Annotated in this window: 41 protein-coding genes and 1 pseudogene; 16 read left to right on the top strand and 26 right to left on the bottom strand. The window is 70.2% G+C overall.

The features are described 5' to 3' along the window. Positions 1–123: 123 nt before the first annotated feature. Together AB0B61_RS41210 and AB0B61_RS41205 are read right to left on the bottom strand one after the other, a co-directional pair. Entirely contained in the window at positions 124–1,896 is a 1,773-nt protein-coding gene (locus AB0B61_RS41210) for an NAD+ synthase (protein ID WP_358444301.1), read from the bottom strand. Positions 1,897–1,954: 58 nt separating this feature from the next. Further along, positions 1,955–3,121 (bottom strand): MFS transporter, encoded by a 1,167-nt coding sequence (locus AB0B61_RS41205; RefSeq protein WP_358444298.1) that lies wholly within the window; start codon positions 3,119–3,121, stop codon positions 1,955–1,957. 106 nt (positions 3,122–3,227) lie between these two features. Here AB0B61_RS41205 and AB0B61_RS41200 point away from each other — a divergent pair, with 106 nt between their 5' ends. After that, positions 3,228–4,238, top strand: a complete 1,011-nt coding sequence (locus tag AB0B61_RS41200) for a DUF5937 family protein (RefSeq protein ID WP_358444295.1) — start codon at positions 3,228–3,230, stop codon at positions 4,236–4,238. Here AB0B61_RS41200 and AB0B61_RS41195 read toward each other — a convergent pair. Together AB0B61_RS41195 and AB0B61_RS41190 are read right to left on the bottom strand one after the other, a co-directional pair. Continuing rightward, positions 4,229–5,209, bottom strand: a complete 981-nt coding sequence (locus tag AB0B61_RS41195; protein WP_358444292.1) for a terpene synthase family protein — start codon at positions 5,207–5,209, stop codon at positions 4,229–4,231. The two genes, AB0B61_RS41200 and AB0B61_RS41195, sit on opposite strands and share 10 nt — an antisense overlap. After that, the gene (locus tag AB0B61_RS41190) at positions 5,206–5,751 is read right to left on the bottom strand and encodes a hypothetical protein (protein ID WP_358444290.1); all 546 of its coding nucleotides are present in this window, start codon (positions 5,749–5,751) and stop codon (positions 5,206–5,208) included. The genes AB0B61_RS41195 and AB0B61_RS41190 overlap by 4 nt, the downstream gene beginning before the upstream one ends. A 152-nt stretch (positions 5,752–5,903) precedes the next feature. Here AB0B61_RS41190 and glnA point away from each other — a divergent pair, with 152 nt between their 5' ends. After that, complete coding sequence (gene glnA / locus AB0B61_RS41185; RefSeq protein ID WP_225299839.1) at positions 5,904–7,265, top strand: type I glutamate--ammonia ligase; 1,362 nt, start codon at positions 5,904–5,906, stop codon at positions 7,263–7,265. A gap of 96 nt (positions 7,266–7,361) precedes the next feature. Here the strand turns inward: glnA and AB0B61_RS41180 are convergent, their stop codons facing one another. From AB0B61_RS41180 to AB0B61_RS41165, 4 genes are all read right to left on the bottom strand, one after another. Further along, positions 7,362–9,728, bottom strand: a complete 2,367-nt coding sequence (locus tag AB0B61_RS41180) for a WD40 repeat domain-containing protein (protein ID WP_358444286.1) — start codon at positions 9,726–9,728, stop codon at positions 7,362–7,364. A gap of 199 nt (positions 9,729–9,927) precedes the next feature. Beyond that, entirely contained in the window at positions 9,928–10,275 is a 348-nt protein-coding gene (locus AB0B61_RS41175; protein WP_358444283.1) for a hypothetical protein, read from the bottom strand. Positions 10,276–10,358: 83 nt separating this feature from the next. Continuing rightward, complete coding sequence (locus AB0B61_RS41170; protein WP_358444281.1) at positions 10,359–10,619, bottom strand: hypothetical protein; 261 nt, start codon at positions 10,617–10,619, stop codon at positions 10,359–10,361. Positions 10,620–10,709: 90 nt separating this feature from the next. Next, on the bottom strand, positions 10,710–11,951 hold the full coding sequence (locus tag AB0B61_RS41165; protein WP_358444278.1) for a serine hydrolase domain-containing protein: 1,242 nt from the start codon (positions 11,949–11,951) through the stop codon (positions 10,710–10,712). 233 nt (positions 11,952–12,184) lie between these two features. Between AB0B61_RS41165 and AB0B61_RS41160 the strand changes: the two genes are divergently transcribed. Further along, complete coding sequence (locus tag AB0B61_RS41160; RefSeq protein WP_358444275.1) at positions 12,185–12,904, top strand: hypothetical protein; 720 nt, start codon at positions 12,185–12,187, stop codon at positions 12,902–12,904. A gap of 14 nt (positions 12,905–12,918) precedes the next feature. Here AB0B61_RS41160 and AB0B61_RS41155 read toward each other — a convergent pair whose 3' ends face one another. Both AB0B61_RS41155 and AB0B61_RS41150 read right to left on the bottom strand, forming a co-directional pair. Next, positions 12,919–13,770 carry an alpha/beta hydrolase gene (locus tag AB0B61_RS41155; protein WP_358444272.1) on the bottom strand — a complete coding sequence of 284 codons (852 nt, stop codon included), beginning with the start codon at positions 13,768–13,770 and terminating at the stop codon, positions 12,919–12,921. 9 nt (positions 13,771–13,779) lie between these two features. Continuing rightward, on the bottom strand, positions 13,780–17,196 hold the full coding sequence (locus tag AB0B61_RS41150; RefSeq protein WP_358444269.1) for a serine/threonine-protein kinase: 3,417 nt from the start codon (positions 17,194–17,196) through the stop codon (positions 13,780–13,782). 54 nt (positions 17,197–17,250) lie between these two features. Here AB0B61_RS41150 and AB0B61_RS41145 point away from each other — a divergent pair, with 54 nt between their 5' ends. Beyond that, entirely contained in the window at positions 17,251–17,958 is a 708-nt protein-coding gene (locus AB0B61_RS41145) for a type 1 glutamine amidotransferase (RefSeq protein WP_358444266.1), read from the top strand. 9 nt (positions 17,959–17,967) lie between these two features. On the opposite strand, the gene AB0B61_RS41140 is transcribed toward AB0B61_RS41145, so the two are convergent. Beyond that, the gene (locus AB0B61_RS41140) at positions 17,968–18,507 is read right to left on the bottom strand and encodes an HXXEE domain-containing protein (RefSeq protein WP_358444263.1); all 540 of its coding nucleotides are present in this window, start codon (positions 18,505–18,507) and stop codon (positions 17,968–17,970) included. A 75-nt stretch (positions 18,508–18,582) separates the two neighbouring features. Here AB0B61_RS41140 and AB0B61_RS41135 point away from each other — a divergent pair, with 75 nt between their 5' ends. The 3 genes from AB0B61_RS41135 to AB0B61_RS41125 all read left to right on the top strand — a co-directional run bounded on the left by AB0B61_RS41135 (position 18,583) and on the right by AB0B61_RS41125 (position 23,192). Then, positions 18,583–21,522 (top strand): bifunctional [glutamine synthetase] adenylyltransferase/[glutamine synthetase]-adenylyl-L-tyrosine phosphorylase, encoded by a 2,940-nt coding sequence (locus AB0B61_RS41135; RefSeq protein ID WP_358444260.1) that lies wholly within the window; start codon positions 18,583–18,585, stop codon positions 21,520–21,522. 71 nt (positions 21,523–21,593) lie between these two features. Then, positions 21,594–22,628 carry a hypothetical protein gene (locus AB0B61_RS41130; protein ID WP_358444257.1) on the top strand — a complete coding sequence of 345 codons (1,035 nt, stop codon included), beginning with the start codon at positions 21,594–21,596 and terminating at the stop codon, positions 22,626–22,628. A 21-nt stretch (positions 22,629–22,649) separates the two neighbouring features. Next, a complete protein-coding gene (locus AB0B61_RS41125; protein WP_358444254.1) occupies positions 22,650–23,192 on the top strand; it encodes a GNAT family N-acetyltransferase in 543 nt (180 codons plus the stop codon). Positions 23,193–23,246: 54 nt separating this feature from the next. Here the strand turns inward: AB0B61_RS41125 and AB0B61_RS41120 are convergent, their stop codons facing one another. Next, positions 23,247–24,170, bottom strand: coding sequence for a LysR family transcriptional regulator (locus tag AB0B61_RS41120; protein ID WP_358444251.1), 924 nt, complete (start codon positions 24,168–24,170; stop codon positions 23,247–23,249). Positions 24,171–24,254: 84 nt separating this feature from the next. Between AB0B61_RS41120 and AB0B61_RS41115 the strand changes: the two genes are divergently transcribed. The 3 genes from AB0B61_RS41115 to AB0B61_RS41105 all read left to right on the top strand — a co-directional run bounded on the left by AB0B61_RS41115 (position 24,255) and on the right by AB0B61_RS41105 (position 26,348). Beyond that, positions 24,255–25,541 (top strand): MFS transporter, encoded by a 1,287-nt coding sequence (locus AB0B61_RS41115; protein ID WP_358444248.1) that lies wholly within the window; start codon positions 24,255–24,257, stop codon positions 25,539–25,541. A gap of 184 nt (positions 25,542–25,725) precedes the next feature. Then, the gene (locus tag AB0B61_RS41110; protein WP_358444245.1) at positions 25,726–26,043 is read left to right on the top strand and encodes an AbrB/MazE/SpoVT family DNA-binding domain-containing protein; all 318 of its coding nucleotides are present in this window, start codon (positions 25,726–25,728) and stop codon (positions 26,041–26,043) included. Continuing rightward, a complete protein-coding gene (locus AB0B61_RS41105) occupies positions 26,043–26,348 on the top strand; it encodes a hypothetical protein (protein WP_358444242.1) in 306 nt (101 codons plus the stop codon). Before AB0B61_RS41110 ends, AB0B61_RS41105 begins: the two co-directional genes overlap by 1 nt. A 671-nt stretch (positions 26,349–27,019) precedes the next feature. Here the strand turns inward: AB0B61_RS41105 and AB0B61_RS41100 are convergent. Continuing rightward, a complete protein-coding gene (locus tag AB0B61_RS41100; protein WP_358444239.1) occupies positions 27,020–27,178 on the bottom strand; it encodes a hypothetical protein in 159 nt (52 codons plus the stop codon). 9 nt (positions 27,179–27,187) lie between these two features. On the opposite strand from AB0B61_RS41100, the gene AB0B61_RS41095 reads away from it, so the two are divergent. Both AB0B61_RS41095 and AB0B61_RS41090 read left to right on the top strand, forming a co-directional pair. Continuing rightward, the gene (locus AB0B61_RS41095; protein WP_358444236.1) at positions 27,188–28,354 is read left to right on the top strand and encodes a hypothetical protein; all 1,167 of its coding nucleotides are present in this window, start codon (positions 27,188–27,190) and stop codon (positions 28,352–28,354) included. Next, positions 28,291–28,557 (top strand): helix-turn-helix transcriptional regulator, encoded by a 267-nt coding sequence (locus tag AB0B61_RS41090; RefSeq protein ID WP_358444234.1) that lies wholly within the window; start codon positions 28,291–28,293, stop codon positions 28,555–28,557. Before AB0B61_RS41095 ends, AB0B61_RS41090 begins: the two co-directional genes overlap by 64 nt. A gap of 347 nt (positions 28,558–28,904) precedes the next feature. On the opposite strand, the gene AB0B61_RS41085 is transcribed toward AB0B61_RS41090, so the two are convergent. Further along, a complete protein-coding gene (locus tag AB0B61_RS41085; protein WP_358444231.1) occupies positions 28,905–29,060 on the bottom strand; it encodes a hypothetical protein in 156 nt (51 codons plus the stop codon). 278 nt (positions 29,061–29,338) lie between these two features. On the opposite strand from AB0B61_RS41085, the gene AB0B61_RS41080 reads away from it, so the two are divergent. Beyond that, positions 29,339–29,677 (top strand): hypothetical protein, encoded by a 339-nt coding sequence (locus AB0B61_RS41080; protein ID WP_358444228.1) that lies wholly within the window; start codon positions 29,339–29,341, stop codon positions 29,675–29,677. 113 nt (positions 29,678–29,790) lie between these two features. Here the strand turns inward: AB0B61_RS41080 and AB0B61_RS41075 are convergent, their stop codons facing one another. From AB0B61_RS41075 to AB0B61_RS41065, 3 genes are all read right to left on the bottom strand, one after another. Then, entirely contained in the window at positions 29,791–30,126 is a 336-nt protein-coding gene (locus AB0B61_RS41075; protein ID WP_358444225.1) for a hypothetical protein, read from the bottom strand. A gap of 158 nt (positions 30,127–30,284) precedes the next feature. Then, positions 30,285–30,578, bottom strand: coding sequence for a hypothetical protein (locus AB0B61_RS41070; RefSeq protein WP_358444222.1), 294 nt, complete (start codon positions 30,576–30,578; stop codon positions 30,285–30,287). Then, complete coding sequence (locus AB0B61_RS41065) at positions 30,575–30,796, bottom strand: hypothetical protein (RefSeq protein WP_358444219.1); 222 nt, start codon at positions 30,794–30,796, stop codon at positions 30,575–30,577. The genes AB0B61_RS41070 and AB0B61_RS41065 overlap by 4 nt, the downstream gene beginning before the upstream one ends. A 266-nt stretch (positions 30,797–31,062) precedes the next feature. Between AB0B61_RS41065 and AB0B61_RS41060 the strand changes: the two genes are divergently transcribed. After that, positions 31,063–31,335, top strand: a complete 273-nt coding sequence (locus AB0B61_RS41060; protein ID WP_358444216.1) for a winged helix-turn-helix domain-containing protein — start codon at positions 31,063–31,065, stop codon at positions 31,333–31,335. 248 nt (positions 31,336–31,583) lie between these two features. Here the strand turns inward: AB0B61_RS41060 and AB0B61_RS41055 are convergent, their stop codons facing one another. Beyond that, complete coding sequence (locus AB0B61_RS41055) at positions 31,584–31,787, bottom strand: hypothetical protein (RefSeq protein ID WP_358444213.1); 204 nt, start codon at positions 31,785–31,787, stop codon at positions 31,584–31,586. Between the two features lie 179 nt (positions 31,788–31,966). Here AB0B61_RS41055 and AB0B61_RS41050 point away from each other — a divergent pair, with 179 nt between their 5' ends. Further along, on the top strand, positions 31,967–33,136 hold the full coding sequence (locus tag AB0B61_RS41050) for an IS630 family transposase (RefSeq protein ID WP_358444210.1): 1,170 nt from the start codon (positions 31,967–31,969) through the stop codon (positions 33,134–33,136). A gap of 377 nt (positions 33,137–33,513) precedes the next feature. Here AB0B61_RS41050 and AB0B61_RS41045 read toward each other — a convergent pair whose 3' ends face one another. From AB0B61_RS41045 to AB0B61_RS41030, 4 genes are read right to left on the bottom strand one after another with little or no spacing between them, the layout of a single operon-like run. Then, positions 33,514–34,332, bottom strand: coding sequence for a class I SAM-dependent methyltransferase (locus AB0B61_RS41045; RefSeq protein WP_358444207.1), 819 nt, complete (start codon positions 34,330–34,332; stop codon positions 33,514–33,516). A 14-nt stretch (positions 34,333–34,346) separates the two neighbouring features. Beyond that, entirely contained in the window at positions 34,347–35,957 is a 1,611-nt protein-coding gene (locus AB0B61_RS41040) for an ABC transporter permease (protein WP_358444204.1), read from the bottom strand. Beyond that, entirely contained in the window at positions 35,954–36,886 is a 933-nt protein-coding gene (locus tag AB0B61_RS41035) for an ABC transporter ATP-binding protein (RefSeq protein ID WP_358444201.1), read from the bottom strand. The genes AB0B61_RS41040 and AB0B61_RS41035 overlap by 4 nt, the downstream gene beginning before the upstream one ends. A 33-nt stretch (positions 36,887–36,919) precedes the next feature. Next, positions 36,920–37,570, bottom strand: coding sequence for a TetR family transcriptional regulator (locus AB0B61_RS41030; protein ID WP_358207667.1), 651 nt, complete (start codon positions 37,568–37,570; stop codon positions 36,920–36,922). A 281-nt stretch (positions 37,571–37,851) separates the two neighbouring features. On the opposite strand from AB0B61_RS41030, the gene AB0B61_RS41025 reads away from it, so the two are divergent. After that, on the top strand, positions 37,852–38,151 hold the full coding sequence (locus tag AB0B61_RS41025) for a hypothetical protein (RefSeq protein WP_358444198.1): 300 nt from the start codon (positions 37,852–37,854) through the stop codon (positions 38,149–38,151). 22 nt (positions 38,152–38,173) lie between these two features. Here the strand turns inward: AB0B61_RS41025 and AB0B61_RS41020 are convergent. From AB0B61_RS41020 to sigJ, 4 genes and pseudogenes are all read right to left on the bottom strand, one after another. Next, positions 38,174–39,372: pseudogene (locus AB0B61_RS41020) on the bottom strand (IS30 family transposase). 107 nt (positions 39,373–39,479) lie between these two features. After that, on the bottom strand, positions 39,480–39,878 hold the full coding sequence (locus AB0B61_RS41015) for a hypothetical protein (protein ID WP_358444195.1): 399 nt from the start codon (positions 39,876–39,878) through the stop codon (positions 39,480–39,482). After that, on the bottom strand, positions 39,875–40,621 hold the full coding sequence (locus AB0B61_RS41010; RefSeq protein ID WP_358444192.1) for an NAD(P)H-binding protein: 747 nt from the start codon (positions 40,619–40,621) through the stop codon (positions 39,875–39,877). Before AB0B61_RS41010 ends, AB0B61_RS41015 begins: the two co-directional genes overlap by 4 nt. 63 nt (positions 40,622–40,684) lie before the next feature. After that, positions 40,685–41,575 (bottom strand): RNA polymerase sigma factor SigJ, encoded by an 891-nt coding sequence (gene sigJ / locus AB0B61_RS41005; RefSeq protein ID WP_358444189.1) that lies wholly within the window; start codon positions 41,573–41,575, stop codon positions 40,685–40,687. Between the last annotated feature and the right edge of the window lie 116 nt (positions 41,576–41,691).

The raw sequence follows: 41,691 nt of genomic DNA, 5'->3' as shown, positions 1-41,691 counted from the left end.
CGCGAGGGGGCTGGCAAGCCCCCTCGCCTAGGGGCGAAGCCCCCAGTGAGGCTGCCCGAGCGCAGCGAGGACCATGCCTGTCGGGGGTCGAAGGGGGCGGCAGCCGCCTCCGCAAAATGAGGCTTAGGAGGTGGTTTCGCGCCACCTGTTGGTGATGGGGAGGCGGCGGTCGCGGCCGAAGTTCTTCGGGGTGATCTTCGGGCCCGGCGGGTACTGGCGGCGCTTGTACTCGGCCGTGTCCACCAGGCGGATGATGCGCGTCACCAGGGCGGGGTCGTGGCCGGCCGCGATGAGCTCCTGTACGCCCATGTCCTTCTCGACATAGTCGTCGAGCAGCCGGTCCAGCACCTCGTACGGCGGCAGCGAGTCGGTGTCGCGCTGGTCGGGCCGCAGCTCGGCGCTCGGCTCCTTGGTGATCGAGTTCTCCGGGATGGGCCGCTCGGCGTCGAGGCGGAACGACGGGTCGCCGTGGGCGTTGCGCCAGCGGGACAGCTCCCACACCATCGTCTTCGGTACGTCCTTGATCGGGGCGAAGCCGCCCGCCGAGTCGCCGTACAGCGTGGAGTAGCCCGTCGCCAGCTCGCTCTTGTTGCCGGTCGTCAGCACCAGGTGGCCGTGCTCGTTGGACAGGCCCATGAGGATCGTGCCGCGGACGCGGGCCTGAAGGTTCTCGGCGGCCAGCCCGGACAGGTCGATCTCCTTCTCGAAGGCGTCGACGATCTCGCCGATCGGCACCACCCGGGCGTTGATGCCCTGCCTGCGTACCAGCTCCTCGGCGTCGCCGAGCGAGTGGTCGGAGGAGTAGCGCGAGGGCATCAGCACCACGTGGACCCGGTCCGGCCCGATCGCGTCGGAGGCGATGGTCGCGGTCAGCGCCGAGTCGATGCCGCCGGACAGGCCGAGGATCACCGACTGGAAGCCGTTCTTGGCCACGTAGTCGCGTACGGCGAGCACCAGCGCCGAGTAGACCTCCGCGTGCGGGTCCAGCCGCTCCGCCACCCGCGCGGGCACGGGCTCGCGCGGCTCGACCGGGTCGGACGACAGCACCAGGCGGTCCACGGTGATGGTGGAGCCGTCGCCCGCGTCGTACGGGAACGCCCCGGTCTCGGCGGTGGAGACCGGAAGGTCCAGGTCCACCACGAGCAGCTCCTCGCGGAACTGCCCCGCGCGCGCCACCAGCTCGCCCGCCGCGTCCACCACGATCGAGTCGCCGTCGAAGACCAGCTCGTCCTGCCCGCCGACCTGGTTGACGTAGACGAGCGCGCACCCGGCCTCACGCGCCCTGCGCGCGCACAGCTCCAGGCGTACGTCGTCCTTCTCCTTCTCGTACGGCGAGGCGTTGGGCGCCACCAGCAGACCGGCACCCGCCTGGCCCACCACGGCCACCGGGCCGCCCTCCTGCCACAGGTCCTCGCAGACCGCGATCGCCACGTCGACCCCGTGCAGCCGGAAGATCGGCAGCCGGTCGCCGCGCACGAAGTAGCGGTATTCGTCGAACACCCCGTAGTTGGGCAGGTGGTGCTTGGCCGTGCGGACGACCACCTCGCCCCGGTAGAGCACCGCGGCGGCGTCGAGTGAGGCGCCCTTGGGCTGGCCGATGCGCGGCGCGAGCCCCGCCCGGTCGACGTAGCCGACGACCACGGGCAGCTCGCCGAGCCCCTCCTCCCGCAGTCTCAGCGCGACCTCGCCCAGCGTCCTGATGCTGGCGTCCACGAAGGACGTACGCAGGACCAGGTCTTCCACTGGATAGCCGGTGAAGAACATCTCCGTGAAGACGGCCAGGTGCGCGCCGCGGTCCGCGGCGTCGCGGGTCCACGTGAGCAGTCGGTCGGCGTTGCCGGAGAGGTCGCCTACGGTTGGGTTTGTCTGTGCCAGCGCGATGCGGAGATGTGCCACAAAGGTCAGCCTAGTACGGTGCCGTTTTTATCGTCCAAGCGACGAGAAGTGGGTTCGCTCACAGAGCCGGCTGGAGGGCGCGCCGCCTGATCGCCGGGCCGAGCGCCAGCATGGCCACCGCCGACAGCAGCCCGACGCCGCCCACCGTGAACCACAGGGCCTGCGGCCCCACGTCCAGCAGCGCGCCACCGGCCAGCGGCGCCAGCACCGAAGCGGCCGACCACGCGAACCCGAACAGCCCCGAGTAACGCCCCCGCAGGTGCGCGGGCGCCAGCGCCGCGACGATGGTCCCCGCGATGCCCGCCGTCATGATCTCGCCGGCCGTCCAGACGGCGATGGTGACGCCCAGCCAGACGGCATCGGTGACGAACGCGGTGAGCGCGAACCCGCCCCCCGTGATGGCCAGCCCCAGCGCGAGCGTCCTGGCGGCGTCCAGGCGGCCGATCCAGCCGGACACCAGCGGCTGCGCGATGACGATCAGTACCCCGTTCAGCGCCATCGCCACCCCGAACTCCCCGGTGGACAGTCCCACCTGCTTGACCATCGCCACCGGCAGCATGGTCACCGTCTGCATGTACACCAGCGCCTGCCCCAGCACGACGAGCGTGAAGGCGACCATCACCCGGTCGCGCAGCACCACGCCGAACCCGCCCGTCGACTTCCGCTCGGTCGTGCGGGTCTCGGGGACCGCCCGCCAGACCAGTACGGCGAAGACCACGCTGCTGACGGCGTCGATCCAGAACAGCCAGCCGAAGCCGAGCTGGGCCAGCCACCCGCCCGCCGTCATCCCGACCGCGTAGCCGAGGTTGATGGCCCAGAACAGCAGCCCGTACGCCCTGGGCCGCTCCACCGGCGAGACCAGGTCCGCCACCAGGGCGTTGGACGCGGGCCGATAGGCGTCTACCACCAGCCCCAGCACGAACATCGAGGCCGTGATCGCGGCCAGGGAGGTGCTGTACCCCAGCGCCAGCATCGCGGCCGCGGTGGCGATCATGCTGCCGGACAGCGTGGCGCGCCGCCCGATCCGGTCGGTCAGCCACCCGCCGAGCAGTTGCGAGATCAGCGACCCCGCCCCGAACACGGCCATCACGAGCCCCGCGCCGGCCACCGAGACGCCTCTGGCCTGTGTCAGATAGACGCCGGTGAACGGCATCACCATGGTGCCCAGGCGGTTCACCAGCGTGCCGCTCCACAAGGCCCAGAACGGCCGGGGGAGTCCGCCCACCTGGGACCTCAGAAATGATTGCTTCTCAACAACGGTGCTAGTCACGGGACTAAGACTGATCTGTCGCCTTTGGTGGCCGCGAACGATTTAGGGCAGACTAAAAGGTATGTCGGTGATGTGGGTGATGCGGCCGGAGGACGTCGCGCGGATCAGGTTCGCGTTCTCGCCTATGTGGGAGCTGGTCGCCAGCCTGCGTACGCTGCAGGACCCGGCCAGGCAGTCGCTCCACCTGCCGTGGATCAAGTGCGTGCGCCCCCGCCTCGCGGAGCTGGACCTGACCGAGCTGTTCGCGCTCGTCCCGCCGAGCGGCTATCTCGCCGACTTCATCACGCCGCCGCCCGACACGCCGCTGCCGGACTTCTCCGCCGAGCTGGATCGCGTACGGCTCACCCCGCCGGAACGGGCCCGCGCCGAGGCGGCCGAGGTACGGGGAACCGACCCGGCGGTGATCGAACGGTTCATGGCCGATCCGGCGGCGGGTGTGGCCCGGGTCGCCGACGCGCTGCGGATTTACTGGGAGACGTGCTTCGCCGAGTTCTGGCCGCGCGTCTACGGGCTGCTGGAGCGCGACGTGCTGCGCAGGTCGCGGCAGCTGGCCCAGGGCGGTGCCCGCGAGCTGTTCGCGGCGCTCGATCCGGCCGTGGAGTGGACGGGGGAGCGGCTGCACATCGACCGGCCGTGGTGTGCGCAGGGCGGGCTACATGGCGACGGGCTGGTGCTGGTGCCGAGCGCGTTCTACTGGCCGTCGGTGGCCGTGATGTCGGCCCCGTACCAGTCGATGCTGGTCTATCCGGTGCTGGGCGTCGGGACGCTGTGGGAGCAGGGCCCGCCGCCCGCGCCCGAAGCGCTGGCGGCGCTCATCGGGCGCAGCCGGGCGCGGATCCTGCTCGCGCTGGCCGAGCCCAGCACGACCTCGGCGCTGGCCGGGCGCATGTCGCTCACGCCCGGCGCGGTCAGCCAGCACCTCGGCGTGCTCAGCGGCGGCGGGCTGGCCGTCGGGATGCGCGTCGGCAAGCAGGTCGTGTACCGCCGCACCGCCGCGGGCGACACGCTGGCCGCGAGCACGCCCGCCCCCGCGCTCGCTCCCACACCCGCCTTCGCCGGTCGTCAGTTGTAGCGGGTGGACTCCAGGAGCCAGTCGAGGTGGGCGCGCGGCGCGGCCAGGTAGGCGCACGCCACCTTGCTCACATCGCGCGCCAGCCTGGGCGTGAGCGTGTCGAGCGGCAGGCTCCGGGCCGCCTCGCGCATGTCCTGGCAGCGCTCGGCGATCCGGTCGAGCACCCAGGCCGTGGCCTCCGGCTGGTCCAGGCCGAGCTGGTGCATCACCACCACGACGAGGTTGTGCCCGTCGCCGCGTTCCTTGGGCAGTGAGGCCACGTCGTTGCACCAGGCGGTGACGTCGGTACAGGCGTCGACGAGCTGCTGCCACGGCTCGCAGGCGTGCACCCACGCGGGCACCTCCACCCGCAGGCACGGCTCCACGAGGTCGTAGAGGTAGGGGCCGACGGTCCCCCTGCGCAGCGCCGGATACTGCTCCAGGGTCGGTACGCGGCCCGTGGCGCGGTTCTCGGCCTCGATGCGGCAGGCGTCGTGCTGACGCCGCAGGTTGGCCGCGAACCTGGTCCGCCACAGGTCGCTCATCCGGGCGCTGGTCACCCGCCACAGGTCGGCGAAGGCCGCCTCCAGCGGGTGGGCCGCGCCGCCCGCCAGCAGGCCCTGGAAGACCTCCAGCCGGCCCGGCCCCTCGTCGAGCTCGTCGTCGAGGTTGAACAGCCAGGTCAGCCACTGCGCGAACAGCGCCGCCGCGGCCGCGTCGAACTCGGCGAACGCGCGGCCCGCCATCCGGTGGAACCCCACACCGGGACCGGCGTGGAGATCGGTTCGCCGGGCCCAGTCCAGTACGGCCGCCTCGATCGCGTACACGGCCGGATGCATGCGGCAGGGCTCCGCCATGGCGGGCACCCGCTCGGTGAGCACCAGCAGCGTGGTGGCGGCGGGCGCGCCGCGGCGCGGCCCGGGAGCCAGCGGCTTCCACTGGAGCATGGACCTCAGGGCGGTGCGCACCGAGGTGATCACGTCGGTACTCATAGGGGACCAAAGAGCCAGTTGCCCGCGGCGCTCGGGTCGTCGCTGACGTAGTACTGCCGGGCGGCCACGATCAGCTCGTCCACGGTCAGCACGCCCCTGCCCGCCCGGTCGAGCCGGTCGAACGCCTCGTCCACGTCGTCGTAGGCGGTGCCGAAGGCGCTCAGCAGCGTACGGAACTCGCGGGGCCCGATCAGGCCGTCGCCGTCGTCGTCGCAGAGGTCGGCCACGGCCGCCGTGGCGGGCCGGAACACCGGGTCGTACAGGTCGCCCTCGACGAACGCCGCCGCCATGCCTTCGCGGAACTCCTCCCGCAGGATCTGGCATTCGCCGTCCCGGCCGAGCACGCCGGACAGGGTCGACCAGATCCCGTCGAAGCCCGCGACGAGATCGCTGCCCGTGACCGAGGTCGGGGACTCTCCGAATCCCACCAGGAGCCGGGCACCCAACCCCAGCAGGTCCACACGCTCGATGACGCCCTCGCCGCCCGCGTCGATGTGGTCGAAAGCCCTATCAAACTTGTGATTGAGCAGGTCGATAGCCACCAATGCCTCCCCCGAGACTGACTGCGTGATCACGATAGGTGCGGCCGGGCTCTTTGTCAGCGAGGCTCGCACCGGGACCCCACGTAACGTGTGCGAAACACGGACACGGCATCCTGATAGGGAACTCAGTACTGTCTTCGCTAGGGGATGCTTTGGACCGCCAGCAGGAGTTCGTGCTCCGCACGCTCGAGGAACGCGACATCCGGTTCATCCGGCTCTGGTTCACCGACGTTCTCGGCTTCCTGAAGTCGGTGGCGATAGCCCCGGCCGAGCTCGAAGGCGCCTTCGCCGAGGGCATCGGCTTCGACGGCTCGGCCATCGAGGGCTTCGCCCGGGTCTACGAGGCCGACATGCTGGCCAAGCCGGACCCGGCGACGTTCCAGATCCTGCCGTGGCGCAGCGAGACGCCGGGTGCGGGCCGCATCTTCTGCGACATCCTCATGCCGGACGGCTCGCCGTCGCACGCCGACCCGCGCTGGGTGCTCAAGCGCACGCTCGCCAAGTGCGCCGACATGGGCTTCACCTTCTACACCCACCCGGAGATCGAGTTCTTCCTGCTGAAGAACCGGCCCGAGCCGGGTCAGCGGCCTGAGCCGATCGACTCCGGCGGCTACTTCGACCACACCCCGCACAGCTCGGGCCACGACTTCAGGCGCCAGGCGATCATGATGCTGGAGTCGATGGGCATCTCGGTCGAGTTCAGCCACCATGAGGGCGCGCCCGGCCAGCAGGAGATCGACCTGCGCTACGCCGACGCGCTCACCACGGCCGACAACATCATGACCTTCCGGCTGGTGATGAAGGAGGTCGCGCTGGAGCAGGGCATCTGGGCCTCCTTCATGCCCAAGCCGTTCACCGAGCACCCGGGCTCCGGCATGCACACCCACATGTCGCTGTTCGAGGGCGACCGCAACGCCTTCTACGAGGCCGGTGCCGACTACCAGCTCTCCAAGATCGGCCGCTCGTTCATCGCCGGGCTGCTCAAGCACGCCGCCGAGATCACGGCCATCACCAACCAGTGGGTCAACTCCTACAAGCGCCTCTGGGGCGGTGCGGAGGCCATCGCCGGCCAGGGCGGCGAGGCGCCGTCCTACGTCTGCTGGGGGCACAACAACCGGTCCGCGCTGGTGCGGGTGCCGATGTACAAGCCGCACAAGGGCGGCTCGACGCGCATCGAGTTCCGCTCGCTCGACTCGGCCTGCAACCCCTACCTGGCCTTCGCGCTGATCCTCTCGGCCGGCCTGAAGGGCATCGAGGAGGGCTACGAGCTCCCGGCCGCCGCCGAGGACAACGTGTGGACGCTCACCAGCGCCGAGCGGCGCGCCCTGGGCATCCAGCCGCTGCCCCAGTCGCTGGACGAGGCCATCGCGGTCATGGAGCAGAGCGAGTTGGTGGCCGAGACGCTGGGCGAGCACGTCTTCGACTTCTTCCTGCGCAACAAGCGCTCCGAGTGGCGCGACTTCCGCCGCCAGGTCACGGAGTTCGAGCTGGGACGTTATCTGCCGGTCCTGTAAGCGCGGGTCGGCCGGGCGGTGCGTCGTGACGCGCGCCGCCCGTCCTGCCAGGATGGCCCTTCACCGGCAAAACGCGGTGAGGGGCCGCTCGCGTCGTCAAAGGGCGTCGACGCGCCAGGCGAGTACGCGGCCGTAGCGGGACTGGCCGTACACGTACAGCCTCCCGTGGATGGTCGCCGCGGCCACGGAGCGTACCGGGCGGGCGAACGCGCCCAGGACGGCCACCCGGTGCCGCGGGGCGGCGGCGTCCCACAGGGTCATCGTGCCGTCCTCGGTTCCGGTCACCAGCAGGAGCCGATCATCGTGCCCGACCAGGCTCAGGCAGGTGACGGTCGAGGTGTGCGGGACCCACTCCCGGCGCTCTCCGGCGGTGGTGTCCCACAGGTGCACATACCTCCCGCTGCCGACGGCGAGCACGTCGTGATCGGCGATGCGGCCCATGGCCAGACCCGCACCGGCGTCGTCCACGCCGAGCGTCCGGATGTGCCGGCCGGTCAGCGGGTTCCACAGGTCCACCTCGTTGTCGCGCCGGGTGGCCAGCACCGGCTGATCATCGGCCCGGCCGAAGGCGCTCTCGCTGAGCGCGAACCCCCACCTGGACAGCTTGGCCACGCACTCGTGCGTGACCGGGTCCCACACCTCGGCGCCGGCGGCGAGCAGCGCCCGGCCGTCGACCTCGCCGAAGGCCAGCGCGGTGGGTGAGGAGTGGTCCAGGCCGCCGAAGGTGACCCGGCCGCCCTCGGCGTCGTCCTTGCGCGCGATCCCGCGGATCTTGCTCAGCGGCTGCCACAGCATGGTGCCGTACGCGGCACAGCCACTGCTCGCGATGGACGGCCGACCGGCCACGTTCCCGGCCGCCAGCCCCCGGCAGCAGTGGTCGTAGGGAGAGATGTCGCAGTCGTGATTGCGGCCGCTCTGGCGGCAGCCCACCGAGCCGATCTTCTCGCCGTTCGCCGCGTCCACCACGAGCACGGTGTCGCTGTGCGTGCCGACGGCCAGGGCGGGCGCGCCCTGCGCCGTGCTGACCAGCGCCAGCCCTGACCCGCCGTAGCCGGTCCGCCGGTGCTGGTGCGGCGTCTGCGCGTCCCACACCTGCACCGTCCCGTCGAGGCCGCCCGTGGCCAGGCAGAGACGTCCCGCCAGGCTGCCGAAGGCGGCGGTCGTGATCAGGCGGGTGTCGGCGTCCAGGTCGATGTCCGTACCGTGGCCCGGGCGCGTGATCACCGCCTTCGCGGGCCGTTCCCACTCCTTGCCGGTGTCGGTGTGGTTCGCCACGAGCATGACGTTCCGCCCGGCGTGGGTCGTCATGGCCACCGGTCCCTGGTCGCGGTCGAACCCCCGACTGCGGGACCTGTCGCGGAGGTTGTCCAGTTTCAGGTAGACTAGCTCGCGGCTTTGCGCCGTGTAGTCCGGCGGATGTTCGATCCGGGCCACCACGCCGACTTCGGGCCGCCCGTTCCACTCGCCCATGAGCAGGGGCGGAGTGAGCCCGTCCTGCTCCATGTCCGGCCAGACGTCGTCCAGTTCGGCTGTGCCCAGCCGCTCGCCGGTGGCGACGTCCCACACATGCAGCTCGTACGGGGACAGGCTGGCCAGCACCGTCCGCTCGCCCAGCTTCGCCACCCCGAGGTCGAGTACCGCGTCCCTCTCCTCGGCGCGCAACTCGCGCACGAGCTCGCCGGTGGCCGGATCCAGCAGGTCGACGCGCCCGTCCTCGTCGTCCTCCGGGTAGCCGCGGTTGTGGAAGCCGACCGCCACGGCGAGCAGCGTCCGCCCGCCCTCGGCCTCGACGAAGGCCAGGGCCGTCGGGTAGCCGCCGGTCAGGTCGCGGGTGAATCCGCTCGCTCCGGTGAGCGGATTCCAGGTACGGATCGTGCCACCGTGGTCGCCGCCGGCCAGCACCGGGCGACCGTCCACAGCGCCGAACGCCAGGGCACGAACGCTCGCCGCATGGCCTTCCAGGTCTGCGTCGGACTGGTCGGGACGGTTCGGCGGGTTCGCGTCGGACTGGTCGGGATGGCCCTCCAGGTGCGGCGCAGACTGGCCGGAACGGCCCTCCGAGTCCGGCCCGGACGGGTCGGACACGGCGCGAAGCCGTACCACGTGGTCGTCGCCGCCGCTGGCCACGAACGTGCGGCCCTCGTACTCGCCTACCGCCACCGCCCAGACCGGGCCGTCGTGCCGGGCCGGGCACACGTGGAAGGCCGTGGGCTGCTCGCCGGTCTCCCACGCCAGGATCCACGTCCTCCGCGGCTCTGCCGCGTCCAATGCCGCCAGGGCCTCCGGTTCTTCGGCCGCGGCGGTCGCACGCAGGTACTCGAGCCGTTCGGGGCCGGGCAGAGCGCGGAGCCGCGGGAGCGCCCGGCGATAGGCCCGCAGCAGGGCCGGTGGCCATGCCCCACCGAGTGCGCCGTGCGGGGGCGCCGGACCGGCCTTGGTCAACGAGGTGAGATCGAGCGGCATCGTCGCTGTCCCTCCTCGTGCGCTCGATCCTCGTGCGCTCGATCAGAACCTAATGATCGTGATCGCCAAGGCACGGCGGGCTTCGCCAAATCGTGATCATCTACGCAGCCGCTCATCTCCTCTCCCCGGTGGAGTCGGCGCGTCACTGGGTCCCCGAGCGCCGGCTCGGGTGGATGGCGCGGCGGTCACTGGAACGCGGTCACTGGAACGCGTAGCACTCCACTTCGGCTCGGCGATACGACAGATGCTTGGCCACGGAATCCCGCACGCATGCGCGTTCGTTCCGGCTCAGCTGCAACATGCCGCAGACGGTCACGCTGGAATAGGTACGGCAGTCCAGCGAGGGGTCGGCCTGCCCGACGCGGTAGTTCGCCCTGACGGCCGCGCGGCACTCCGAACGTGCCTGCGATGTGTTGGCGAAACTGCATTGATGGATCAGGACCTCGTACTGGGATTCGCTGACCTGGTGGCGGTCGCCATCCCAAGAGGGCATCGTTCCGAACATGGGGAGCAGCCACAACCCGGCGGCGGCGATGATGAATTTCATGGCTTCCCTCCAACACGCGCGAGGCACTGCCGGGGAGACGTCGCAGTCCACATCACCTGCTGAACTACCCCCGTCTGGATACTTCAGTCGCAGGCCGCGGCCTCGTGGGGCCGACCGGCCGCAGGCCTGAGTACCGGCTCGCTGGGGGCCGGTCCGCAGGTCATGAGGGCGGTTCTGCGGGTGTTCCTGGCGGCTCGGCTCCACAGGGCGGGCCAGCCGCCGTGGCCGAGCCAGGCGGGTGGGACGCGCGGGCCGTTCGCGGCGACGCGGTCCCAGAAAGTGGTGAGGTCGGCACCCAGTTCGGCCGCAGCCGCGCTGGCCTCGTCCGCAGTGCCCCTCGCCAAGGGCCGCGCCTCGACCGGCCAGGGTCACCCCTCGGCCAGGGCCGCGATTCGGGCAAGGGCCGCCCCTCGACCGAGGGGCGGCACGTCGGATCAGAAGTACTTCGAGGTCAGGTCCGTCGTCGGCCAGGTGGTGATCTTGACGGCGTTCATCTGGCCGTCGATCACGTCGAAGTCCGGCGTCCCCGTCTCCTCGCGCCGGTTGAACACCGCCGCGTAGCTCCAGCCGTTCTGCAGCCGCGCCAGGTACGAGAACGTGCCCGGCATCGAGCCGTTGTGCCAGGTGTTGAGGTGCCCGGTCACCTGACGGACCCACCAGCCGCCGCCGTACCAGGAGCCGGAGGAGGTGACGCCGGTCTCCGGCTTGGCGAACAGCTTGGCGATCGACGCCGTGCTCAGCACCGTGCCCGGCCGGTCGAAGGCGAGCGTCCAGCGGACGAGGTCCACGGCCGAGGCCAGCCAGCCGCCGTTGGCGTCCTGGTTGGGCATGTTGAAGCCGCCGTACGGGTACGGCACGACGGTGCCCGACTCGTCCATGACGGTCTTGTTCGTGTACTGGGACTGGTACATCACCTCACCGGACGCCGCCTCGGTCCTGAGGCTCTTGCCGAGGCGCATCCGGGTGATGCCGAGGGGCTTGAGCAGCTTGGTCTTGACGTACGTCTCGTACGACATGCCCGACACCTTCTCGATGATCCGGCCGAGCAGCATGTAGCCGTAGTTGCTGTAGACCATCTTCGAGCCGGGGGCGAAGTCGAGCTGCCGGCCGGTGGCGTACTTGATGATCTCGGCGTGCCCGATCGGCAGCGGCACGTCCAGCGCGGCCGAGATCGTGTGGTCCAGCCAGAGCTGGTCCTGCTTGGAGGTGTCGCGGTCCCAGCCGCCCAGGTGCTGCATCAGCCGGAGCACGGTGACCTGGTTCATCCGGGTGTCGGCGGGGGTGAGGCCGAGCAGCGTGGTCACCTTGGCCGAAAGGCTCAGCTTGCCGTCCTGCACCAGCCGCATGATGGCGGCGGAGGTGATGTTCTTGCTCAGGCTGGCGATGCGGAACAACGACGTCGGGGTGACGGCGGGGATCGCCTGGGCGCCGGTGCTGTAGCGATAACCGCGGGCCAGGACGATCTTTCCGCTCTTCATGACCGCCAACTGGGCGCAGGAGATCTCGCGTTCCTTCACAAAGGTCTTGATCACGTTGTCGAACCCGGCCAAGGACGCGGGAGCGGTCCCCGACGTCTCCACCACCGGAACGGGTGCGGCGAGCGCCGGCCGAGCCGTCAACGCGGCAGCGGGTACGGCAACGGCCCCCGCTTTGAGCAAGCTTCTACGAGTGAGCATTGTCACTTCTGACTCCTAGGTAACGTCCGTGCAAAGTTGGGCCCGTATCTTACGGACATGGAGGATCCGGCGCAGCCCGGGTCTCCCGCTGGGAAGTTCTACGGCCCCGCGAGGGTTATGCGGTGGGCAAAGACCCCGTCAGGGTGTGGGAAACTGATCGTCCGTTAAAATCGGCTCGTTCCAAAACGACTTTTCGGATATTTCGCCATTTGGGCGATGTTGGAGGGTGTGGCATGACGACGGCTGCCCTGCAGACCGTGTTGACCGTTCCTGAGCGTTTCAGGGGCCCGGCTGGAGTCGCCAACGGCGGCTGGATAGCCGGCACCATGGCGGAGGCCTTGGGCGGCGACAGATCGGCGGTCGAGGTCACGCTGCACGCGCCCACCCCGCTGGAGACCGACCTGTGCCTGGAGCACGTCGCCAACACGGTCTCCCTTCACGAGGGCGACAAGCTGCTGGTCGAGGCCATCCCGGTGGCCGAAGACCTGACGGCCCCCGAGTTCGTGCCGTTCAACGACGCCGCCCGCGCCGAGGCCGGTTTCCCCGGCTGGCGGGGTCACGCCTTCCCCGAGTGCTTCGCGTGCGGGCTGCGCGAGCCGGGTGACGGGCTGCGGATCTTCCCCGGCCCGGTCGAGGGGACCGATCTGGTGGCCGCCGGCTGGCGGGTGCCGTTCACGGTGGCCGACGAGGACGGCGTGCCCGCCTCCGTGGTGGGGGCGGCGCTCGACTGCATCACCGGCTGGGCCCACTTCGGGCCCGGCGAGTCGGCGCTGCTCGGGCGGCTGGCCGTACAGATCCATCGGCGGCTGTACGCGGGCGGGGCCTACTCCGTCGTGGCCCGCGCGACCGGCCGCGAGGGGCGCAAGCTGTTCGGCGAGAGCGCGATCTACGAGGTGGACGGCACCCTGGTGGCCGCCGCCCGCGCCACCTGGATCGCTCCCCGCGAGGCCTGAGGCGCATCGAGGTTTCAGGAACCGGACGTGAGCCGGTCGGCGACGACCGACGCGCAGCGCTCGTCGAACATGATCGTGTAGTGGTTGCAGTCGGGGATCACCTCGTCGGCGAGCCCCGGTAGGCGCGCGGTCCACGTGGTGGCCAGCGCGTCGGGCAGCATGCCGGTGTCCTGATTGAGCAGCCCGCGCGGCGCCCTGATCAGCGAGAGCGGCGCCCTGATCGCGCTCAGCGCCGCGCCGATGCGCTCTGACTCGGTGAGCATCCACCGCCCGTCCTCGCGCACCGCGTCACCGGCCACGCGTGAGCGCAGCGCGCCCTCGGTGCCGGTCAGGTCATAGCGCACGTACGCCTCGGCGTCGGCGTTCCAGTGGTCGAGGAAGGCCGGGTGCGCCATGAAGAAGCCGACGTACGCCTCCGGTGTAGGGAACGTCCGGCGCAGCCGTTCCACGGCCGGTCCCAGGGTGGCCTCCAGGACCGCGTCCGGGTCGGCGCCCTCGGGCAGCGGCAGCGGGAGGCCGCCGTCGACCAGCACCACGCGGGCGAAGTCGCGTTCGGCGCCGGCCAGCGCGGCGACGTAGGCGCCCATGGAGTGCCCGGTCAGCACGGCCTCGGGGCCCGTGCCCACGTGGTCGGCCACGCGCAGAACGTCTTCCGCGTGCCGGGTCAGCCCGTACGGGCCGGGCAGCGCGGCGCTGTGCCCGCGACCGCGCAGGTCCATCGCGACCAGAGACCAGTCGGCGGGCAGCAGCCGCGCCACCGCGCCCCAGGCCATCAGCGAGGCGGTGATCCCGTGCACCGCGATGATCAGGCGTGGTCCCGTGCCGAACGTGGCGACCCGCAGGCCGTCGACCTCGTCGAGTCTCATAGCCGGATCTTAAGGACAAACCTTCTGGTAAGGCAGTCCTGGCACGAAGCTTCGCCACTCGCCGGGGCTCAGCGACCGGCCGGCGCGGGCGCAGATCGCGGCCACCATCTTGCCCGGCTCGACCGGCCGCTCGCGTAGGGCCCCTGCCTCGTCCAGGGTGAGCACTCCCGAGCCGTCGGCGGTGAACGCCGGGCCGTAAAGGTCGCCGTTGCTGCCGTCGCCGTCGTCGAGCGTGCCCAGGTCCGCGCCGGCGGCCAGGTCGACGAGCCGTAAACGGTGGTCGCGCGTGACCAGCGCGACCACGTCCTCGCTGGGTGACCTGACCGCGACGTCCCCGCCCTCGAGCCGGCCCAGGGCGGCCTGGCGGGCCCGCTTCCCGGTGGCGGTGTCGTAGACGCTCACGCGACCGCGGGAGTCCACGACCGCCAGTGACCTGCCGTCGTGGGTGAAGACCACGTCGGTGACGGTCGTGCCCTGGCCGGTGCCCCCGAACGGCTTGCCCAGCCGCCGGCCCGACGCCGCGTCGAACAGGTACTGCTCGCCGGACCCCACCGCCAGTACCTTGCCGTCGGGGGAGAAGTCGGCGTCATGTACCTTGCCCACCTTCGCCGACCACAGCTGGCGCTTCGATTTCCAGTCCCAGACGCTCACCGCGTAGCGGCGGGACACGTCCTCGTCGCTGTACTCCAGCCCGGTGGCCAGCTTCGTGCCGTCGGGGCTGAAGGCCAGGAAAGTGGTCTCGTATTCCGCCAGGTCGCCGCGGGGCGCCGCCTGCGCGAGCGTGCGCCGCGTGCCGCTGTCGAGGACCGTGAACCCGCTGATGCCGCCCACCGCGGCCAGCCGCCCGTCGGGGCTGATCGCCGCGGCGTCCGCCGGGTCGGAATCGGGCCTCTTCATCACCGGGGCGCCGAGTGACCCGCGCGGGTCGGCGAGGAAGACCTGGTAGCCGTCCTCGGATCTCAGGACCTGCCGGGCGCCGGGACCGAACTTCGCCCACGACCACGAGGGCGCCTGTTTCGGCGCGCGCACCGCGAAGTCGCTCAGGTCCACGGTGAGGACGCGGTCCTCGCTGAGATAGCGCAGGGTGTGGCCGTCGAAGCCGACCTGAGGCAGCGGCACGGAATCGTCCTCAGTGCCGCCGGGCAGGGTCAGCGTGGTGAGCAGCCGGTCGTATGCCCGCCAGACCTGGATGTTCTGCCCGGTCGCCGAGGCGAGCAGCCGCCCGTCGGCGCTGAAGGTCACCGCGCCGCCGTTCCAGATGTCCACCTCGTTCCCGAGATTCTCCGTCTGTCCGCCCGGGCGGTACGTGATCCGCAGCTTTCCGCCCACGAGCCGCACCGCCGACTTGCCGTCGGGTGAGACGACCGGGCGAGTGGCGAGCGGGCTCTTCGCCCGGGTGCCGGTCCGCAGGTCCCAGGTGTATTCGTACTGGTCGAGGATGATCAGCGCGTACCGGTCGGTCGTCCCGTACTGGACGCCGACCGATGTGCCCGTGTCGTCGCCCACGTCATGGCTGAATGTCCACGTCCCGGCGGCCTTGCCAGTGCGCAGGTTCCACACCCGCGCCCGCTTGTTGGTAACCACCAGCAGGTTCTGGCCGGTGGGGGAGAGTGCGGCGGTCAGCGGCCGCTCGCCCGCCAGGCCCAGCCGGCCGATGCCGCCGCTCCGCTTGCCGGTGCGTACGTCCCAGAGCCTGACCGCGTCGTCGCTCACGCTGGCCAGCGTCCTGCCGTCGTGGCTCAGCAGCCGCAGCGCGTCACCCGAGGCGGCGGGGTCCCTGAACGCGGCGACCTCGCGCTGCGCCAGCGAAGCGGTCAGCGCGGCCCTGGTCTGCGGGGTCCGGTCCAGCCGCCAGGCGGCCACGCTCAGCAGCATCGCCGCTCTCGGGTCGCTCTTGCGCAGCGTGCCCGCGAACTGCGCCAGCCGCGCCGCCTGCGCCTGGTCGCGCTGCGCGGCGATCCGATCGGCCCGCTCATCGGCGAGCGCGCTCTGCTGGACGGCCAGGCCGGTCGCGAGCAGCGAGATCACCAGCAGGGCCGCCAGGCTGAGGGAGACGAGCCTGGTCCGCCTGCTCCTGCGCCTGGTCAGACCGGCGCCCGCGTCGAGGAAGTCGCGTTCGGCGGTGGACAGGGTGATGTTCCTGCGAGCCGTGGCCGCCCACCGCAGCGCGTTCTCCAGGCTGCTGCCCTGCAACAGATCGCCGTCTTTGCGCCCCGCCCGAGCCCACCGCTGCGCGGCGATCAGGATCTCCTTGTGCACGGCCAGGCCGTCCCGGTTGGCCTCGACCCAGCGGCGAAAGCGCGGCCAGGCGAGGGGCATGGCGGGGCGGGCCAGCCAGACCTCCTCGCCTTCCCTGGAAAGCAGGTAGCCGAACACCTCCAGGATCCGGGTGACCGACGAGACCTCGGGCAACGGCCGGCCCTCGACGAGTTCGGCCAGCTCCGCCCGCCGTACCGCGAGGCCGCCCTGCTCGCTCACCGTGATCAGCCGGAGGAAGACCTCGGGCGCGAGTTCGCGCTCCTCCGCGGACAGCAGCGCGTACGCCTCCTCGGCCAGCGTGCCCAGCGCGGGATCGTGGGCGGGGGCGCCCACCCGCGCGGCCTCCCTGCCGCCGGCGGCGAGCAGCAGGCCGGTGTCGAGGCCGCCCTCGGCGCTCACCAGGGCCAGCAGCAGCTCGCGAGCGGACGGGCGCTCCAGCGGGTCCTTACTGAGCGCCGCGGCCACCAGCGGGCGCAGCGTGGCGGGCAGCACGCTCAGGTCGGGCCGGGCCGACAGCACCCGGTGCATGACCGCGCCCAGGTTCTCGGCTTCGAACGGGTCGGTGCCGCTCGCCGCGTAGACCATGATCGCGCCCCAGGCGAACACGTCGGCGGGCGTCCCGGCCCGCTGCCCGCCGAACACCTCGGGCGCCATGTACGTGGGCGTGCCCGTCACCAGGCCCGTCGCGGTGAGCGACATCTCCGCGGTCCGCGCCACGCCGAAGTCGATCACCCTCGGCCCGTCGGGACCGAGCAGCACGTTGTCGGGCTTCAGATCGCGGTGGATCACCCCGGCGTCGTGGATGGCGGTCAGCGCGGTCGCCACGGCCGTGGCCAGCCGGTGCAGCTCGCCGCCGCCGAAGCGGCGTCCCTCGGTGACGGCCTTGCGCAGGCTGGGGCCCTGGACGTACTCGCTGACGATGTACGGCCTGGGCCCCGCCAGCTCGGCCTCCAGGACGCTCGCGGTGCAGAACCCGGCCACCCGGCGCGCCGCGGTCGCCTCCCTGGCCAGTTGCGCCGGCTGGTCGCCGTGCAGCACCTTGATCGCCACCCGGCGGCCGTCCTCGGCGTAGCCCTCGTAGACCACGCCCTGGCCGCCCGTGCCGAGCCGCCCGGCCAGCCAGTAGTTCCCCAGCCGCTGGGGATCCCCGTCGATCAACTTGTCCATGAGCAGTTGGATGCATGCGGCTTGGCGAAAGTTTGGGCGGATAAATTACTCCTTATGAGGATTACGGTCATTGAGCATGAGGCAGACGCATCCCTCGGCTACCTGGGCGACTGGCTGGGGCCGGTTTGCGACGTCGTACGGCCGTACCTGGGCGAGGAGGTTCCCGAGCGCGCCGCCGACGGGCTGATCGTGCTCGGCGGGGAGACGGCCGCGTGGGAGGACGATCGCTCCCCGTGGCTGCCCGCCACCCGTGACCTGCTGGCCCGCTCCGTCGAGGACGGTACGCCCACGCTGGCCATCTGTCTCGGCGCGCAGCTGATGACCCTGGCCTGCGGCGGCACCGTGGAGCGGGGCGGCGAGGGGCTGGAGGTGGGCGTCTGCGAGGTGGTCGCGCTGCCCGCCGCGGCCGCCGATCCGCTGCTGTCCGGTGTCTCTACGGCCGTCGCCGTCCAGTTCCACCAGGACGTGATAGCCCAGCTGCCCGACGGGGCGGTGCCGCTGATGACGGGCACACCGTATCCGAACCAGGCGTACCGGCTCGGCACGGCGGCCTGGGCTGTGCAGTTCCACCCCGAGGCCACGCCGGAGATCTTCACCTCGTGGAGCACGGCCTCGGGCCTCGGCTCGGCCGGCGAGCTGAACGCGGCGGTCGGCGCGGCCGAGGAGGCGCTCGTCGCCACCTGGCGGCCGGTGGCCGAGGCGTTCGGGCGGCTGGCCGCCGACAGGGCGCGGCCGGACCTCGACCGGGAGCCGATGTCCTGAGCCGTTTCCTTACCGGCCGCTGGACGGGTTACCGGCGGCCGGTACGGGTCGGGTGAGCGCGTGGGCGAGTGCGTGGACACCGCCCAGGACGAGGGGCAGCGCGGCCAGCCCGGCCAGGGCCGACTCGCCGCCCGCCGTCGGCACCCCCGACGCCTTGAGCCGCCGCCACGCCCACACCGTGAACGGGATCACCACCACCGGCGCCGTCACCACGCCGGGCGTGTAGCCGCGCGCGACCGCCGACTGCGCCAGATGCCCCACCCCGTGCAGCCCGAACCCGGCCAGCACCGCCTGGAACACCGGGCTCCGTCCTCCGGTGCGCGCCCCCAGGGCCGACGCCCCGGCCACGACGCCGCCCATCAGCCCGATCGCCACGTTCACGTGCCGCTGCGACATCTCCAGCCGCCGCCACGGGACCCGTGGGTAGCGCCGCTCCAGCTCGGGCCGGTTCTCGCGGGTCCAGCGGGCCATCGTGGCCAGCTCCTCCGCGTCGTGCGCCGCCCAGGCCGCGAGCAGCCCCCACGTCACCGTCGCCGGAACGCCGTCCATCTCCACCTCCAAAACGCAACGCAACGTTGCGTTCTACTTTAGGCTTCGGGGGTGACGGGCTGTCAAGATGGGGTGGTGCCGAGGATCGAGTCCACCGCCGCCCGCCTGGCCAAGCTCGGCTTCGCCGACGGCGCGCGGGCCGCGACCCTGGTACGTCAGTCGGGGACAGAGCTGGACGACCTGCTCAAAGGACTGGTAGCCGTGTCTGACCCCGACTTGGCGCTCGCCTCGCTGACCCGCCTGGCCGAGCGCGAGCCCCGCATGCTCGACACGCTGCGCGCGGACGAAGACCTCCAGGACAGGGTGCTCGCGGTGCTCGGGGTGAGCGCCGCCTTGGGGGAGCACCTTGTACGCCATCCCGAGCAGGTGGGGCTGCTGGCCCTGCCCGAATTGGGAGACGCGCGGGCCGAGCTGCTGCGCTCCGTCGGCGCCGAGCCGGAGGAGGACGAGCCCACCGCGTCGGATCCCGACGCGCTGGTGGCGCTGCGGGTCGCCTACCGAGGGCGGCTGCTGCATCTGGCCGCGCGCGACCTCACCGGGAAGATCGGGCTGCCCGACGTCACCGCCGAGCTGTCCGACCTCGCGGGCGCGGCGCTGGAGGCCGCGCTGGCCATCGCGCGGGCCGAGGTCGACGCGAGTGACGTACGGCTGGCGGTGGTCGGCATGGGCAAGCAGGGCGCCAGGGAGCTCAACTACATCAGCGACGTAGACGTGATCTTCGTGGCCGAGCCGCGCGAGGGCGCCGACGAGACGGCGGCTCTGCGCGGCGCCACCCGCCTGGCCCAGGCCATGATGCGGGCCTGCACCGCGACCACCCCGGAGGGCGCGCTGTGGGAGGTCGACGCCGGGCTGCGGCCCGAGGGGCGCGCCGGGCCGCTGGTCCGCACGCTGGCCAGCCATCTGGCCTACTACCGGCGCTGGGCCAAGACCTGGGAGTTCCAGGCGCTGCTCAAGGCGCGGCCGGTGGCGGGCGACCTGGCGCTGGGCTCGGCCTATGTCGAGGCGGTCAACGAGTTCGTCTGGTCGGCCGCGACCCGGGAGCACTTCGTCGAGGACGTGCAGGCCATGCGCCGCCGCGTCGAGTCCCATGTACGGGCCGAGGGCGAGCGGCAGATCAAGCTGGGCCCCGGCGGGCTGCGGGACATCGAGTTCGCGGTGCAGCTGCTGCAGCTGGTGCACGGGCGGCAGGATCCGCTGCTGCGGCGCAAGGCCACCCTGCCGGCCCTGGCCGCGCTCTCCCGTGGCGGCTACGTGGGCCGCGACGACTCGCGCGGGCTGGCCGAGGCGTACACCTTCCTGCGCCAGGTGGAGCATCTGCTGCAGTTGCACCGGCTGCGCCGTACGCACGTCCTGCCGTCGGACCCCGACGACCTGCGGCGGCTGGGCCGCGCGCTCGGCATGCACGCCGACCCGGTGGGGGAGTTCACCGCCAGGTGGCGGCGCCACGCGAGGGAGGCGCGGCGGCTGCACGAGAAGCTGTTCTACCGGCCGCTGCTGCAGGCCGTGGCCCGGCTGCCCGAGTCGGAGGCCCGGCTGTCCACCGTCGCGGCGGCCGCCCGGCTGGCGGCGCTCGGCTACGTCGACCCCAATGGCGCCCTGCGCCACATCGCCGCCCTCACCACGGGCGTCTCGCGGCGGGCGGCGATCCAGCGGACGCTGCTGCCGGTCATGCTCGGCTGGTTCGCCGACACGCCCGACCCGGACGCGGGGCTGCTCGGCTTCCGCCAGGTGAGCGACAAGCTCGGCACCACGCCGTGGTACCTGCGGCTGCTGCGCGACGAGACGGCCGTGGCGGCGCGGATGGCGCGGGTGCTCGGCAGCAGCCGCTACGCGACCGGGCTGCTGCTGAACGCGCCCGACGCCGTCGGGCTGCTGGGCTCCGACGAGGACCTGGCCGCGCGCTCGCCGGACGCGCTGCTGAAGGAGGCGTCGGCCGCCGTGTCGAGGCACGGGTCGGACATGGAGTCGGCGGTGGCGGCGGTACGTGCGCTGCGGCGCAGGGAGCTGTTCCGGACGGCCGTGGCCGATATTTCCGGACTTATGAGCATTGAGCGGGTGGGGGTGGCGCTGTCGTCGCTGAACGACGTGACCATCCAGGCCGCGCTGGACGTGGCGATCGGCAAGGTCGAGGTGGAGCGGCGGGGGGCGCTGCCGACCAGGTTCGCGGTGATCGCCATGGGACGGCTCGGCGGCATGGAATCCTCCTACGCCAGCGACGCCGACGTGATGTTCGTCCACTCGCCCGTGCCCGGCGCCTCCGAACGCGACGCCACCGACGCCGCGTACGCGGTCGCCAACGAGCTGCGCCGCCTGCTCGCCCTCCCCGCCCCCGACCCGCCGCTGCTCATCGACCCCGACCTGCGCCCCGAGGGCAGGCAGGGCCCGCTCGTCCGTACGCTGGCCTCCTACCAGGCCTATTACGCGCGCTGGTCGTCCCCTTGGGAGGCGCAGGCGCTGCTGCGGGCCCGCTTCTCGGCCGGTGACGCCGCACTGGGCGCCGAGTTCGTCGCCGTGATCGACGACCTGCGTTACCCGCCCGACGGCCTGCCCGACGACGTCGTACGCGAGATCAGGCGGCTCAAGGCCCGCATGGAGGCGGAGCGGCTGCCACGCGGCGCCGATCCGGCCCTGCACACCAAGCTGGGCCCCGGCGGTCTGTCGGACGTCGAGTGGGTGGCGCAGCTGCTGCAGCTGCGCTTCGCGGCCGGGCACCCCGCGCTGCGGACCACCCGTACCTTGGAGGCGCTGCTCGCGGCCGAGGGGGAGGGCCTGCTCGCGGCCCCCGACGCGGCCGTACTTGCGGCGGCCTGGCGCTTCGCCTCGCGCGTCAGGGACGCGCTCATGCTGGTCAAGGGCCGTCCCGGCGACAGCGTCCCGGCCGACGTCAGGGAGCGCAGGCTCATCGCGCGCATCCTCGGTTACCCGCCCGAGGGCTCGGAGGACTTCCTGGACGACTACCGCCGGGTGACCCGGCGGGCCCGCCAGGTGGTGGATCGGGTCTTTTACGGTGCCTGACCTGTAACAGGTTGGTTGCGGGCCGTGCGGGCGGGCCCTGGCGGGTGTATCAAGGCGCGGGGTGATCCATTTTGCTTTCCATTTACGTCGACCTCGCGTTAGGTCTGGTGCTGGCGTTCCTCCTGCTGTCGCTGCTGGTCAGCGGGCTGAACGAGGCTTTCGTACGGCTGCTGGGCATCCGCAGCAAGTTCCTGTGGGCCTATCTCCGCGACACCATGGACGGCAGCGACGCGCAGGGGAAGTCGTGGTTGCCGGCCAAGGTGGCCGACGTGTTCGCGCGGCTGCCCTTCATCCGTGATCCGCGGCCCGTCCACAGCGACCAGCCGGCCCCGGTCGAGGCGGCCCAGGCGCCCGAGCAGGAGACCAGGGCCGACGACGCCGTGACAAAGCTGCTCTACCAGCGGGTCCAGGAGATCGACCACCCGAAGCGGGGCCGCACCAGCATCGCCAACATCCCGCCGGAACGCTTCGCGGTGGCGCTGATGGAGATGGCCGCCGGCGAGCAGGACGGCGTCGAGGGGCTGCTGGCCAAGCTCAAGTCGATGGGCAGCCCGCTCTACGGCCATCTCAAGGGCGTGTGGGACTCCGCGCAGCGCGACATGGACCGCTTCCGGAAGGGCGTGGAGACGTGGTTCGACGGCGAGATGCAGCGGCTGTCGATGCTCTACAAGCGCTACGTCAAGTGGGTGGTGGCCCTGCTCGGCGTGGTGGTGGTGCTGCTGTTCACGATGGACGGGCTCGAGTACGGCAAGACCCTGCTGCGCGACAACGCCTTCCGCGCCTCGGTGACGGCCGTGGCCGAGGCGGGGCCCGACGCCTACAGCGAGCTCAAGGAGCGGTGCGCGCAGTCCAACCCGATGCCGTGCATCACTGAGACGCTGAGCCAGCCCGCGCTGGTCATGGTGTTCGACCACGCGATCGTCAACATCGCGATCCCGGCCGAGGGCGAGCCGAGCATCCACTGGAACGGCGCCGCCTGGTGGAACCGTCTCACCACGCTCAGCCACTGGCCCGGCTATCTGCTGACGTTCGTGGCGCTGCTGTTCGGCGCGTCGTTCTGGTGGGACCTGCTCCGCCGCCTCACCGGCCTCCGCGGCCGCGGTTAGATCTGGGCTAATGTTGAGCCGATGGAGACAGAACGGCTCATCATGCGCAGATGGCGCGACGACGACAGGGAACCGTTCGCGGCGATGAACGCCGACGCCGAGGTGATGGAGCACTTCCCGGCCCCGCTGACCAGGTCGCAGAGCGACGGCTTCGTCGACAAGATCGAGGCGGGCTTCGAGGCCCACGGTTACGGGCTCTGGGCGCTGGAGGTGCGCGAGAGCGGCGAGTTCATCGGGTTCACCGGGCTGGTCCTGCAGACGTTCGAGGCGCCGTTCACCCCGGCGGTCGAGGTGGGCTGGCGGCTGGCCAAGGTGGCGTGGGGGCACGGGTACGCGATCGAGGCGGCCCGGGAGGCCGTACGGTACGGGTTCGACGTGGCGGGGCTGGACGAGATCGTCTCCATGACGACCGTGCGGAACACCCGCTCGCGCAAGGTCATGGAACGCCTGGGCATGACCCGGGACATAGCTGACGACTTCTATCACCCGCGGGTCCCGGCGGACAGCCCGCAACGGCCGCACGTCCTGTACCGGCTCAGGCGCGGTCAGGCGCTCATGGCGTAGTACGTACCGGCTGCCGTGCCGCGTCGTACGCGTACCGGCTCAAAAGCGGTCAGGTCAGGCGCTCATCGCGTAGAGCACGTCGCGCAGGGCGGCCTCGCGGCTACGCAGCCAGACCAGCCGCAGAGCCAGTGTCGGCGCGTCGGAGTCTGGCGGGACCAGTGCACCGGAGGCGGGGTCCGTCTCCGCCGCGAAGTCGAGCGGGGTCAGTGTGTTCGCGGCGCGGCCCGTGTCCGTCGCGAAGTCGAGCGGGACCAGTGCACCGGAGGCCAGGTCGGCCTCCAGCACGAAGTCGGGGAGGAGCGCCCGCCCGAAGCCCTGCCTGGTCCACTCGCGGGCTGTGGCGATGCTGGTCAGCTCCCTGCGCGGCACCCGGGCGCCGAACAACTGATCGGCCGCCAGCCGGATCGAGCAGCCCGGCGGGCTCACCAGCAGCGGCTCCCGGTCACCGTCGGGCGCGGCGACCAGGTACAGCCTGACCTCACCCACGTCCAGGAAGTCCATATCGGGCGGCGGAGTGAACCCCAGGCCGCCGATCCGCCTACCGGAGTCGAGCAGCAGCGCCGCGTCCAGCTCGCCGCCGGCCACCTCTGACAGCAGCGCCTGCCTGGTGAGCGAGCGTACCTCCACCTCGAGGTCGGGACGGCGCTCCGCCAGGCGGCGGACCACGGCGGCCAACTTGGCCGCGGCCAGCATCTCCAGCGCCCCGATCCGAACCCGCCGGCGCCCGCCGGCCACCGCCCGCCGTACCTCCTCCGCATGGTCGAGCAGGCCCTGCGCACGCGTGAGCAGGGTGGCGCCTGGGCCGGTCAGGCGCATGCCCTGGGGAGTGCGCTCGAAGAGCGCGACGCCGAGGCTGTCCTCCAGCCTGCGCACCTGTTCGGACACGGAGGCGGGAGCAAGACCGAGGGCGTTCGCGGCGCCGGTGACAGTACCCGCCCCCGCCACCGCCACGAACCCCCGCAACTGACGCAACTCCATTCGGCCAAGCATACGGTTTTCCCGAACGCCCCCTACGGTCGCGCCTGTTGAGGGGAAATATCATGCTTTAGCAGGCTTCGGAGCATGAAGATGTTCGGTTTCTCCCTGGCCTACTTCTTGGTGATCCTCGACACGACCGTGCTCACGATCGCCCTGCCCGACCTCCGCGCCTCCCTCGGCGGCTCACTGGCCGGACAGCAATGGGTGGTGAACGCCTACACCGTCGCCTTCGCCGCGTCCCTGCTCACCGGGGGAGCGGTCGCCGACCGGTACGGCGCCGCCCGGATCTTCAAGATCGGCGTGGCGGCCTTCGGCGTGATCTCACTACTGAGCGCCGCGGCGCCTCATCTCGGCGCGCTGGTCGCGGCGCGCGCCCTGCTCGGCGTGGCGGGCGCGCTCTGCACGGGCGGCTCACTCGCCCTCCTGCCCGAACTCTTCCCCGACCCGGCCGCCCGCGCCCGCGCCACCGGCCTGTGGGCCGCCATCACCGGCACCGCCCTGGCCGCGGGCCCGCTGCTGGGCGGCCTCCTGGTCGACCTGTACGGCTGGCGAGCCGTCTTCCTGCTCAACCCGCCCATCGCCCTGATCAGCCTGCTGGCCATGCGAAGGGTCCGCTCACCCCGGGGGCACCGGCTCATCGACTGGTGGGTGCAGGCGCTGGCCTGCGTGGTCCTCGGCCTGCTCGCCGAAGCCCTGATCGACTCGTCATTGATCGCCGGGGTGTCGGCGCTGGTCGCCCTGGTCACGCTGGTCTTCGTGGAGCGCCGCAGCCACGCCCCCGCTCTGCCTGGCGGCCTGCTCGCCATGACCTGGCCGGAACTGCTCGCGGGCGCCGTGGCGAACTTCGCCTTCTCCGGCGCCCTCTTCGTCCTGACCCTCTCCCTGCAGGGCACCCACCACCTGACCCCGCTGGCCACCGGGCTGGCCTTCCTGCCTCTCACCCTCCCGATGACGGTGAACCCGCTGCTCACCGGCCGTCTGGTGGCCCGCTACGGCCCCCGCCGGCCGATCCTCGGCGGCCTCGCCCTGCTCGCGATCGGCTTGGCGAGCGTCTCGCTCACCGATTTCCTGGCGCCAGGACTGGTCGTGATGGGTTTCGGGCTGTCGTTCGTACTGCCCGCGCTGATGGCCGGCATCCTCACCAGCGCGCCGATCGGTACGGCGGGCACGGCGGGCGGTGTGCTCAACTCCTTCCGTCAGGTCGGCGCCACCCTCGGCGTGGCCGTACTCGGCGGCCTGTCCCACCCTCTGCCGGTGGCCGCCATCCTGACCGCACTGACCTGCGCCTGCTATGGCGTCGTGGTCCGCGCTCGGCGCACGGTGTCCGCTGTCGACTCACCGGGGGCAGTTGGGCTTTCCGCCAGGAAATAATCGCGGGCCCCTCTAGCAAACCACGTCTCGATTAGGTCAGACGTGAAGACGCCTCCTTCGAGCAGCGAGTCGTGGTCGGCCTCGAAGGCGGTGAGGGCCATCGGAGAGGGAGCCGGGCACTTGGGGCTCGCGCCCGCCGGGTAGAGTAGGACTGTTGGAAAATCCGACAGTTAGAGGAGCCATCGTGTCTGTCACGTCAGTGGCCCGTGCCAAGGTGCGCCCCAAGGCGCAGCTCACCCTCCCCGATGAGATCCGCCGAGCGCTGCACATCGGCGAAGGGGACGAGGTCGAGTTCTCCGTGCACGACGACGGCACCGTGACAATTCGCGGCTTCGTGTCGGTCCCCGCCGATCAGGCGTGGTTCTGGACGCCTGAATGGCAAGCCGGTGAGGGGCAGGCGACCGCTGACATCACTGCGGGCCGTACCACCTTCCATCGCTCTGCTGAGGACATGTTCGCCCACCTTGACTCGGGCGACGACGATTCGGGCGACGACGCCTGATGCGCACCTTCGAAACGGCCGACCGCTTCGAGCGGGACTGGCGAAAGCTGACTGCCGGGCAACAGGCTCGATTCCGTAAGGTGATCACCGAGGCGTTCATCCCCGACATCGTCGCTGACGGGCCTTTCCGCGGGGGGCTTCGCGTGAAGGGAGTGACCGCATATCCGGGCGTGTTCGAGATGACGTGGGCCCCAGATGGTCGAGCCACCTTCGGTTACGGTGACGAGCGAATCCCCGGTGAAGTCCACATCGTCTGGCGCAGGATAGGCACTCACGACATTTTCACTCCGCCACCCGGCCCGTAGAGACGGTACCTACCCTCAGCGTGGCCCGACTCGGCGGCCCCTTGCCGGTGACTGTCATCGTGACCACACTGACCTGCGCCTGCTACGGCGTCGTGGCCCCCGCCCGGCGGACACTGCCCGCCGTCACCGAGAGCTTCGGCGATCTCGGGGGCCATGTCGTTCGTGGCTCTTGACCACTCGTTCTCATCCGCCACGCTTCTTCGTCATGACCGCTATCTCTGGCAAACACTTGCGAGAATCGGTGTATGGATGAAGCCGCTGAGATGCCCGAGGTGGATCCCACAGCCTCTGTTTCGGTCTCGTTCCACTCCAGCCTGATCGAATCAGCGCGCCAGCGTGGTGCATCCCCACAGGTAGAGGCAGCGGTCAGACGGCAGGTTGAGCGCCACAACCTGGCAGCTCTCGTCAGAGCCAGTGAAGAGATCCACGGCCCGCTCACCGGGGCGGAGCTTCAGGCAGCTCGGGAGGAGACTCACCCTCCCCGATGAGATGGTTGACAGGGTTGGTCGCGAGCGGGTCTTCGGACACGGTCGCCCGGCTCAGCTCGCGGAACGTCCTCCCTCGGGTACGGATGCGGCCGCGACGCTTCCCCGCGGGCGCCTGCGGGACTTGGGCTTGCCGGCATGGTTCGTGTATTCCAGCCACCATTCCGCGATCACCAGGTTGACGACCTAGCTGAGCCAGACACCGGCGGCTCCGATCGCCTCGATCATCGCCTGTTCGTTGCCGCCGTAGGCGGAGTTGAGGCGCGGAAGCTGGATGAGGAGCAATACCCCGGCCCACAGACGACTCGCGACGATGGATGTGGTCAGCGCGAAGCTGCGGATCATCCACCTGCGGTGCTCGGGGAAGCGCCGCTGCCCGCGATCGCCTACTCACACCTGATGCGGTGCGCCGAGCCCATGGCATTCGCCGAGCCCGAGGAGGCAGCCTGGATCCTCATCCTTGCGGCGGGATCGGCGTTGCACGCCGGAGACATGGCGGCGACGATGCTGGCGACCAGGCGCATCACCGACCTGGACTGCTCCCCGGCGACCCTTCGCGCCGCCCAAGGCCTCCCCAAGGGCTATGAGGGTGTCATCACCGGGGCCGAACTGTGGGAACTGCCGGGCGCCATGGCTCAGGCCGGGGGCGGTGAGCGGGAGTGGATGTGGGCGACCGTTATCGGCTGGATGGGGCCCGACGATCACCAGGCCCGCCGGCTCGCCGAAGCCACCGGCCGCCGGGTCCGCGCCGCAGGCTCTCCCGCGCTCCTGACCGAGGTGCTGTACTACCACGCCGACATTGAGTTCCGGCTCGGGCACTGGGCCGAGGGGGCCGCGCATGCCGAGGAGGGCCTGCGGTTGAGCTACGAGACAGGCCAGCGGGGATGGACAGCCAACTTCCTCGCCCACTCGGCCCGGTTCGCCGCCGTGCGCGGCGAGGCCGCGGAATGCCGCACGCTCGCCCGGCGGGCGCTGGAGATCGCGCTTCCGCTGCGCGAGCGCATCGCCGCGGCGACCGCGACCGGCGCCCTGGGGCTGCTGGGGCTGGGGGAAGACATGTCAAAGGAGGCGTTCACGGAGTTGAGGCGCCTGGTCGAGCGAGATTCACCTCGATCCAACGACTTCGTCGCCTTCGCGATGCTCCCGGACTTCGTTGAGGCCGCCGTACGCGCTGGACATCCGGAACTGGCCCGGCGGGTCGCCGCGGCCATGGAACCTCAGACCGGCGGCATCGGAGGGCTCGCCGCCCTGGCCCGCAACCACCGCTATCTCGCGATCATGGCAGACGACGCGCACGCCGAATCGCACTACCGAAGCGCACTCGCGGGCGGCGGCCTCGACCGGCACCCCTTCGGCCGGGCGCGGACCCAGCTTCTCTATGGGGAATGGCTGCGCCGTAACCACCGCAGGACCGAGGCCCGCCGATACTGCGGGAATCCGGCGAGACGTTTGAGGCGTTGGGCGCAACACCATGGGCCCGGGGCGCGGTCGTCCAGGTCCGCGCGGCCGGCGGCGCCGTAGCGCACCAGAGCCGGGCGGTCGCGGCCCTGCTCAGCCTGCAGGAACTGGAGGTCTCCAGGCTCGCGTCCAAAGGGCTGAGCAATCGCGAGATCGGCGACCGGATGCACCTCAGCTCGCGGACGGTGGGCTCGCATCTGTATTGGACGTTTCCCAAGCTCGGGATTTCCGCCCGCGCCGAACTCCGCGACCTCGACTTCGGCTGACCTTTCACCACGCCCCACACCGAGCCGGAGAGATGCGGGTCAGAAGGCGACGGGCGGCGGTGCTGGCGCGCATGCTGGGCAGGATGTTTCTGTGAGACGGCGGGTCTCCTTGTTGACGTGGGCGACCAGGCCGGAGCCGACACAGTAGCCGCACAACCCTGTTCCCTGCAGCGCCGGATGCAGCCACGCGGGGAGTGGTGCCGGCGGCGCGGGTCGAGGGTTCTCTTCTGGATCGTTAGGACCGCCTACGATGCCTCTCCCGTAGCAGCACATGCATTTGAGCACATACCCGGGAAGGTTCCGATCTTCGCCGGTTCCATGGCATTCGAGGCAGGTGGAGGGGTCGGTCATTGCCAACCACTCCCCCGGCGAGCACGGTAATTGGTCCACTTGCGCCCTTTGTCGCTTTTCCCGTTCGGCTCTTCCCAGTTACCGCTCTCGCCGAAACAGGCGCCGCAGCGCCTGTGTTCTTTCTGCTCGTCATCGTCGTCCGTCGTGCCCATGCCTTGACAGTACGGTGTGTGCGGGAAATGGCGCCGGGAAAGTCGGTCGGCCGGGACCATAAGTCCCGTTTCCAGTAGTTCTACGAGGTGCGTTGGAGGTTGAAACAATCGCTGCGGTTGGCCGCGGGTGGCTCATGCGGTCCGCCCGGGGGCGTCCCGACCGTGCGGCCGGCGACAAGCTGGAGACGTTGCTGCCGGGTTTCTGCGAGCTCATAGTGACCAGGATCACTGACGCGAACCCCCAGCTAAAATAGCAGGCCCAGTAAAGTCGGGCATTTGTGAGAGCTTCCCGTTGGTTCGCTGTCGCGTTCCTCTCCACTGTCGGCGCGCTCATCGTCTACGCACACGGATTCTGGGCGGGGCGATTTCTCGAGTTGGCTCCCGTCAGCGAATACTGTGTCAGCAAGCCTTTGGGCTATCCGGCCATCTCATGGACCTGGTTCCCGCTCAGGCATCTGTGCCATTGGCGGGATGGAACCACGACCGATCTGGTGCCCGGATACGTCAACCCGCTGGTGATCCTGCTGATCGTCGGCGCGGTTACCGGAACCGTGATGTGCGCGCTGACGCTCAGCGGGCGACCATCGCGCGGCACGGACAGGAACTCGACCGGCTGAAGGCCCTGCTCGGAACGCGGGTACCGTACGGGATCGAACGCATGCGAAAGGCCATCGACTGTGCCCTGTACGGGGCAGCCGATGGCCTTTCCCAGAGTGCCCCGCGGGTGCGGTCAGGACCAGAGGTAGCTGAGCCTGACTGGCAGAGGCCGGTCGAACTCGATGCTGACCCGGGTGTCGACGCCGTCCTCGAAGGCGCGGACGTTATGCACGGTCATGCGGGCACCGCCGATGAAGGGGTGGCCGTTGGCGTCGACCTCGGTGATGGAGACGGTGACCGGGGTGAAAGGTGTCACACCGGCCAGCGCCGCGCGGAGGATGACCTCTCCTGCGGCGCTGAAGTGTTCGTTGCGGCCGTGAGCCTCGTCGGCGGCGGTACCCGTCCGGTCGGCGGGTGCGTGGGCGTCGGCTTCGATGGTCGGGATGACGCCGACGGTCTCTTGGGACATAGGGGCTCCTTGTCTTGGCGAGCTCTTGGCGAGTCGGGTTCGACTCGTTCGACTGACTCCCATCGTCGGCAGCATTCCGGCCATCCACATCCCCCCTGATCTGGGGGGTTGCCGGGACGCGGCCTCGAAGAGTGCGGCCAGGTGTCAGGCGCGCCGGTCTATCGGGCCTGACCGAGCAGGATCTTCAACCACAGCTCCTCAGCCTCACGCGTGCGGAATCGGTGCGTCTCCTTCACGACGGTGCTTCGTCCAAGGCGATCGGTGACACGCACCCACACCAGACCACCGGCCGCGCACAGCTCGTAGATCCGTGCCCGGCACTCGCACGTGTGCCGCACAACCCGCACGCGCTCGGCGAATGGGTCGGGGTTCAGCCAAGTGACCACTTGTGCGCCCGGCTGTTGGGAAGCGGCGTGCGGGCCGTGATAGCTGGTCACCGCGTCAGCGGTCATGGCCGGACGGTTCCCAGCTTGGCCGCCTGGTCGTCGAGCACGTCGGCCAGCTCGTCGAGGGTGCGGGCATCTACTGTCATGTACACGCCCGCGTTGATCTCTTGCGGCGTGATCCGGTGCGCCCGCCTGGTCGCGTGCCAATCGCCCGGCTTCTCGCCGCAGCTGCCGCGCCAGATTGACCAGGACGGGTAGCTCACAGCCAGCTCTTCGCGCGTCATGATCGGCTCGCTGTGCGCTCGCCGTACGCCGGATGCCAGACCAGGCGCTGATATGGGGGAGGAGTCGTTACGGTGTGGGTCATGGTGCCGGACCTCCTGGTAGGCCGGGTGCCAAGAGCCCGCCTGGTGTTCCCGCACCGGGCGGGCTCGCTTCGATTTCGAGCGAGGCCGAGGCCCCAACCAGAGCACGCGGTATAGAGCGGTGTGAAGCGCTAGGACGCTGCCTGAGGATTTATGCTGCTCAGGACAGTTCTATGGTGATCGGTATGAGCAGCAACGTGCCCGCTTTCGACCCCGAAGCGGCTGGGCCCAGCTACGTCTACGTCCAGGTCGCCGACCACATCGCCGCGCGAATCGCGGCCGGTGAACTCTCGCCGGGCGCAAGGTTGTCTGGAGAGCGCGACCTCGCCGAGGAGTACGGCGTCGCGCTCGGCACGATCAGGCGGGCCGTACAGGAGCTCCGTGATCGTGGACTCGTGGTCACGCTGCCCGCGAAGGGGACCTACATCACGCGCCCAGAGGATCGCCCGGCTGAATAGGGGAACGGCCCGGAACCCTGGTTGGGCGCGCATTCGAGGGGTCGTCGCAACATGGTGATCACTTTCTGGCGACGGCCAGCATAGTGAGGCGACTGGGTTTCCGTGTTTCGCCAAGCTGGCGGTATGCGGAAACCCGTGGCCGGAAGCCAGAGGATCGACCAACGTGGGTGCCGAGAAGCCGACAATCACCCCGGCTTAGTGGCCTTGCCTGGAAGTCTCTCGGGGGTTGACTTTCGGATCTGGTGTGGTCAGTCCGTGAGGGGGGTCACGTAGAGGTCGCAGGCCAGGTCGAGGGCTTCCTGTGGGGTGCCGATGAACCAGGGGGTGGGTTGGTACTTGCCGTTGCTGGGGGTATGGATCGCCAGTCCCCAGTAGTGAGCCGAGCCGCTGTAGCGCAGCCGCATCCACGGCAGCCGGGCGCTGTCGGCCAGTTCTCCTTGGCATGCAGCCACAGCCGCTGCGCCAGGGACGTCTTGGTGGAGGCGGGGATCGTCGGCACGAGGGCTATCCTGCCCGCTCGGCGTGTCAGATCACCACAAGCTGATCATGATCGGGCAAGGTCGGCGGGTCATCATGTGGATCTCTCGCAGAAAGCCCCCGAGTGCCCCGCTGCCGCGCCCGTCAGATCATCTTGACCGCCACCGAGCGGCGGCGGCTCAAGCAGCTCGCCCACTCCCATTCGGCCCCGTATCAGCTGGTGATCCGCGTCAGGATCGTGCTGGATGCCGCCCACGGCCACTCCAACAACGCCATCGCGCGCCGGCACGGGGTGGGCGTGGACACGGTCCGCCTGTGGCGGGGCCGCTACGACAGCGAGCAAGGCATGGAAAGCCTGACCGACCGGCACCGGCCGGGACGCCCGCCGCGTATCACTGCGCTCCAGCGGGCTCAGATCACGGCACTGGCCTGCCAGTTACCGGCCGAGACCGGGACTCCGCTGTCGCGGTGGAGCAGTAGCGAACTGGCCCGCGAAGCCGTCGTCCGCGGCCTGACAGCGACGATCTCGGCCTCCACGGTGGGCCGGATCCTGGCCGAGGACACACTCAAGCCCTGGCAACACCGGTCGTGGATCTTCATCCGTGACCCGGCCTTCGCCGTCAAGGCCGCCCGCGTGCTGGAGTTGTACGCCCGCACCTGGGACGGCGTCCCGCTCGGCGACGACGAGTATGTCATCAGCGCCGATGAGAAGACCTCCATCCAGGCCCGCTGCCGCTGCCACCCCACGCTGCCGCCCGGCAGATCGCGGATGATGCGCATCAACCACGACTACGACCGCGGCGGCGCGCTGGCCTACCTGGCCGCCTACGACGTCCACCGCGCCCACGTCTTCGGCCGCTGCTCGCCCAAGACCGGCATCGTCCCGTTCATGGACCTGGTCGAACAGGTCATGACCCAGCAGCCCTACGCCTCGGCCAAACGGGTGTTCTGGATCGTCGACGATGGCTCCTCCCATCGCGGCAAGGCCGTCGCCGACCGGCTCACCGCGCGGTTTCCCAACGCGGTGATGGTGCACACTCCCGTGCACGCGTCCTGGCTGAATCAAGTGGAGATCTTTTTCTCCATCGTGCAGCGCAAGGTCGTCACACCCAACGACTTCACCAGCCTTGACCAGGTCGAAGACCGGCTGATCGCCTTCGAGCGTCGTTACAACGAGACCGCCCGGCCCTTCAGATGGAAGTTCACCCCGGCCGATCTCGAGGACCTGCCCGCCCGGATCGAGCGACACGAACAGAAAGAGTCGAACTCCCAGCAGCCCACCGGCTGCGACCATCAGCCTGCCGTACTCGACGCAGCCGCGTAACCCCTGAGAGATTTACGCAGATGACCACTTAGCCACGTCGAACGCGCTGCCTCGACGGCTGGGTGTGTGGACTCCAGCAAACCGATACAAGCCCGGCACCATCCACCTTCCCCTGCCGGTGGTCTCGGAAGGTGATGGCGGAGGCATTCGACACGGTTCCAACGGGTGCCTTGAACTGTCGTCGCTTCGGCTGAATCCGTGCGGGCTGGCGGCTGCAAGCGCTGCATGGGCCGGCCGTCTCCACGAATAGTTGCCAGGCGTTCAGATCCTTGCACGGCAGGAACTCGCATGTTCCTCACGCGGTGTTGCTGTACACGCTGTGCGAACAACTAGAAGACGGGATGCCCGACCCCGGCGTGAGTCGCCGGCCGGAATCGTCAGAAACGGTAGTGCGCGACCGTGGTGCCCAGCCTGGAGAAGGCCGCGCTGAGCGCCGACAGGCGGGTCCACAGGCGCAGGGCCGTCGGGAACTGGTCGACCTCGGGCTCCCGGGTGAGCAGGATGTGCCGGATCAGGGTCAGTCGCGGGTTCCACCGTACGGGGTCGAGGCGGTCGAAGCCGGGGGACTTGAAGAGGGGGACCAGGAACCGGCTGCCGGAGTAGTGTCTCGCGGCCCAGACGGTGAATCGGGTGTAGACGTTGAACGCGATCTCCCCACTGGGAAAATGGCTGGTGAGACGGTCCAGCAGCGTGATCATCTCTTCCTGGGAGAGGAAGGGCAGCACGCCGTCGGCGACGATCACGGCGGGACGGTCGGCGGGCAGCGCCTCCAGCCAGCCGGGCTCGGTCAGGTCCGCGCCGATGGTGTGCGTGTGCGGCCGCTCCGGGATGATCCGGTGCCGGGCGTCCACGACCTCGGGAAAGTCGACGTCGTACCAGTCCGCTGTCGATGGAGGGTCGATGCGGAGGGCTCGGGTGTCGAGGCCGGCTCCCAGGTCGATGCCGATCGCGTCGGGGTGGCGGGCGATGAACCGCTGCGCGATCTCGTCCAGTTTCTTGGCGCGCTGGGCGACGTCGATGGCCGAGGCCGCGCTCCAGCGGAGTTTGCGGTGGTCGTAGCCGGTCTTGTGGATGATCTCGTAGGCCATGCGGTCGCCGAGTATGGGGCTTGGCAGGCGGCTGTCGAGCGCCCGGCCGCACAGCGTCACCCACAGGGTTTCCTGCAGCGGGGTCAGTGTAGGAAGGGTCACTCCCATGATGTCCTCCAGGCTCAGATGGTGGGCATGTCGCGTCGGGTGAATCCGGCCAGGCCGGCCGCGACGAGGGCCGCCGCGACGGCGGTCATGACGATCAGTGGGGTGGCCGTCATGACCCCGCCGGGAAGCTTCGGTACGTGCTCGAAGACCGACAGGTCGATGACCCACTGGTCGAGCTGCAACTCCAGGCCGACCCAGCCGAACAACATGCTCACCATGGCCACCGCGAACGTGCCGGCGACCAGCCGAGGCAGGAGCCCGAACAGCGCGAACGCGACCCCGGTGAACACCCACACCACAGGGAGTTGCACGAGAGCGGCGGCTAGGAGGCGGGACAGCTCACGGGCGACGTCGCCGGTGTTGAGTCCGTGCGCCAGACCGGCGGCCGTCCCGAAGGCGATCAACCCGAGCGCCGGGCCGAGCAGTATGAACGCGAAGTGGCTGCCCGCCCAGCGCAGCCGGCGCACCGGGGTGGCCAGCAGGGGCTCGGCCCGCCCGTCGCGCTCTTCGTTCCTGAGCAGCAGCGCGGCCTGGATGGCGAAGCAGGCGCTGACCAGGCCGAGCATGGTCATCATGGGGGCGAGGAACTGGTCGACGAGCGTGCCGGGACCGCCGAGCCGGGCCAGCGCCTCTCGGGCCGCGGCGCCGCCGTTGTCCATCAGCGTCCCAAGGCTCGCCGACATCGCGCCGCCCACGAGCCCGACCACGGCGAGTCCGGCGATCCTGCTGATCAGCGGCCCGCGGTGCAGCCGCCAGGCCAGCGCCAGCGGGCTGCGCAGGCGGGGTCCGGCGGCGGCCGGGCCCAGGCGGGCCTGGAACATGCCGGCGCCGAGGTCGCGCCGATCCGACAGCGCCACGGCCAGCACGATCAGCGCCAGCACGGCGCCGGCCGCGAGCGCGAGCACCCACCAGCGTTCGCCGCTGTAGGGCCGCAGCGCCTCCGCCCAGCCGAGCGGCGTCATCCAGGACACCCAGGCAGGCCCGTCACCGGACTGCGCGGCGACGTCGCCGACGCCGCGCAGCAGGATCGCGGCGCCGAGCGTGCTGATCCCGATGGCGCGCGCGCCGCCCGCGCCGGTCGTGAGCTGCGCCGTCACCGCGCCGATCGAGGCGAACGCGCAGGCGGCCACCGTGAACCCGAGTCCGAGCGCCAGGGAGCCGGCGGCGGGCAGGCCCCGGCCGATCAGCGCCAGCGCCGAGGCCACGCCCAGGACGAGGGCGGCCCCGCAGGTGACGATCAGAGTGGCGGCCAGGTTCGCGTGCCGCGCCACCGCGGTCGCCCCGACCAGTTCGCCCCGTCCGGCCTCTTCTTCCGTACGCGTGTGCCGGATGACCGTGAGCAGCGCGAACAGCGCGACCATGAACGTCACGAACCCCGACCGCCAGGCGACGAGCTCGCCGAGGCTGGAGCCGTTCAGCACGCCGTAGGCGATGGTGAAGGCCCTGGTGTGGACGCTGGTCTCGTAGTAGTGCTGACGGGCCTCGGCCGTGGGGTACGCGCCGGTGAACGCGCCGACGAACACCACCGGGATCATGCAGATGAAGGCCACCCACAGCGGCAGCAGCACACGATCGCGCCGCAGCACCACGCGGATGAGCTTTCCCGTGCCGGCGAACGCGTTCATCGTCCTGCCTCCGCGTGCCGGCCCTTGACGTTCGCGGTCGCGCGGTGGTAGTGCCGCAGGAACAGCTCCTCCAGCGTCGGAGGCTGGCTGACCAGGCTGCGCACGCCGGCCTGGGTGAGGTGGCGAAGTGCGAGGTCCAGCGCGGCGGCGTCGACGCTGAAGCGTACCCGGCCGCCGTCGGCGCGCAGGCCGTGCACACCCGGCAGGCCGGCCAGCCCGTCCGGTGGGGCGGCCAGTTCGGCGTCGATGGAGGTGCGGGTGAGGTGCCGCAGCTCGGCCATGGTGCCGGTTTCGACGGTACGGCCGTCGCGGATGATCGTGACGCGGTCGCACAGCGCCTCGACCTCGGAGAGGATGTGGCTGGACAGCAGCACCGTACGGTCACCCGCGCGCCGCACTTCCTGGACCGTTTGCCGGAAGACCTCCTCCATCAGCGGGTCCAGGCCGGAGGTGGGCTCGTCGAGGATGAGCAGCTCGGCGTCGGAGGCCAGAGCCGCGACCAGGGCCACCTTCTGGCGGTTGCCCTTGGAGTAGGTGCGGCCCTTCTTACGCGGGTCGAGGTCGAAGCGCTCGATCAGCTCGTCCCGGCGCCGCCGGTCAAGCCCGCCGCGCAGCCGGCCGAGCAGGTCGATGGCCTCACCGCCGGACAGGCCGGGCCACAGGGTGACGTCGCCAGGCACGTAGGCCAGGCGGCGGTGCAGCTCAGCGGTCTGTGTCCAGGGGTCGCCGCCGAGCAGCCGGGCGGCGCCCGCGTCGGGGCGCATCAGGCCCAGCAGGATCCGGATCGTGGTGCTCTTGCCCGCCCCGTTGGGCCCGAGGAAGCCGTGCACCTCGCCGGTCCGTACGACGAGGTCGAGGCCGTTCAGTGCCCGTGCCGGGCCGAACGACTTGACCAATCCGGCCATGGAAATGGCATCAGTCTCAGTCATCATGGATGTCCTTGTGTGGTGATGGGGAGAGGGCTAGAGATCGTCTCCCTGATGGGCCTCCCAGGCGGTCTGGGCGGCTTTGAGCATGGTGTCGTCGGCGTACAAGCCGTGGGTGTAGATCTCGAGCATGGGCAGCCCGATGCGCCGCAGCACGTCGGGGCCCATCCGCTCGAAGCCGAGCGCGCGGGTCAGGGGCGGCGCCATGGTCAGCGTGGCCAGGCTCACCAGCACGGTGAGCACGGCCAGCGCCCGCACGTCGGAGGACTGGCGCATCGAGCCGCCGGCGATCCCGTCCCGGAAGAGCTGCTCGGTCTCCTCCACCAGCGTGTTGACGAACGTCGTGGCCGCGGAGGAGTCCTCCTCGATCGCGCGCACCATGTACTGCACATGGAGGCGGTACTCCTCCGAGCCCGACAGGTATTCCTGGGACAGATCCCGCACGCCGACCAGGTCAGCCGCAGTCCGGGCCCTCCTCACCAGGATCTGCAGGACGTGCTCGTCGCAGACGCTCCGCAGGTTGTCCTTGCTGCCGAAGTGCCGGATGACCAGGGCGGCGCTCACCCCCGCGGTGGCCGCGATGGCGCGCAGGTTCGTCTTCTGGAAGCCGTCGCGGGCGAAGTGCGCGATGGCGGCGTTACGGATCTTGGCCTGGGCGGTCAGATCCGCCGAAGGTGATGAACACACGTTTACTATAGTAAACATATGTTCATCGCTATGGCAACCGGGGTCAGAACGGTCCGCGGAGATCTCCCAGGGCAGCGTGCAGAGGGCCGTGCGCTTGCCAGGCAGCAGGTTCGGCATTCTGTTGCGCAGCGCGCCGCGGACAGTGTCGGCCAGCACGTGTCCTGGCCGGCCCATGGAGGCGTAGCTGACCAGCACGCCGCCCGGGGCTAAGTGGTCATCTGCGTAAATCTCTCAGGGGTTACGCGGCTGCGTCGAGTACGGCAGGCTGATGGTCGCAGTCGGTGGGCTGCTGGGAGTTCGACTCTTTCTGTTCGTGTCGCTCGATCCGAACCGGCCTGGAGAAGGCTGGCGTTCCCCTCCATCACTTCCTGCTGCACACCGATCAAGAAACCTTGACCCGCCGCATCGAAACCGACGCCAAGGGCCCGGGGTCGAAATGGCGGCTGGATCACGTTCCGAAGTATCACGAGGCTCTGCCCTGGCTCGGCCGCCAAGCGCAGGTTATCGACTCTTCTGCACTCACTCCGAGACAGGTCGCCGAGATTGTCGCAGCGAAGGCGGCACCAATGGTCGCCGACTAGATCACGCGCAGGTTGCTAGGAGCTACGTGAGAGGTTCAGCCGGTGTGTCCCAGCCGAGCGTCTTCCGAGGTCTGGAGTTCAATTCAGCGGCGGCGTCGAGCTGGTCGCGGGTGTGGACGGACAGGTCTGTGCCCTTAGGGAAGTACTGGCGCAGCAGGCCGTTGGTGTTTTCGTTGGAGTCTCGCTGCCATGGACTGGCCGGGTCGCAGAAGTAGACCGGGATGTCGGCTGCGAGGGTGAAGGCGCCGTGGGAGCCCCTTTCTGATCCCTGGTCCCAGGTGAGTGATCGCAGCAGGTGGCGTGGCAGGGTCGCGATGGTCCGGGTGAGAGCCTCGCGCATCAGTGCGGCGTTGCGGCCGTGCGGGAGGTGGATGAGCATCACGTGGCGGGTGCTGCGCTCGACGAGGGTGCCGATGGCCGATCTGCCGTTCTGGCCGATGATGCAGTCACCCTCCCAGTGGCCGGGCACGGCCCGGTCGTCGGCCTCGGCAGGGCGCTCGCTGATCATGACCATGGGCGTGCTGTAGCGGGGCTGGCGCTGCTGGGCCAGACGACGGGGCTTGCGCACGGCGCGACCGGTGCGCAGCGCTCGGGTCAGGTCGCGGCGCAGCTCGCCTCGGCCTTGAACGTAGAGCGCCTGGTAGACGGTCTCGTGGCACGCATGCATCTCCACCCGCTCGGGAAAGGTCTGGCGCAGGCTCTGGACGATCTGCTCCGGGCTCCAGCGCTTGTGCAGGTGCTCTTGAATGTATGCCCGTAACTCGGGGTTCTGCTCGATCTTGCCGGATTTGGGGCGAGGCTGCGCGCGTCGGCTCCGGCCTGGGCCGCGTGCGGCTGCTACTGGCCGTAGCTGGGGTGGCCGTTGCGGCGGATCTCGCGGCTGATGGTGGAGGGCGCGTGGCCGAGCTCGCGCGCGATCTCTCGGATTGAGGCATTCTCCCGCACCCGGTCGGCAATGTGGATCCGCTCAGTCTCGTGCAGGTAGCGGCCACGCACGGCCGGGGGCGCCGCCGATGTGATCGGTAGCGCCCCCACGTTCTTGTCGGTCGGATTGCGTCCGTTACGCCATCGTCGTCCGGTCCGGAGGTTGATGCCGACGATCCGGCATGCCTCCTTGTTGCTCAAGCCCTGCTGCACGAGCCGCAAGTATGCTGCCCGCTCGTGGGACAGCGCTCTGCGGCCCCGACTGCGTTCCCGGTCCTCCCGAATCTCGAAGTCCATCGCATCCCCTCATCTGGGGTGTTGTGACGACCACTAGAAGGGAATGTTGGTAGGTTTCCGGGCCGTTCTGGTCGACTAGATGTCGTCGTAGAGGTCGAACGCGTGATTCAGGTCTCTTGGAGCCTGCTGGTGAGCGGCCACAGGGCCAGCGGGATCACGGCCGCCGCCGAAAGCGCGAGCAGCAACGGCACGCGCTCTCCAGGCGTCAGATGGTGCAGCAGTCGCACGTGGATCGCCAGGTGCGGCACGGCGAACACCACGTACACGGCAAGCGCCGTGCGGACCATGCCGCGCCGTACGACGAAGAAGCTTACCCCCAGCGGCACCGCCGTCGCCAGGCTCATCGCGCCGTAGTCCATCATCAGATGCGCGTTGTACGGCATGCGCATCCCCACGAACGGGATGTCGAAGAACGAGCGAGGGAAGAACAGCGCCCAGCAGCCCACGGCGAACTGTGTCGCGGCCAGGAACGCCAGGCCCGCGCGGAGCCAGATGCGCGCGCTCATGCGGTGAGGAACTGCTCGAAGGTGATCTGCCCGACGGCATGGTCGGGAGCCAGGTGGCTCCCCTCCCGAAAGTCGCGCATTCTCCCGATTCCCGGCAGCGGCATCGACACCACCAGCCGGCGGCTGGACCGCGCGTGAGCGTAGGCGCGGGCCAGATCGGCCGCAGTACGCACCTCAGGCCCGCCCATGTCCGGTGCCCGGCCCGCCGGTAGCGCCTCGGCCAGGTCGGTCAAGCGGGCGGCCACCTCGCCGGTGTCGACGGGCTGAAAGCTGACCCCGGCGGGCATCATGATCACCGGCAGCCGTCGCTGGATCGCGCACATCCAGACGATGAGCTCGTGGAACTGGGTGGTGCGCTGGATCGTCAACGGCAGCCCGGACTCTTCCAGGAGCCGCTCACACGCCAGCTTCGCCCGATAGTAGGAGATGTCAACTCGATCGATGCCGACGATGGACACGTAGATCAGGTGCGGGCGACCGGTTCGCATGGCCGCCCGGACGAGATTGCGGGTGGCGTCCTGATCCGCGCGGCCATTACCGGTCGCGCAGTGGATGATCGTGCCGGTATCGGAGGCCGCATCCTCAAGTCCCTCATCGGTGATCAGGTCGCCGCGGCACATCATCTCGTCGCGCGGCGGCTTGCGGCTCAGCACGCGTACGGCGTGGCCGGCGGCCAGAAGCCGTGGAACCAACCTACGGCCGAGCCGGCCGGTACCGCCCGTCACCAGGATCGGATCTGTCATGGGTGGCAACTCTCGTGGAAGAGCGCGAGGCCGATGGCCGCGCGCGGCTGTCAGGTGCACCCATTAAGAACCGGACAGACCTTCCCGACGTGACAACCGAAGTTTGGCGGGATTGGCGATGATGCGAATCTCGCTGATCAGGCCGCCCGCAGTCTCCGGCACCAGCACGCCGATCAGCTGCTCACCGGCCAGGGCCAGCAGGCCGGGAGTGCCGTTCAGCTCCGCGATCGACAGCCGGATCCGCTGACCGGTGGTGCGCGATGCGCCGACCAGATAGCGCGCCACCCGGTTGGCGCCGAAGACAGGTCGCCTGGCGGCGCTGATCCTGCCGCCGCTGTCCACCCATACGGTCACGTCGTGGGCCAGCAGCTTCTCCAGCCCTGGAAGATCCCCATCCTCCGCGGCCGCCAGGAAGCCTTTCACCAGGTCACGGTGGTGAGCCCGGTCCACCGGGCGCTCGGCGCTCCCAGGAGCGTCGGTGAGTCGCAGGCGAGCGCGCCGGTACAGCTGCCGGGAGTTCGCCTCGGAGGAATCGATGACCTCGGCCACCTGGCGATGGCTGTAGTCGAAGGCCTCACGGAGCACGAACACCGCGCGCTCCACGGGGTTGAGCCGTTCCAGCAAGGTCAGGAAGGCCAAGGAGACGAAGTCTCGCTGTTCGGCACTGTCCAGCGGTCCCAGAGCGCCGTCCGCGGTCAGCACCGGCTCAGGCAGCCACGGACCGACATAGCTCACCCGGCGGGCACGCGCCGACGTCAACCGGTTCACGCACAGGTTGGTCGCCACCTTGGCCAGCCAGGCCCACGGCGATTCGACAGCCGCCCGGTGGTGCCAGCGAAGGAAGGTGTCCTGGACCACGTCCTCGGCCTCCTCGGCCGAACCCAGCATTCGGTAGGCCAGCCCGAACAGGGTCGAGCGGTGCCGCTCGAACTCCTCAACCGCGTCACCAGTCACGCCCGCCAGCCTTCCAGGCCACCGAGCCGGGCCGATATTCGACCTCTGTACGCGGAACAGCCTCTGTACGCGGAACAGCCCGGAACCGACTGTCGGTTCCGGGCTGTTCTGGTCGG

The organism is Nonomuraea sp. NPDC049158 (assembly GCF_040648335.1).
Classification (GTDB): domain Bacteria; phylum Actinomycetota; class Actinomycetes; order Streptosporangiales; family Streptosporangiaceae; genus Nonomuraea.
The sequence above is the reverse complement of the archived record's forward strand: the minus strand, read 5'-3'. Positions and strand labels throughout refer to the sequence as shown.

What these genes read in the sequence shown, in the direction of transcription:
- AB0B61_RS41100 (WP_358444239.1), bottom strand. Translation starts at nt 27,178, where the DNA reads ATGATCCGCAGCTTCGCGCTGACCACATCCATCGTCGCGAGTCGTCTG.
- AB0B61_RS41105 (WP_358444242.1), top strand. Translation starts at nt 26,043, where the DNA reads ATGCGCACCTTCGAAACGGCCGACCGCTTCGAGCGGGACTGGCGAAAG.
- AB0B61_RS41060 (WP_358444216.1), top strand. Translation starts at nt 31,063, where the DNA reads ATGAGCAGCAACGTGCCCGCTTTCGACCCCGAAGCGGCTGGGCCCAGC.
- AB0B61_RS41165 (WP_358444278.1), bottom strand. Translation starts at nt 11,951, where the DNA reads ATGCTCACTCGTAGAAGCTTGCTCAAAGCGGGGGCCGTTGCCGTACCC.
- AB0B61_RS41035 (WP_358444201.1), bottom strand. Translation starts at nt 36,886, where the DNA reads ATGACTGAGACTGATGCCATTTCCATGGCCGGATTGGTCAAGTCGTTC.
- AB0B61_RS41120 (WP_358444251.1), bottom strand. Translation starts at nt 24,170, where the DNA reads ATGGAGTTGCGTCAGTTGCGGGGGTTCGTGGCGGTGGCGGGGGCGGGT.
- AB0B61_RS41115 (WP_358444248.1), top strand. Translation starts at nt 24,255, where the DNA reads ATGAAGATGTTCGGTTTCTCCCTGGCCTACTTCTTGGTGATCCTCGAC.
- AB0B61_RS41065 (WP_358444219.1), bottom strand. Translation starts at nt 30,796, where the DNA reads ATGACGCGCGAAGAGCTGGCTGTGAGCTACCCGTCCTGGTCAATCTGG.
- AB0B61_RS41145 (WP_358444266.1), top strand. Translation starts at nt 17,251, where the DNA reads ATGAGGATTACGGTCATTGAGCATGAGGCAGACGCATCCCTCGGCTAC.
- AB0B61_RS41085 (WP_358444231.1), bottom strand. Translation starts at nt 29,060, where the DNA reads ATGGGCACGACGGACGACGATGACGAGCAGAAAGAACACAGGCGCTGC.
- AB0B61_RS41075 (WP_358444225.1), bottom strand. Translation starts at nt 30,126, where the DNA reads ATGTCCCAAGAGACCGTCGGCGTCATCCCGACCATCGAAGCCGACGCC.
- AB0B61_RS41045 (WP_358444207.1), bottom strand. Translation starts at nt 34,332, where the DNA reads ATGGGAGTGACCCTTCCTACACTGACCCCGCTGCAGGAAACCCTGTGG.
- AB0B61_RS41140 (WP_358444263.1), bottom strand. Translation starts at nt 18,507, where the DNA reads ATGGACGGCGTTCCGGCGACGGTGACGTGGGGGCTGCTCGCGGCCTGG.
- AB0B61_RS41160 (WP_358444275.1), top strand. Translation starts at nt 12,185, where the DNA reads ATGACGACGGCTGCCCTGCAGACCGTGTTGACCGTTCCTGAGCGTTTC.
- AB0B61_RS41155 (WP_358444272.1), bottom strand. Translation starts at nt 13,770, where the DNA reads ATGAGACTCGACGAGGTCGACGGCCTGCGGGTCGCCACGTTCGGCACG.
- AB0B61_RS41200 (WP_358444295.1), top strand. Translation starts at nt 3,228, where the DNA reads ATGTCGGTGATGTGGGTGATGCGGCCGGAGGACGTCGCGCGGATCAGG.
- AB0B61_RS41175 (WP_358444283.1), bottom strand. Translation starts at nt 10,275, where the DNA reads ATGAAATTCATCATCGCCGCCGCCGGGTTGTGGCTGCTCCCCATGTTC.
- AB0B61_RS41015 (WP_358444195.1), bottom strand. Translation starts at nt 39,878, where the DNA reads ATGAGCGCGCGCATCTGGCTCCGCGCGGGCCTGGCGTTCCTGGCCGCG.
- AB0B61_RS41150 (WP_358444269.1), bottom strand. Translation starts at nt 17,196, where the DNA reads ATGGACAAGTTGATCGACGGGGATCCCCAGCGGCTGGGGAACTACTGG.
- AB0B61_RS41040 (WP_358444204.1), bottom strand. Translation starts at nt 35,957, where the DNA reads ATGAACGCGTTCGCCGGCACGGGAAAGCTCATCCGCGTGGTGCTGCGG.
- AB0B61_RS41195 (WP_358444292.1), bottom strand. Translation starts at nt 5,209, where the DNA reads ATGAGTACCGACGTGATCACCTCGGTGCGCACCGCCCTGAGGTCCATG.
- AB0B61_RS41125 (WP_358444254.1), top strand. Translation starts at nt 22,650, where the DNA reads ATGGAGACAGAACGGCTCATCATGCGCAGATGGCGCGACGACGACAGG.
- AB0B61_RS41010 (WP_358444192.1), bottom strand. Translation starts at nt 40,621, where the DNA reads ATGACAGATCCGATCCTGGTGACGGGCGGTACCGGCCGGCTCGGCCGT.
- AB0B61_RS41070 (WP_358444222.1), bottom strand. Translation starts at nt 30,578, where the DNA reads ATGACCGCTGACGCGGTGACCAGCTATCACGGCCCGCACGCCGCTTCC.
- AB0B61_RS41180 (WP_358444286.1), bottom strand. Translation starts at nt 9,728, where the DNA reads ATGCCGCTCGATCTCACCTCGTTGACCAAGGCCGGTCCGGCGCCCCCG.